At 70.9% G+C, this 53414-nt stretch carries 65 protein-coding genes, 2 tRNA genes and 1 pseudogene (1 of these 68 running past the window's edge); 42 read left to right on the top strand and 26 right to left on the bottom strand.

The annotated features are described in order from the left end of the window. The 5 genes in view from ACFWGZ_RS05250 to ACFWGZ_RS05230 are tightly spaced (each overlapping or abutting the next) and all read right to left on the bottom strand, a layout consistent with a single transcriptional unit that may run on beyond the window. Positions 1 to 516, bottom strand: partial view of a sulfate adenylyltransferase subunit 1 gene (locus ACFWGZ_RS05250; RefSeq protein ID WP_382450196.1) — the beginning only. It extends 828 nt beyond the left edge of the window; the window shows 516 of its 1344 coding nt (coding positions 1-516); it begins with the start codon at positions 514 to 516; its stop codon lies off the left edge, out of view. Beyond that, on the bottom strand, positions 517 to 1431 hold the full coding sequence (gene cysD / locus ACFWGZ_RS05245; protein ID WP_382450195.1) for a sulfate adenylyltransferase subunit CysD: 915 nt from the start codon (positions 1429 to 1431) through the stop codon (positions 517 to 519). It abuts the gene before it with no gap. After that, positions 1428 to 2123, bottom strand: a complete 696-nt coding sequence (locus ACFWGZ_RS05240) for a phosphoadenylyl-sulfate reductase (protein WP_382450194.1) — start codon at positions 2121 to 2123, stop codon at positions 1428 to 1430. The genes cysD and ACFWGZ_RS05240 overlap by 4 nt, the downstream gene beginning before the upstream one ends. Then, positions 2120 to 2278, bottom strand: coding sequence for a hypothetical protein (locus ACFWGZ_RS05235; protein ID WP_030472080.1), 159 nt, complete (start codon positions 2276 to 2278; stop codon positions 2120 to 2122). Before ACFWGZ_RS05235 ends, ACFWGZ_RS05240 begins: the two co-directional genes overlap by 4 nt. Continuing rightward, positions 2275 to 3954, bottom strand: a complete 1680-nt coding sequence (locus ACFWGZ_RS05230) for a nitrite/sulfite reductase (RefSeq protein ID WP_382450193.1) — start codon at positions 3952 to 3954, stop codon at positions 2275 to 2277. Before ACFWGZ_RS05230 ends, ACFWGZ_RS05235 begins: the two co-directional genes overlap by 4 nt. Positions 3955 to 4323: 369 nt before the next feature. On the opposite strand from ACFWGZ_RS05230, the gene hemW reads away from it, so the two are divergent. Further along, the gene (hemW, locus tag ACFWGZ_RS05225) at positions 4324 to 5532 is read left to right on the top strand and encodes a radical SAM family heme chaperone HemW (protein WP_382450192.1); all 1209 of its coding nucleotides are present in this window, start codon (positions 4324 to 4326) and stop codon (positions 5530 to 5532) included. Positions 5533 to 5547: 15 nt separating this feature from the next. Here hemW and ACFWGZ_RS05220 read toward each other — a convergent pair whose 3' ends face one another. Then, a complete protein-coding gene (locus ACFWGZ_RS05220; RefSeq protein ID WP_382450191.1) occupies positions 5548 to 5775 on the bottom strand; it encodes a hypothetical protein in 228 nt (75 codons plus the stop codon). A 127-nt stretch (positions 5776 to 5902) separates the two neighbouring features. Between ACFWGZ_RS05220 and hrcA the strand changes: the two genes are divergently transcribed. From hrcA to ACFWGZ_RS05190, 6 genes are all read left to right on the top strand, one after another. After that, complete coding sequence (gene hrcA / locus ACFWGZ_RS05215) at positions 5903 to 6925, top strand: heat-inducible transcriptional repressor HrcA (protein WP_382450190.1); 1023 nt, start codon at positions 5903 to 5905, stop codon at positions 6923 to 6925. Between the two features lie 57 nt (positions 6926 to 6982). Then, positions 6983 to 8131, top strand: coding sequence for a molecular chaperone DnaJ (dnaJ, locus tag ACFWGZ_RS05210; RefSeq protein ID WP_382450217.1), 1149 nt, complete (start codon positions 6983 to 6985; stop codon positions 8129 to 8131). Further along, positions 8128 to 8859 (top strand): 16S rRNA (uracil(1498)-N(3))-methyltransferase, encoded by a 732-nt coding sequence (locus tag ACFWGZ_RS05205; protein WP_382450189.1) that lies wholly within the window; start codon positions 8128 to 8130, stop codon positions 8857 to 8859. Before dnaJ ends, ACFWGZ_RS05205 begins: the two co-directional genes overlap by 4 nt. Positions 8860 to 9133: 274 nt before the next feature. Further along, entirely contained in the window at positions 9134 to 9790 is a 657-nt protein-coding gene (locus ACFWGZ_RS05200) for an alpha/beta hydrolase family protein (RefSeq protein ID WP_382450188.1), read from the top strand. 10 nt (positions 9791 to 9800) lie between these two features. Further along, the gene (locus ACFWGZ_RS05195; RefSeq protein WP_382450187.1) at positions 9801 to 10391 is read left to right on the top strand and encodes a TetR/AcrR family transcriptional regulator; all 591 of its coding nucleotides are present in this window, start codon (positions 9801 to 9803) and stop codon (positions 10389 to 10391) included. Positions 10392 to 10401: 10 nt separating this feature from the next. Next, positions 10402 to 10719 (top strand): histidine triad nucleotide-binding protein, encoded by a 318-nt coding sequence (locus ACFWGZ_RS05190; protein ID WP_382450186.1) that lies wholly within the window; start codon positions 10402 to 10404, stop codon positions 10717 to 10719. On the opposite strand, the gene ACFWGZ_RS05185 is transcribed toward ACFWGZ_RS05190, so the two are convergent. Both ACFWGZ_RS05185 and ACFWGZ_RS05180 read right to left on the bottom strand, forming a co-directional pair. Further along, on the bottom strand, positions 10716 to 11486 hold the full coding sequence (locus ACFWGZ_RS05185) for a GNAT family N-acetyltransferase (protein ID WP_382450185.1): 771 nt from the start codon (positions 11484 to 11486) through the stop codon (positions 10716 to 10718). The genes ACFWGZ_RS05190 and ACFWGZ_RS05185 overlap by 4 nt on opposite strands. 12 nt (positions 11487 to 11498) lie before the next feature. Next, entirely contained in the window at positions 11499 to 12248 is a 750-nt protein-coding gene (locus ACFWGZ_RS05180) for a GNAT family N-acetyltransferase (protein WP_382450184.1), read from the bottom strand. A 145-nt stretch (positions 12249 to 12393) separates the two neighbouring features. On the opposite strand from ACFWGZ_RS05180, the gene ACFWGZ_RS05175 reads away from it, so the two are divergent. From ACFWGZ_RS05175 to ACFWGZ_RS05125, 11 genes are read left to right on the top strand one after another with little or no spacing between them, the layout of a single operon-like run. Beyond that, the gene (locus tag ACFWGZ_RS05175) at positions 12394 to 13443 is read left to right on the top strand and encodes a PhoH family protein (RefSeq protein WP_382450183.1); all 1050 of its coding nucleotides are present in this window, start codon (positions 12394 to 12396) and stop codon (positions 13441 to 13443) included. Between the two features lie 5 nt (positions 13444 to 13448). Beyond that, a complete protein-coding gene (ybeY, locus tag ACFWGZ_RS05170; RefSeq protein ID WP_382450182.1) occupies positions 13449 to 14009 on the top strand; it encodes an rRNA maturation RNase YbeY in 561 nt (186 codons plus the stop codon). Between the two features lie 6 nt (positions 14010 to 14015). Beyond that, positions 14016 to 15305, top strand: coding sequence for a hemolysin family protein (locus ACFWGZ_RS05165; protein ID WP_382450181.1), 1290 nt, complete (start codon positions 14016 to 14018; stop codon positions 15303 to 15305). After that, entirely contained in the window at positions 15298 to 15630 is a 333-nt protein-coding gene (locus ACFWGZ_RS05160; protein ID WP_382450180.1) for a cytidine deaminase, read from the top strand. The genes ACFWGZ_RS05165 and ACFWGZ_RS05160 overlap by 8 nt, the downstream gene beginning before the upstream one ends. A 43-nt stretch (positions 15631 to 15673) precedes the next feature. Continuing rightward, positions 15674 to 16570 (top strand): GTPase Era, encoded by an 897-nt coding sequence (gene era, locus ACFWGZ_RS05155; protein ID WP_382450179.1) that lies wholly within the window; start codon positions 15674 to 15676, stop codon positions 16568 to 16570. A 15-nt stretch (positions 16571 to 16585) separates the two neighbouring features. After that, positions 16586 to 17338, top strand: a complete 753-nt coding sequence (gene recO / locus ACFWGZ_RS05150; RefSeq protein WP_382450178.1) for a DNA repair protein RecO — start codon at positions 16586 to 16588, stop codon at positions 17336 to 17338. A gap of 46 nt (positions 17339 to 17384) precedes the next feature. Then, on the top strand, positions 17385 to 18212 hold the full coding sequence (locus tag ACFWGZ_RS05145) for an isoprenyl transferase (protein WP_382450177.1): 828 nt from the start codon (positions 17385 to 17387) through the stop codon (positions 18210 to 18212). Continuing rightward, entirely contained in the window at positions 18209 to 18610 is a 402-nt protein-coding gene (locus ACFWGZ_RS05140; RefSeq protein ID WP_089922327.1) for a YbjN domain-containing protein, read from the top strand. Before ACFWGZ_RS05145 ends, ACFWGZ_RS05140 begins: the two co-directional genes overlap by 4 nt. Before the next feature lie 13 nt (positions 18611 to 18623). Continuing rightward, positions 18624 to 19061: a hypothetical protein gene (locus ACFWGZ_RS05135; RefSeq protein ID WP_382450176.1), complete on the top strand. Its 438-nt coding sequence runs from the start codon at positions 18624 to 18626 to the stop codon at positions 19059 to 19061. After that, positions 19058 to 20068, top strand: a complete 1011-nt coding sequence (locus tag ACFWGZ_RS05130; protein ID WP_382450175.1) for a permease — start codon at positions 19058 to 19060, stop codon at positions 20066 to 20068. The genes ACFWGZ_RS05135 and ACFWGZ_RS05130 overlap by 4 nt, the downstream gene beginning before the upstream one ends. Continuing rightward, the gene (locus ACFWGZ_RS05125; RefSeq protein WP_382450174.1) at positions 20065 to 20766 is read left to right on the top strand and encodes a TIGR03943 family putative permease subunit; all 702 of its coding nucleotides are present in this window, start codon (positions 20065 to 20067) and stop codon (positions 20764 to 20766) included. The genes ACFWGZ_RS05130 and ACFWGZ_RS05125 overlap by 4 nt, the downstream gene beginning before the upstream one ends. A 15-nt stretch (positions 20767 to 20781) precedes the next feature. Here ACFWGZ_RS05125 and ACFWGZ_RS05120 read toward each other — a convergent pair whose 3' ends face one another. From ACFWGZ_RS05120 to ACFWGZ_RS05110, 3 genes are read right to left on the bottom strand one after another with little or no spacing between them, the layout of a single operon-like run. Continuing rightward, positions 20782 to 21180, bottom strand: coding sequence for a Fur family transcriptional regulator (locus ACFWGZ_RS05120; protein ID WP_191304953.1), 399 nt, complete (start codon positions 21178 to 21180; stop codon positions 20782 to 20784). Beyond that, complete coding sequence (locus ACFWGZ_RS05115; RefSeq protein ID WP_382417798.1) at positions 21177 to 21527, bottom strand: ArsR/SmtB family transcription factor; 351 nt, start codon at positions 21525 to 21527, stop codon at positions 21177 to 21179. The genes ACFWGZ_RS05120 and ACFWGZ_RS05115 overlap by 4 nt, the downstream gene beginning before the upstream one ends. A gap of 11 nt (positions 21528 to 21538) precedes the next feature. Beyond that, positions 21539 to 21817, bottom strand: coding sequence for a hypothetical protein (locus tag ACFWGZ_RS05110; protein ID WP_382450173.1), 279 nt, complete (start codon positions 21815 to 21817; stop codon positions 21539 to 21541). Between the two features lie 17 nt (positions 21818 to 21834). On the opposite strand from ACFWGZ_RS05110, the gene ACFWGZ_RS05105 reads away from it, so the two are divergent. Then, positions 21835 to 22215: an antibiotic biosynthesis monooxygenase family protein gene (locus tag ACFWGZ_RS05105; protein WP_382450172.1), complete on the top strand. Its 381-nt coding sequence runs from the start codon at positions 21835 to 21837 to the stop codon at positions 22213 to 22215. Here the strand turns inward: ACFWGZ_RS05105 and ACFWGZ_RS05100 are convergent. Then, the gene (locus ACFWGZ_RS05100) at positions 22196 to 22873 is read right to left on the bottom strand and encodes a tetratricopeptide repeat protein (protein ID WP_382450171.1); all 678 of its coding nucleotides are present in this window, start codon (positions 22871 to 22873) and stop codon (positions 22196 to 22198) included. The genes ACFWGZ_RS05105 and ACFWGZ_RS05100 overlap by 20 nt on opposite strands. Before the next feature lie 93 nt (positions 22874 to 22966). Between ACFWGZ_RS05100 and ACFWGZ_RS05095 the strand changes: the two genes are divergently transcribed. Further along, a complete protein-coding gene (locus tag ACFWGZ_RS05095) occupies positions 22967 to 24352 on the top strand; it encodes a glycine--tRNA ligase (RefSeq protein WP_382450216.1) in 1386 nt (461 codons plus the stop codon). A gap of 25 nt (positions 24353 to 24377) precedes the next feature. Here the strand turns inward: ACFWGZ_RS05095 and ACFWGZ_RS05090 are convergent, their stop codons facing one another. Continuing rightward, the gene (locus ACFWGZ_RS05090) at positions 24378 to 25232 is read right to left on the bottom strand and encodes a serine hydrolase (RefSeq protein ID WP_382450170.1); all 855 of its coding nucleotides are present in this window, start codon (positions 25230 to 25232) and stop codon (positions 24378 to 24380) included. A 16-nt stretch (positions 25233 to 25248) separates the two neighbouring features. Then, positions 25249 to 25980 (bottom strand): Type 1 glutamine amidotransferase-like domain-containing protein, encoded by a 732-nt coding sequence (locus ACFWGZ_RS05085; RefSeq protein WP_382450169.1) that lies wholly within the window; start codon positions 25978 to 25980, stop codon positions 25249 to 25251. A gap of 60 nt (positions 25981 to 26040) precedes the next feature. Here ACFWGZ_RS05085 and ACFWGZ_RS05080 point away from each other — a divergent pair, with 60 nt between their 5' ends. The 4 genes from ACFWGZ_RS05080 to ACFWGZ_RS05065 all read left to right on the top strand — a co-directional run bounded on the left by ACFWGZ_RS05080 (position 26041) and on the right by ACFWGZ_RS05065 (position 29623). Then, positions 26041 to 26706, top strand: a complete 666-nt coding sequence (locus tag ACFWGZ_RS05080) for a YdcF family protein (protein ID WP_382450168.1) — start codon at positions 26041 to 26043, stop codon at positions 26704 to 26706. Further along, entirely contained in the window at positions 26706 to 27944 is a 1239-nt protein-coding gene (locus ACFWGZ_RS05075) for a deoxyguanosinetriphosphate triphosphohydrolase (RefSeq protein ID WP_382450167.1), read from the top strand. The genes ACFWGZ_RS05080 and ACFWGZ_RS05075 overlap by 1 nt, the downstream gene beginning before the upstream one ends. A gap of 70 nt (positions 27945 to 28014) precedes the next feature. Beyond that, positions 28015 to 29022 (top strand): serpin family protein, encoded by a 1008-nt coding sequence (locus tag ACFWGZ_RS05070; RefSeq protein WP_382450166.1) that lies wholly within the window; start codon positions 28015 to 28017, stop codon positions 29020 to 29022. Positions 29023 to 29101: 79 nt separating this feature from the next. After that, positions 29102 to 29623 carry a Scr1 family TA system antitoxin-like transcriptional regulator gene (locus ACFWGZ_RS05065; protein WP_382450165.1) on the top strand — a complete coding sequence of 174 codons (522 nt, stop codon included), beginning with the start codon at positions 29102 to 29104 and terminating at the stop codon, positions 29621 to 29623. Here the strand turns inward: ACFWGZ_RS05065 and ACFWGZ_RS05060 are convergent. Beyond that, entirely contained in the window at positions 29620 to 29799 is a 180-nt protein-coding gene (locus tag ACFWGZ_RS05060; RefSeq protein WP_382450164.1) for a hypothetical protein, read from the bottom strand. The two genes, ACFWGZ_RS05065 and ACFWGZ_RS05060, sit on opposite strands and share 4 nt — an antisense overlap. An 82-nt stretch (positions 29800 to 29881) precedes the next feature. Between ACFWGZ_RS05060 and ACFWGZ_RS05055 the strand changes: the two genes are divergently transcribed. Continuing rightward, positions 29882 to 30439, top strand: a complete 558-nt coding sequence (locus ACFWGZ_RS05055) for a carboxymuconolactone decarboxylase family protein (protein WP_382450163.1) — start codon at positions 29882 to 29884, stop codon at positions 30437 to 30439. Positions 30440 to 30443: 4 nt separating this feature from the next. Beyond that, positions 30444 to 31256, top strand: coding sequence for a class I SAM-dependent methyltransferase (locus ACFWGZ_RS05050; RefSeq protein ID WP_382450162.1), 813 nt, complete (start codon positions 30444 to 30446; stop codon positions 31254 to 31256). Here ACFWGZ_RS05050 and ACFWGZ_RS05045 read toward each other — a convergent pair whose 3' ends face one another. Further along, positions 31257 to 32117, bottom strand: coding sequence for a sigma-70 family RNA polymerase sigma factor (locus tag ACFWGZ_RS05045; protein WP_382450161.1), 861 nt, complete (start codon positions 32115 to 32117; stop codon positions 31257 to 31259). A gap of 35 nt (positions 32118 to 32152) precedes the next feature. On the opposite strand from ACFWGZ_RS05045, the gene dnaG reads away from it, so the two are divergent. Genes dnaG through ACFWGZ_RS05030 form a run of 3 tightly spaced genes read left to right on the top strand, consistent with a single transcriptional unit; the run spans position 32153 to position 35295 of the window. Further along, positions 32153 to 34039 (top strand): DNA primase, encoded by a 1887-nt coding sequence (dnaG, locus tag ACFWGZ_RS05040; protein ID WP_382450160.1) that lies wholly within the window; start codon positions 32153 to 32155, stop codon positions 34037 to 34039. After that, positions 34039 to 34530, top strand: a complete 492-nt coding sequence (locus tag ACFWGZ_RS05035; RefSeq protein WP_382450159.1) for a hypothetical protein — start codon at positions 34039 to 34041, stop codon at positions 34528 to 34530. Before dnaG ends, ACFWGZ_RS05035 begins: the two co-directional genes overlap by 1 nt. A gap of 24 nt (positions 34531 to 34554) precedes the next feature. After that, positions 34555 to 35295, top strand: coding sequence for a trans-aconitate 2-methyltransferase (locus tag ACFWGZ_RS05030; RefSeq protein ID WP_382450158.1), 741 nt, complete (start codon positions 34555 to 34557; stop codon positions 35293 to 35295). 6 nt (positions 35296 to 35301) lie between these two features. Here ACFWGZ_RS05030 and ACFWGZ_RS05025 read toward each other — a convergent pair whose 3' ends face one another. After that, a complete protein-coding gene (locus ACFWGZ_RS05025; protein WP_382450157.1) occupies positions 35302 to 35571 on the bottom strand; it encodes a YtxH domain-containing protein in 270 nt (89 codons plus the stop codon). Between the two features lie 139 nt (positions 35572 to 35710). Here ACFWGZ_RS05025 and ACFWGZ_RS05020 point away from each other — a divergent pair. Beyond that, positions 35711 to 35783 (top strand) — tRNA-Asn (locus tag ACFWGZ_RS05020). A gap of 70 nt (positions 35784 to 35853) precedes the next feature. Next, positions 35854 to 36711, top strand: a complete 858-nt coding sequence (locus tag ACFWGZ_RS05015) for an oxygenase MpaB family protein (protein ID WP_382450156.1) — start codon at positions 35854 to 35856, stop codon at positions 36709 to 36711. On the opposite strand, the gene ACFWGZ_RS05010 is transcribed toward ACFWGZ_RS05015, so the two are convergent. After that, the gene (locus ACFWGZ_RS05010; RefSeq protein ID WP_382450155.1) at positions 36666 to 37127 is read right to left on the bottom strand and encodes a GNAT family N-acetyltransferase; all 462 of its coding nucleotides are present in this window, start codon (positions 37125 to 37127) and stop codon (positions 36666 to 36668) included. The genes ACFWGZ_RS05015 and ACFWGZ_RS05010 overlap by 46 nt on opposite strands. A gap of 108 nt (positions 37128 to 37235) precedes the next feature. Here ACFWGZ_RS05010 and ACFWGZ_RS05005 point away from each other — a divergent pair. Continuing rightward, positions 37236 to 37313: transfer RNA gene (locus tag ACFWGZ_RS05005), tRNA-Ile, on the top strand. An 82-nt stretch (positions 37314 to 37395) separates the two neighbouring features. On the opposite strand, the gene ACFWGZ_RS05000 is transcribed toward ACFWGZ_RS05005, so the two are convergent. After that, positions 37396 to 37950, bottom strand: a complete 555-nt coding sequence (locus ACFWGZ_RS05000) for a TetR/AcrR family transcriptional regulator (RefSeq protein ID WP_382450154.1) — start codon at positions 37948 to 37950, stop codon at positions 37396 to 37398. Positions 37951 to 38060: 110 nt separating this feature from the next. Here ACFWGZ_RS05000 and ACFWGZ_RS04995 point away from each other — a divergent pair, with 110 nt between their 5' ends. Further along, the gene (locus ACFWGZ_RS04995) at positions 38061 to 38765 is read left to right on the top strand and encodes an SDR family NAD(P)-dependent oxidoreductase (RefSeq protein ID WP_382450153.1); all 705 of its coding nucleotides are present in this window, start codon (positions 38061 to 38063) and stop codon (positions 38763 to 38765) included. Here ACFWGZ_RS04995 and ACFWGZ_RS04990 read toward each other — a convergent pair. Then, entirely contained in the window at positions 38762 to 39652 is an 891-nt protein-coding gene (locus tag ACFWGZ_RS04990) for a LysR family transcriptional regulator (RefSeq protein ID WP_382450152.1), read from the bottom strand. The genes ACFWGZ_RS04995 and ACFWGZ_RS04990 overlap by 4 nt on opposite strands. Before the next feature lie 90 nt (positions 39653 to 39742). On the opposite strand from ACFWGZ_RS04990, the gene ACFWGZ_RS04985 reads away from it, so the two are divergent. Genes ACFWGZ_RS04985 through ACFWGZ_RS04975 form a run of 3 tightly spaced genes read left to right on the top strand, consistent with a single transcriptional unit; the run spans position 39743 to position 42607 of the window. Next, complete coding sequence (locus ACFWGZ_RS04985) at positions 39743 to 41086, top strand: MFS transporter (protein WP_382450151.1); 1344 nt, start codon at positions 39743 to 39745, stop codon at positions 41084 to 41086. Between the two features lie 5 nt (positions 41087 to 41091). Then, entirely contained in the window at positions 41092 to 41961 is an 870-nt protein-coding gene (locus tag ACFWGZ_RS04980) for an exodeoxyribonuclease III (RefSeq protein ID WP_382450215.1), read from the top strand. A gap of 16 nt (positions 41962 to 41977) precedes the next feature. Next, complete coding sequence (locus ACFWGZ_RS04975) at positions 41978 to 42607, top strand: hypothetical protein (protein WP_382450150.1); 630 nt, start codon at positions 41978 to 41980, stop codon at positions 42605 to 42607. Here ACFWGZ_RS04975 and ACFWGZ_RS04970 read toward each other — a convergent pair. The 5 genes from ACFWGZ_RS04970 to ACFWGZ_RS04950 all read right to left on the bottom strand — a co-directional run bounded on the left by ACFWGZ_RS04970 (position 42560) and on the right by ACFWGZ_RS04950 (position 46006). Then, entirely contained in the window at positions 42560 to 43900 is a 1341-nt protein-coding gene (locus tag ACFWGZ_RS04970) for a histidine kinase dimerization/phospho-acceptor domain-containing protein (RefSeq protein ID WP_382450149.1), read from the bottom strand. The two genes, ACFWGZ_RS04975 and ACFWGZ_RS04970, sit on opposite strands and share 48 nt — an antisense overlap. After that, entirely contained in the window at positions 43897 to 44565 is a 669-nt protein-coding gene (locus tag ACFWGZ_RS04965) for a response regulator transcription factor (protein ID WP_382450148.1), read from the bottom strand. Before ACFWGZ_RS04965 ends, ACFWGZ_RS04970 begins: the two co-directional genes overlap by 4 nt. A gap of 4 nt (positions 44566 to 44569) precedes the next feature. After that, positions 44570 to 44701 (bottom strand): hypothetical protein, encoded by a 132-nt coding sequence (locus tag ACFWGZ_RS04960; protein ID WP_382450147.1) that lies wholly within the window; start codon positions 44699 to 44701, stop codon positions 44570 to 44572. After that, positions 44698 to 45060 carry a hypothetical protein gene (locus tag ACFWGZ_RS04955; protein WP_382450146.1) on the bottom strand — a complete coding sequence of 121 codons (363 nt, stop codon included), beginning with the start codon at positions 45058 to 45060 and terminating at the stop codon, positions 44698 to 44700. The genes ACFWGZ_RS04960 and ACFWGZ_RS04955 overlap by 4 nt, the downstream gene beginning before the upstream one ends. 73 nt (positions 45061 to 45133) lie before the next feature. Next, a complete protein-coding gene (locus ACFWGZ_RS04950; protein ID WP_382450145.1) occupies positions 45134 to 46006 on the bottom strand; it encodes a hypothetical protein in 873 nt (290 codons plus the stop codon). A 156-nt stretch (positions 46007 to 46162) separates the two neighbouring features. Here ACFWGZ_RS04950 and ACFWGZ_RS04945 point away from each other — a divergent pair, with 156 nt between their 5' ends. Continuing rightward, positions 46163 to 46558, top strand: a complete 396-nt coding sequence (locus tag ACFWGZ_RS04945) for a hypothetical protein (protein ID WP_382450144.1) — start codon at positions 46163 to 46165, stop codon at positions 46556 to 46558. On the opposite strand, the gene ACFWGZ_RS04940 is transcribed toward ACFWGZ_RS04945, so the two are convergent. Beyond that, complete coding sequence (locus ACFWGZ_RS04940; protein ID WP_382450143.1) at positions 46542 to 47318, bottom strand: hypothetical protein; 777 nt, start codon at positions 47316 to 47318, stop codon at positions 46542 to 46544. The genes ACFWGZ_RS04945 and ACFWGZ_RS04940 overlap by 17 nt on opposite strands. Before the next feature lie 181 nt (positions 47319 to 47499). On the opposite strand from ACFWGZ_RS04940, the gene ACFWGZ_RS04935 reads away from it, so the two are divergent. The 5 genes and pseudogenes from ACFWGZ_RS04935 to ACFWGZ_RS04915 form a co-directional block, all read left to right on the top strand. Beyond that, positions 47500 to 49734, top strand: coding sequence for an ATP-binding protein (locus tag ACFWGZ_RS04935; RefSeq protein ID WP_382450142.1), 2235 nt, complete (start codon positions 47500 to 47502; stop codon positions 49732 to 49734). A gap of 521 nt (positions 49735 to 50255) precedes the next feature. Then, complete coding sequence (locus ACFWGZ_RS04930) at positions 50256 to 50804, top strand: TetR/AcrR family transcriptional regulator (RefSeq protein ID WP_382450141.1); 549 nt, start codon at positions 50256 to 50258, stop codon at positions 50802 to 50804. Positions 50805 to 50898: 94 nt separating this feature from the next. Beyond that, complete coding sequence (locus tag ACFWGZ_RS04925; protein WP_382450140.1) at positions 50899 to 52092, top strand: cytochrome P450; 1194 nt, start codon at positions 50899 to 50901, stop codon at positions 52090 to 52092. Further along, positions 52089 to 52292 carry a ferredoxin gene (locus tag ACFWGZ_RS04920; RefSeq protein ID WP_382450139.1) on the top strand — a complete coding sequence of 68 codons (204 nt, stop codon included), beginning with the start codon at positions 52089 to 52091 and terminating at the stop codon, positions 52290 to 52292. Before ACFWGZ_RS04925 ends, ACFWGZ_RS04920 begins: the two co-directional genes overlap by 4 nt. A gap of 213 nt (positions 52293 to 52505) precedes the next feature. Next, a pseudogene (locus tag ACFWGZ_RS04915) lies at positions 52506 to 53414 on the top strand (transcriptional regulator); the annotation flags it as partial.

Genomic DNA, 53414 nt, shown 5'->3' with positions numbered 1-53414 from the left:
GGTGTAGCCCAGGGCCGTGGCGTGCGCGGTGAACTCCTTGGCGATGCGGGAGAACGTCACCTCGTCGTAGCCCACGAGGTCGATCTTGTTGACCGCCAGCACCAGCCGTGGCACGCCCAGCAGCGCCAGCACCGCCGCGTGGCGCCGCGTCTGCTCGATGACGCCCTTGCGCGCGTCGACCAGCAGGACCGCGAGCTGCGCGGTGGACGCGCCCGTGACGGTGTTGCGGGTGTACTGCACGTGGCCGGGGGTGTCCGCGAGCACGAACGACCGCTTCGGCGTCGCGAAGTACCGGTAGGCGACGTCGATCGTGATGCCCTGCTCGCGTTCCGACCGCAGGCCGTCGACCAGCAGCGACAGGTCCGGCGTCGAGAGACCCCGGTCGGCGCTCGCGCGGTGCACGGCGTCGAGCGTGTCCGCGAGCACGGACTTGGTGTCGTAGAGCAGCCTGCCGACCAGCGTGGACTTGCCGTCGTCCACGCTGCCCGCGGTGGCCAGCCTCAACAGGTCGCTCATCTAGAAGTACCCCTCCCGCTTGCGGTCTTCCATGGCGGCCTCGGACAGCCGGTCGTCGGCCCGCGTGGCGCCGCGCTCGGTCAGGCGGGACGCGGCGACCTCGGCGATCACCGCGTGGATGTCGGCGGCGTCGGACTCGACGGCGCCCGTGCAGGAGCCGTCGCCGACCGTGCGGTAGCGAACCGTCTTGCGCTGCAGCACTTCGCCCTCGCGCGCCGTGCCCCACGGGCCCTCGGCGAGCCACATGCCGTCGCGCAGGAACACCTCGCGCTGGTGCGAGTAGTAGATGTCCGGCAGCTCGATGCCCTCGCGCTCGATGTAGTTCCACACGTCGAGCTCGGTCCAGTTGGACAGCGGGAACACGCGGACGTGCTCACCGGCGCGGTGCCGGCCGTTGTAGAGGTTCCACAGCTCCGGGCGCTGGCGCTTCGGGTCCCACTGGCCGAACGCCGTGCGCAGGCTGAAGATCCGCTCCTTGGCGCGGGCGCGTTCCTCGTCGCGGCGGCCACCGCCGAAGACCGCGTCGAACCTGTGCTGGGTGATGGAGTCCAGCAGCGGCACGGTCTGCAACGGGTTGCGCGTGCCGTCCGGGCGCTCCTCCAGACGGCCGTCGTCGATCCAGTCCTGGACCTTCGCGACCTCCAGCCGAAGGCCGTGCTGCGCGACGACGCGGTCGCGGAACTCGATGACCTCGTCGAAGTTGTGCCCGGTGTCGACGTGCAGCAGCGGGAACGGCACGGGCGCCGGGTAGAACGCCTTGATCGCGAGGTGCAGCAGCAGGGTGGAGTCCTTGCCGCCGGAGAAGAGGATCACCGGCCGGTCGAACTCGCCCGCGACCTCGCGGAAGATGTGAATGGCCTCGGATTCGAGGCGCCCCAGCGTGTCGAGCGCGTCCGTGGTTGATGTGACCGTCATCCGTGCAACCCGCATTCCGTCTTCGACTGCCCGGCCCAGCGGCCGCTGCGCGCGTCCTGGCCCGGCAGTGGCTTGGAGGTGCACGGCAGGCAGCCGATCGAGGGATACCCCTCCTGCACCAACAGGTTCTCGAGGATGCCCTTCTCGTGGATGTAGGCGTTGAACTCGTCGTCCGACCACGGCGCGATCGGGTTGATCTTGACCAGCCCGTTGCGGTCGTCCCACTGCACGATCGGCGTGTTCGCGCGGGTGGGCGCGTCCACGCGGCGCACGCCGGTGACCCACGCGTCGTACTTCGCGAGCTCGCGGCGCAGCGGCACGACCTTGCGCAGGTTGCAGCACGTGGCCGGGTCCGACTGGTACAGCAGGCCGAACTCGCGTTCCTGGTCCTGCACCGACTGCTCGGCGGCGGCGTTGACGATCCGCACGTCCGGGTAGACGACCGTGACGGCGTCGCGCACGCCGATGGTCTCCGGGAAGTGGTAGCCGGTCTCCAGGAACAGCACGTCGAAGTCCGGCTTCACCTTGGCGGCGAGGTCGATCAGCACGGCGTCCTGCATGTTGGAGGCGACGATGTAGCTGTCGCCGAACGTCCGCGCCACCCACTCCAGCGCCTCTTCGGGGCTCGCGTCCCGCAGCTCCAGTTCCGCGGCTTCGGCGACGATCTTGAGGTCTTCCTTGAGATCGCTCACTTCTTCACCTCCTGCGGCAGGTTGAGCCCGACGAACGAGACCTTGAAGACGCGGCGGCACCCGGTGCACAGCCACGCGTAGCTGGGCTCCTCCTGCGGGCGGAGGTCCTCGTCCCCGCAGTAGGGGCAGTAGAACGGCGTCGCGCGTTCGCTCATCGCAGCGAGGCCTCCTCGGCGCGGCCGACCCACTGGGCGAACCGCTCGTCGGTCTCGCGCTGCGCCACGAAGTTCCGCACGACCCGCTCGACGTACTCGGGCAGCTCGGCCGCGGTCACCTTGTGGCCGCGCAGCTTGCGGCCGAACCCGGCGTCGAGGCCGAGGCCGCCGCCGAGGTGCACCTGGAAGCCCTCGACCTGGTTGCCCGCGTCGTCGGTGACGATCTGGCCCTTCAGGCCGATGTCCGCGGTCTGGATGCGGGCGCAGGAGTTGGGGCAGCCGTTGATGTGCACGGTGATCGGCGCCGTGACGCCGTCGACGACGTCCTTGAGGTTCGCCTCGAGCTGCGTGACGAGGTCGAGGGCGCGGGCCTTGGTCTCGACGATCGCGAGCTTGCAGAACTCGATGCCGGTGCACGCCATGATGCCGCGCCGCCACGGCGACGGGTCGACCTGCAGGCCCAGCTTCGCGAGGTCGCTCTTGAGCGCCGGGACCTCGGACTCGGCGACGTCGAGCACGATGATCTTCTGCTGCGGGGTGAACCGGACGCGCGCGCTGCCCGCCCGTTCGGCGACCTTCGCGACCTCGACCAGGATCGAGCCGGACACGCGGCCCGCGACCGGCGCGGCGCCGACGTAGAACAGGCCGTCCTTCTGCCGGTGCACGCCGATGTGGTCGAGCTGCTGGTCGAGGACCTCCGGCGCCGGTCCGTCGATCATCTTGCGCCCGAGGTACTCGTCCTCCACGACCTGCCGGAACTTCTCCGGGCCCCAGTCGGCGACGAGGAACTTGATGCGCGCGCGGTGGCGCAGGCGGCGGTAGCCGTAGTCGCGGAAGACGGAGATGACCGCCTCCCACACGTCCGGCACCTCCTCCAGCGGCACCCAGGCGCCCAGTCGCTTGCCCAGCATGGGGTTCGTGGACAGACCGCCGCCGACCCACAGGTCGAAACCGGGCCCGTGCTCGGGGTGGACGACGCCGACGAACGCGATGTCGTGGATCTCGTGCGCGACGTCCTGCAGGCCGGAGATGGCGGTCTTGAACTTGCGCGGCAGGTTGGAGAAGCGCGGGTCGCCGATGTAGCGCTCGAGGATCGTGTCGATCGCCGGCTGCCCGTTGACGACCTCGTCCTCGGAGATGCCCGCGACCGGCGAGCCGAGGATGACGCGCGGGCTGTCGCCGCACGCCTCCATCGTCGTGAGGCCGACGTCCTCGAGCTTCTGCCAGATCGTGGGGACGTCCTCGATCCGGATCCAGTGGTACTGGACGTTCTGCCGGTCGGTGATGTCCGCGGTGTCGCGCGCATAGGTCTGCGAGATCTCGCCGAGCACCTTGAGCTGCTGCGTCGTCAGCGCGCCACCGTCGCTGCGCACGCGCATCATGAAGTACTCGTCGTCGAGCTCCTCCGGCTCCAGCGTGGCCGTGCGGCCGCCGTCGATGCCGGGCTTGCGCTGCGTGTAGAGGCCGTACCAGCGGAACCGGCCGCGGAGGTCGGCCGGGTCGATGGAGTCGAAACCGCCGTGGGCGTAGATGTTCTCGATGCGGGTGCGGACGTTGAGCGGGTTGTCGTCCTTCTTGCTCCGCTCGTTGGGGTTCAGCGGCTCTCGGTACCCGAGCGCCCACTGCCCCTCGCCGCGACGCTGCTTGGCGCGCGGTGACGTCTGCGGCGGGACCATCGCCATCCTCCGGGTTTTCGAGGCGCTTCGTGCGCGAGCGAGCCCGGAGGTGCTTGTGGTGGGGGCGTCGTCAGCGCACCAAGCGCCGACGGGAACAAATCAGCGCTGGGTCAGGCCGAACGACGGCACATCGCGCTGGAGACACGACGGAAGTCGACGTGGCGGCGGGCCACGAGGCGGACTCCAGTCGAATGCATGTCCTCAGTGTGCATGCCGTCCAGAGCGTGGTCCACCGCCAACCGAATGCTGGGATTCGCCTGCGGGAGTTGACATTCCGAGCTGGTTTCACTCCGTGATGAATCTGTCACCGACAGATGCTTCGCCTGGTCGGACACCGCCATTCGGGCCCCGTGGTGGACACTGGGAGTCATGCCCTCCGCTCTGCCCGAAGGCGAGCCCGCGCCCGCCGACGGAACGCTGCCCGCGTCCGCTCTCGCCGGTGTCGGCTCCCGCCCGTTCGGTGTCTACGTGCACGTGCCGTTCTGCGCGACCCGGTGCGGCTACTGCGACTTCAACACCTACACCCCCGGCGAGCTCGGCTCGTCGGCGTCGCCCGAGTCGTGGCTGGAGGGGCTGCGCCGCGAACTCGACCTGGCGGCGTCGGTGCTGGGCGACGCCCCCGCCGCCGAGACCGTGTTCGTGGGCGGCGGCACCCCCTCCCTGCTCGGTGCCCCGGGGCTGCGCGACGTGCTCGACGCGGTGCGGGGGTCGTTCGGCCTCGCGCCCGGCGCCGAGGTGACGACCGAGTCGAACCCGGAGTCGACGTCGCCGGCGTTCTTCGAGGGCATCCTGGACGCCGGCTACACGCGCGTGTCGCTGGGAATGCAGTCCGCCGCCCGGCACGTGCTGGCCGTGCTGGACCGCAAGCACACCCCCGGCCGCCCGGTCGATGCCGCGCGCGAGGCCCGTGCGGCCGGGTTCGCTCACGTGAACCTCGACCTGATCTACGGCACGCCGGGGGAGCAGTCCTCGGACTTGGCCGCCTCGCTCGACGCCGTGCTGGCGGCGGGCGTCGACCACGTCTCCGCCTACGCGCTGATCGTGGAGGACGGCACCGGTCTGGCCCGCCGCATCCGCCGCGGCGACCTGCCGATGCCGGACGACGACGTGCTCGCTTCGTCCTACGAGATGGTCGACTCCGTCCTCTCGGGCGCCGGGTTCTCCTGGTACGAGGTGTCGAACTGGGCCACGTCCGTGCAGGCGCAGTGCCGGCACAACGTCCTGTACTGGAAGGGCGCCGACTGGTGGGGCTTCGGACCCGGCGCGCACAGCCACGTCGGCGGCGTGCGGTTCTGGAACGTGAAGCACCCCGCCCGCTACTCGTCGCTGCTCGCCTCCGGCGCGTCACCGGCCGCCGGTCGTGAGGTGCTGTCGGCCGAGGACCAGCGGGTCGAACGCGTGCTGCTGGAGCTCCGGCTCGCCGAGGGCCTGCCGCTGGACGTGCTGGACGACGCCGGCAGGGACGAGGCCGAGCAGGCGATCGCCGACGGATTGCTGGAGCCGTCGGACGACCGGTGCGTGCTCACCGACCGCGGCCGGCTGCTCGCCGACGCCGTGGTGCGGCGCCTGCTGCCCTGATCGGCGGGCCCCGACTCAGCGGGCGCGCAGGTCGTGCTGGCTGTGCACCTCGGTCAGCACGTCGCCGCCCTTGCGGTACGTCACCTCGCCCCACCACAACCCGTCGTCCCGGCGGGTGTTCTCCCACGTCACGGTGCCCGGCCACCACTCGTCGTCGCTGTGCACCAGGCAGGCCCTGCCCGGTGCCGGGGGTAAGTCGCCGTCCCTGACCACCGACAGGTGCCTGCGCCTGTCCTCCGTCATGGTTTGGACCCTAGCGACCGCCACCGACAAAAACCGGAGCCTCGGCGGAGCACGACTCCAGAGCCCCCACCGGGCACGAAACCGCCTGGGTAAACTCGGGAGCACGGGACACGGAGGTGACACAGCGATGAACGCCGATGAACGTCGGTTCGAGGTGCTGCGCGCCATCGTCGCCGACTACGTGTCCAACCAGGAGCCCGTCGGGTCGAAGGCGCTGGTCGAGAGGCACAACTTGGGGGTGTCGAGCGCGACCGTGCGCAACGACATGGCCGCCCTGGAGGACGAGGGCTACATCGCCCAGCCGCACACCAGCGCCGGCCGCGTGCCGACGGACAAGGGGTACCGCCTCTTCGTCGACAAGCTGAGCGAGGTCAAGCCGCTGTCGGTCGCGGAGAAGCGGGCCATCCGCAGCTTCCTCGACGGGGCGCTCGACCTCGACGACGTGATGCGCCGCAGCGTGCGGCTGCTCGCCCAGCTCACCCGGCAGGTCGCGGTGATCCAGGTGCCGACGCTGTCGCGCGCGGCCGTGCGGCACCTCGAGGTGCTGCCGATCACCCCGTCGCGGCTCATGCTGGTGCTGATCACCGACACCGGGCGCGTCGACCAGCGGATCGTCGAGCTCGGCGACGTGATCAGCGAGGAGCACACGGCCCAGCTGCGCGGCGTGCTCAACCAGGCGATGGCGGGTCAGCGGCTCGCGGACGCGTCCGCGAAGGTCGCCGAGCTGCCGGACGAGGTTCCGTCGAACCTCCGCGAGCCGATGCTGCGGGTCGCTACAGTGCTGATCGAGACGTTGGTGGAGCACCCGGAGGAACGGCTGGTGCTCGGCGGCACGGCCAACCTCACCCGCAGCATCACGGACTTCCCCGGATCGCTGCGGCAGGTGCTGGAAGCGCTCGAAGAGCAGGTCGTCGTGCTCAAGCTCCTCGCGGCCTCCCGCGACCCCGGTCGCGTGCTGGTGCGCATCGGCGAGGAGAACGAGGCCGCCGAGATGCGCAGCACCTCCGTCGTGTCCATCGGCTACGGCAGCCGGGACAACCCGCTCGGAGGACTCGGCGTCGTCGGACCGACGCGCATGGACTACCCCGGAACAATGGCGGCCGTTCGCGCGGTTGCCAACTACGTCGGTGAGATCCTGACCGGTCGCTGAATCGACGTACCGACCAACACGTACGCGCAGAAGTTGATGAACATGGAAGCGAACAAGGTGGCCAGGGATTACTACGGCATCCTCGGTGTTTCGCAGAACGCGACACAGGATGAGATCAAGCGCGCCTATCGCAAGCTCGCCAGGCAGCTGCACCCGGACGTCAATCCCAACGAGGAGGCCCGCTTCAAGGAGGTGACGGCCGCCTACGAGGTGTTGTCGAACCCCGAGAAGCGCCGCGTCGTCGACCTGGGTGGCGACCCGCTCGACTCGGGCGGTGGCGGACGCGCGGGCGGCGACCCGTTCGCGGGCTTCGGCCTGGGCGACATCATGGACGCCTTCTTCGGCGCCACGACCGGCGGTGGCCGCGGGCCGCGCAGCCGAGTGCAGCCGGGCTCGGACGCGCTGATCCGGCTCGACATGACGCTCGAGGAGTGCGCCGCGGGCGCGAGCCGAGAGCTGACCGTCGACACGGCGATCCTCTGCGACCGCTGCCACGGTGCCGGCACCCAGAACAACTCCAAGCCCGTCCAGTGCGACACCTGCCACGGCCGCGGCGAGGTCCAGTCCGTGCAGCGCTCGTTCCTGGGCCAGGTCGTGACGTCGCGCCCGTGCCCGGTCTGCCGCGGCTTCGGCGAGGTCATCCCCGACCCGTGCCAGCAGTGCGCGGGCGACGGCCGCACCCGGTCGCGCCGCACGATCTCCGTCAACATCCCCGCCGGCGTCGCCGAGGGCATGCGCGTGCGCCTCGCGGGCCAGGGCGAGGTCGGCCCCGGCGGCGGCCCGGCCGGCGACCTCTACGTCGAGGTCGAGGAACACCCGCACGAGATCTTCGAACGCGACGGCTCCGACCTGCACTGCGTGGTGCAGATCCCGATGACGACCGCAGCGCTCGGCGCCACGCTGCCGCTGAAGACGCTGGACGGCGAGGAAGAACTGCAGATCGACCCCGGCACGCAGCCCAACACTCAGCTCGTGCTGACGGGCCGCGGCATGCCGAAGCTGCGCTCCACCGGCCGCGTCGACGGCCGCGGCGACCTGCACGTGCACCTCGAGGTCGTCGTGCCGACCAAGCTCGACGCCGCCCAGTCGTCGCTGCTGCGCGACCTCGCCGAGATGCGCGGCGAGAGCGAGCCCTCCTTGTCCCACAACGGCAAGGGCGGCGGCGGACTGTTCTCCCGCCTGCGCGCCTCCCGCGGCAACCGGTGACCCTGCCCGTCTTCCTCGTCCCGGCGCTCCCGCCGGGCGAGGAGTTCGTGCTGGACGGCCCCGAAGGCCGCCACGCCGCCACGGTCCGCCGCCTGCGCGCGGGCGAGGAGCTCGTGCTGTCGGACGGATCCGGCGTGCTGGTGCGGTGTTCCGTGACCGCGGTCGAGCGCGACGCGTTGTCGCTGCACGTGGTCGAGCGGTGGGAAGAACCCCAGCCGGCACCGCGCGTGGTGCTCGCCCAGGCGCTCGTGAAGGGCGACCGCGGCGAGCTCGCGGTCGAACTCGCCACCGAGGCGGGCGTCGACGGCGTCGTCCCGTGGCGCGCCGCCCGGTGCGTGGCGAAGTGGGAGGACGGCCCGCGCGGCGCGAAAGCGCTGGGGCGCTGGCGGTCCACGGTGCGCGAGGCGGCGAAGCAGGCCCGGCGTTCGCGCGTGCCGTTCGTCGACGAACCGGTCTCGACGAAGCAGCTCGCCCAGCGCGTGTCGTCCTCCGCGCTGACGCTCGTGCTGCACGAGAGCGCCACCGACCGGCTGGCCGACGTCGCCCTGCCCGCCGAAGGGGACGTCCTGCTCGTCGTGGGTCCCGAAGGCGGGATCACGCCGGACGAGCTCGACGCCTTGCGTTCTTCGGGTGCGCGAGTAGTCCGATTGGGCCCAACCGTTCTGCGTGCATCTACCGCCGCAGCCGTTGCTCTTGGTGCCATAGGGGTGCGAACGGACCGGTGGTGAGCCCGGTCACTTCGAAGATGAACATCGGATGGATTGGCTTGACGCAAGTTGTAGCGAATCGCAGGCCGATGGGGTTACCCTAGTTGCAGAGGGGCTCAATTGGTCTAGCCGTAAACGGAGTAGACGTTTAGGCCCTTCTGACCACAAGGACTCGCCGGACACCTCCCCCCTCGGTCCGGCGTCGGCGCCTCGCGGCGAAGCGACCCCCAGGCTTCGGACCGCGAGGCGCCCCTTTGTTTCCGAGCCCGTCTGCCATTTCACGTAGTTTCTGCGTGTGCAGCGAATTGCTTACGGTGACCACGCCAGTCAGTTCGGGGAGCTTTCTGTTCCCGCCGGCGACACGCTCGGTGCCGTTGTCGTCATTCACGGTGGTTTTTGGCACCAGCGGTACGGGCTCGAACTCGGCCGGCCGTTGGCCGAGGTGCTGGTTGCCGATGGATTCGCCGTGTGGAACATCGAGTACCGGCGCGTGAGCGGCGGTGGTGGGTGGCCGCAGACCGGGGAGGACGTGCTGGCCGCCATCGACGCCGTCGACCTCGGGCCCGTCGTGACGCTCGGGCACAGCGCCGGCGGCCACCTCGCTGTGTGGGCGGCCAAGCACAGTCCGCGAGTGGTCGGAGCTGTCGCTCAGGCGGCGGTGCTCGACTTCACGCGGCACATCACGGACCGGGCGCTCGAGCTGTGCGCCGAGGAGCAGTTCGCGGAGGCGTCGCCACGGGCGCTCGTGCCGATCGGGAAGCCCGTCGTGTGCGTGCACGGGGATCGCGACGAGGACGTCCCGGTGGAGCAGAGCGTCGAGTTCTGCGCCGTGGAGCCCCAGGCCGAGCTCCAGGTCGTGGCGGGGGCCGGGCACATGGACGTGATCACGCCGGGCACCGAGGCGTGGGAGCGGTGCCGCGCGGCTGCCGGGCGGCTTGCGCGCGGGTGCTAGAAATGGTCGGGTGCCGAAGGTTGTCGACCACGAGGAACGCCGCCGCGAACTTGCCGAGGCCGTGTGGCGCATCGTGCAGCGCGACGGGATCGACCACGCGTCCGTGCGTGCCGTCGCGGCCGAGTCCGGCTGGTCGAGCGGGTCGTTGCGCCACTACTTCCCCACGCAGGACGCGTTGCTCGGGTTCGCGATGGAGCTCGCGTACCGGCGGTTCCTCGCGCGGCTGGAGAAGATCGACACCTCGGCCGGCAACCGGGCCCTGCTGAGGGCCTTCGCGCACGAGATGCTGGCGCTGGACGAGGACCGGCGCGTCGAGGCCGCGGTGCTGTTGTCGTTCCTGCCGCGGGCGATGGTCGAGCCCTCGTTGCACGAGCTGGAGCGCTACGGCACGCGCGAGCTCTACAACGGGGTCGCGCGCGTCCTCCGTGCCGCAAGGGAAGCAGGAGAGCTGCGCGAAGGCGTCGACCCGGCGAAGGCGGCGCGGCGGCTCATCGTGCTGATCGACGGCCTCAACATCCACCACGGGCTCGGGCCGGACGACGTGACCGCCGACGAGATGGTCGAGGCCGTCGACGAGCAGCTGGCCGTGTTCTTCGCCTAACGTCGGGGTCATGTCCTGTTTGTTCTGCCGGATCGTCGCCGGTGAGGTTCCCGCGACGGTCGTGCACGAGACCAAGACGACGCTCGCGTTCCGCGACATCCAGCCCAAGGCGCCCGTGCACGTGCTGCTCATCCCGCGCGAGCACGTGCCGAACGCCGTCGACCTCGACGGTGACCGGCTCGGCGACCTCTTCGCCGCCGCGAAGGAGGTCGCCGAGTCCGAAGGCGTGGCGGACAGCGGCTACCGGCTGCTGTTCAACACCGGGCCCGACAGCGGGCAGGAGGTCTTCCACGCCCACCTGCACCTGCTCGGCGGCCAGAAGCTCTAGCCGAGAGCCTGCAACAGCGGCGCGTGGTAGCGGGCGCGGTCACCGGGCAGCCTGTCGGCGTTGCGAACCATCCACGTCGGCGCGCCCCACGACTCCAAGCCGTGCTTGCGCACGAACGCGACCACCTCGGGGTCGTGCACGTCCACGCGCACGCTCTCGACGCCGGCCGCACAGTCGGCGATGAGCGCGCACGCGTCGGCGGGGGAGTCCGCGATGATCGTCTGCTGGCCGGGAACGGGCCAGGTGCCCGCGACGCCGTGCTCGGACACCCTCACCGAACCCATGGCGAGCAACGACTCCCACAGGAACGGCCGCGTCAGGCCGGTGACCTCGACGTCGAGCTCGACGAGGTCGTCGAGGTCGGCGGCCGTCGCGATATGCGATATATCAGCCGGCCTGCCCGTGAATGTGCCGACGTGGATGTCGGTGAAGCCCACGGCGTGGAAGCCGAGCTGTTCGTAGAGAGGGCGGCCCATCGACGTCGCGAACAACGTCGACACACCCGTATCCAATACATGGGACACCAGCCGGCGGCCGATGCCCTGACGCGCGACGCGGTCGGCGACCAGCACCATGCTGATCGACGCCAGCTCCGGGTAGTGCGTCACGATCGTCGTACCGACGAGGCCGTCGGAGTCGAACAGACCCCAGCCCTCGCCGTGCTCCAGCAGGAACTCCCACTTCTTCTCCTCGCGCTGCCACGACCGGCTCTCGGCCAGGTCGGAGCAGGCCGGCAGGTCGGCCGGTCCCAGTCGGCGCAGTTCCACGGTTTCCCCAGCTCATCCCAGTGCGTGCGACGCGGGCGCGAAGTAGCGCGAACGGTCGCCCGGCACGTCGTCGGCACCGCGCACCATCAGCGTGCAGCCGCCGGCGCGCTTCTCGAATCCCCGGTCCAGCAGGTAGGCGCCCACCTCGGCGCTGCCGGTGTCCACGCGGACCCGGCCGGCGCCGGCCGTGACGTCCGCGACCAGGTCGCACGCACCCGCCGCCGAGGGCGCGATGAGCGGACCGACCGTGAACCCCTCGGGGTTGGGGCGGGTGGCGATCACGCCGGAGTTGTTCGTCCGCACGGTGTACGGCGTGGCCGGGTCGAGCAGACGGCGCCACAGTGCCAGCCGCGTGTAGCCGCTCACCTCGCGGTCCAGGTCGGACAGCCACTCCGCGTCCGCTGGGGTGGCCGGTCGCGACACGCCGGCGGCCTCACCGGGGAACACGCCGTGGTAGTCGGTCGTGGCCCCGACGGGGTGAAAGCCCAGCCTGGCGTACAGGGGCTCGCCCATGGCGGTCGCGTACAGAGTGGACGGACTGATATCCAATATATTGGACATCAGCTGCGTGCCGATGCCCCGCCGACCCGCCCAGGACGCGACCAGCACCCCGCTGATCGCCTGCATCTCCGGATACGGCGTCGTCAGCGCCGTGCCCAGCAGGCCGGACGAGTCGAAGGCACCCCACCCCGGTCCCAGCTCGAGCATCAGCTCCCACTGCGCGGGCGTCCACGTCCAACCCCGGTCCGTGATGAGCTTCATGCACTCGGGTACGTCCTCGACACCAAGCCTGCGGATCTCCACAACCGGTGAGCACACACGGTGAGCAATCCGGTAGCCACTCATTTTCGGCCGGACTAGCATCGACGGCACCAGATCCGAGCGACAGGAAGCAGGCCGGGGCCACGTGGCCGAAGAAACACAGCAGAGCGGCAAGGAAGGTCAGTCCCGGTTCGCCGTGCCCGATGGTGCGGTGCTCAGCCTGCTGGGGTCGCGCGACGAGAACCTCCGGCTCGTCGAGGAGCTGCTCGACGCCGACGTGCACGTGCGCGGGAACGAGATCACCCTGTCGGGCGAGCCCGCCGACGTGGCCTTCGCCGAACGCGTCTTCACCGAGCTCGTCACGCTCGCGAGCCGCGGCCAGTCGATCGACCAGCACGCCGTCCGCCGCGTCGTGACGATGCTGAGCGCGAACGAGGTGGAGTCGCCCGCCGAGGTGCTGAGCCTCGACATCGTGAGCCGCCGCGGCCGCACGATCCGGCCGAAGACGCTGAACCAGAAGCACTACGTCGACGCGATCGACAAGAACACCGTCGTGTTCGGCATCGGCCCCGCCGGCACCGGCAAGACCTACCTCGCCATGGCCAAGGCCGTGCAGGCGCTGCACGCCAAGCAGGTCAACCGGATCATCCTGACCCGCCCGGCCGTCGAGGCGGGCGAACGGCTCGGCTTCCTGCCGGGCACGCTGAACGACAAGATCGACCCGTACCTGCGCCCGCTGTACGACGCGCTGCACGACATGATGGACCCGGACGCGATCCCGCGTCTCATGCAGGCGGGCACGATCGAGGTCGCGCCCCTCGCGTACATGCGTGGCCGTACGTTGAATGACGCGTTCATCATCCTCGACGAGGCGCAGAACACGACGCCCGAGCAGATGAAGATGTTCCTCACGCGCCTGGGCTTCGGCTCCAAGGTCGTCGTGACCGGCGACATCACCCAGGTCGACCTGCCCGGCGGGCAGCGCAGCGGGCTGCGGGTCGTCAAGGACATCCTCGAAGGCGTCGAGGACGTGCACTTCTCGGTGCTGACCAGCCAGGACGTGGTGCGCCACCGCCTGGTCGGCGAGATCGTCGACGCGTACGAGAAGTGGCAGGTCCAGCAGGACGTCCTGGACCAGAACGGCGCTCATCACGGACCCGGTGCACGCCGGGGGAACCAGCGCCGGGGACGATAGGCGCCGTGAGCATCGAGATCGCCAACGAGTCGGGCGTCGGAGTCGACGAGGGTTCCATCGTCTCCGCCGCCCGCTTCGCGCTGGACCGCATGGGCGTGAGCCCGCTGGCCGAGCTGTCCGTCCTGCTCGTCGAGCTGGACGTGATGGCGGACCTGCACGAGCGCTGGATGGACCTGCCCGGTCCCACGGACGTCATGGCCTTCCCCATGGACGAGCTGGACTCCGCGCGCCGGCCCGACGCGGCCGGGCTCGGGCCCGCGCTGCTCGGGGACATCGTGCTGTGCCCCGCGTTCGCCAAGGACCAGGCCAAGAAGGCCGGGCACGGCCTGCTGGACGAGCTGCACCTGCTGACCGTCCACGGGGTGCTGCACCTGCTCGGCTACGACCACGCGGAGCCCGCCGAGGAACGCGAGATGTTCACGCTGCAGAACCGCATCCTGTCGGACTTCCGCAACGCGCGCGACGAGGCCGAGCGGGCCGCGCACCAGCGCAGTGCGGACGACAAGGTGCTCGGTGCCGTCGGCCTGGACGAGCAGCGGCCCCTGCAGCACCCCGAAGAAGACTGACGCGGGATGAGCGCGAACCCTGCCAGTGTGATCGTGCTGGCCGTACTGCTCGTGCTTGCCGGCGGCGTCTTCGCGTGTGTGGACGCCGCGCTTGGCACCGTCTCTCGCGCACGGGTGGAGGCACTGCAACGGCAAGGACGGTGGGGCACCGGGCAACTGCTGCAGGTGCTCAACGACCGGCCTCGGCACGTCAACCTGTTGCTGCTGCTGCGGCTGGCCTGTGAGATGTCGGCGGCCGTGCTGGTCACGACGGTGTTCCTGGACTACGTGGAACAGGACTGGGTCGCCGTCCTGTACTCGTGCCTGAGCATGCTCGTCGTGTCGTACGTGCTCGTCGGGGTCGGACCGCGCACCATCGGCCGTCAGCACCCGTACGCCGTGAGCCTCTTCGCCGCGGGCACGGTCCGGCAGCTCGGTCGCGTGCTCGGGCCGCTGTCCAAGCTGCTGATCCTGGTCGGCAACGCGATCACGCCCGGCAAGGGCTTCCGCGAGGGCCCGTTCAGCTCCGAGGTCGAGCTGCGCGAGCTCGTCGACATGGCGCAGGAACGCGGCGTCGTGGACGAGGGCGAGCGCGAGATGATCCACTCGGTGTTCGAGCTGGGTGACACGATCGCCCGCGAGATCATGGTGCCGCGCACCGAGATCGTGTGGATCGAGCAGGCCAAGTCGCTGCGGCAGGCGCTCGCGCTGTCGTTGCGCACCGGCTACACCCGCGTGCCGGTGATCGGCGAGAGCGTCGACGACGTGCTCGGCGTGGTGAACCTCAAGGATCTGATGCGGGCCACGCTCGCCGAGGGCGAGGACCCGCAGACCGTCTCGGACCTGATGCGGCCGACGAGCTTCATCCCCGACTCGAAGCCGATCGCGGACCTGCTGCGCGAGATGCAGCTGTCCCGCAAGCACATGGCGATCGTCGTCGACGAGTACGGCGGTACCGCCGGCCTGCTCACGATCGAGGACATCCTCGAGGAGATCGTCGGCGAGATCACCGACGAGTCCGACACCGACGACCGCCCGCCGGTCGAGCACCTCGACGACGGCGCGGTGCGGGTCAGCGCCCGGCTGCCGGTGGACGACCTGGACGCGTTGTTCGGCACCGACCTCGACGACCACGAGGTGGAGACCGTCGGCGGCCTGCTCGCGCAACGGCTCGGGCGCGTCCCGCTGCCCGGCACGGAGGCCGAGATCGCGGGCCTGCGCATGCGCGCGGAGGGCGGCAAGGACGAACGGGGCCGCATTCGCGTCACGACCGTGCTCGTGCGTCCCGTGCAGAAGGAGACCGAAGAAGATGAGTGAGCTGGACCCCGAGGACGCGAAGCTCGTCACGCTGGCGAGGTCCGTCCGTGCGCGCAACGGCGCCGCGGAGGGCGCGGCGGTGCGTGATCTCGACGGCCGCACGTACAACGCGTCGACCGTCGCGCTGCCGTCGCTGAAGCTCACCGCCCTGCAGGCCGCGGTCGCCGCGGCGGTGTCGGGTGGTGCCGAAGGGCTGGAGGCCGCGGTCGTCGTGACCGGGGAGTCGCGGGTGGACGCGGAGTCGCTGGCGGCCGTGCGCGACCTGACGCCGTCCGGTCCGGTGTACCTCGCGGACACCTCCGGCGAGCTGCGCAAGCAGGTCTGAGGGCCACCGCACGGCCGTAACCGGCTAGAGGGACAATGGACTGATGGATGGTTACCGCTCCGGGTTCGCGTGCTTCGTCGGCCGCCCGAACGCAGGGAAGTCGACGCTGACGAACGCGCTGGTGGGCACGAAGGTCGCCATCACGTCCAGCAAGCCGCAGACCACCCGCCACACGATCCGCGGCATCGTGCACCGCGAGGACGGCCAGCTCGTGCTGGTCGACACGCCGGGTCTGCACCGGCCGCGCACGCTGCTCGGCCAGCGCCTCAACGACCTGGTGCGCGAGACGTGGTCGGAGGTCGACGTGGTCGGCTTCTGCGTGCCCGCGGACCAGAAGGTCGGTCCCGGCGACAAGTTCATCGCCGCGGAGCTCGAGAAGGTCGCCAAGCGCACGCCGGTGATCGGCATCGTCACCAAGACCGACCTGGTCTCGCAGCAGCAGGTGATGGAGCAGCTGCTCGCGTTGCAGAAGGTCATGGAGTTCGCGGAGATCATCCCGGTGTCCGCGGTCGACGGCTTCCAGGTCGACCGGCTGAGCGACCTGCTGCTGCAGAAGCTGCCGGAGGGCCCGCAGCTGTTCCCGGACGGCGACCTGACCGACGAGCCGGAGCAGACGCTGGTCGCGGAGCTGATTCGCGAGGCCGCGCTGGAAGGCGTGCGCGACGAGCTGCCGCACTCCATCGCCGTGGTGGTGGAGGAGATGATGCCGCGCGAGGGTCGTGACGACCTGACGGACATCCACGCGTTCGTGTTCGTGGAGCGGCCGTCGCAGAAGGCGATCATCCTGGGGCACCGGGGTGAGCGGCTCAAGCAGGTCGGCATGACCGCGCGCAAGCAGATCGAGGGGCTGCTCGGCACCCGCGTGTACCTGGACCTGCACATCAAGGTCGCCAAGGACTGGCAGCGCGACCCGAAGCAGCTGCGCCGCCTGGGGTTCTAGATGGCGGGGCTGTAGATGGCGAACCTGTACCGCGACACCGGCATCGTGCTCCGCGTGCAGAAGCTCGGTGAAGCGGACCGGATCATCACCTTCCTGACCCAGCGCCACGGCAAGCTCCGCGCCGTGGCCAAGGGCGTGCGCAAGACGTCGTCGAAGTTCGGTGCCCGGCTGGAACCGTTCTGCCACGTCGACGTGCAGTTCCACCCCGGCCGGACGCTCGACATCATCACGCAGGTGCAGACGCTCGACGCGTTCGGCGTGGGCATCGTGAACGACTACCAGCGCTACACGGCGGCGTGCGCGATCGTCGAGACCGCCGACCGCCTCACGGCCGAAGAGGGCGAACCGGCCGTGCGGCTCTACCTGCTCGTCGCGGGTGCGCTCAGGGCGTTGTCGGCGGGCGAACGCGACCCGTCGCTGCTGCTGGACGCCTATCTGATGCGTGCGATGGCGTTCGCCGGGTGGGCGCCCGCGGTCAACGAGTGCGCGAAGTGCGGCGACCCCGGCCCGCACCGGGCGTTCAGCGTCCAGGCCGGTGGCTCGTGCTGCCCGAACTGCCGTCCGCCGGGGTCGGCGTCGCCGTCGCAGGACACGCTCGCGTTGCTGTCGGCGTTGCTGCACGGACAGTGGCACGTGGTCGACGAGATCCCGCACCTGGCCCGCCGGGACGCGAGTGGCCTGGTCGCGGCGCACCTGCAGTGGCACCTCGAACGGCAGCTGCGGTCGTTGCCGTTGGTCGAGCGGAAGGCGCAGCCGGCGGACGGCTAGTCTGGCGCCTACCGACAACGGTTTTCGCGAGAGGAAGCCTGGTTCCATGCTGCGTCGTCGCCGCTCCGAGCGGGAGAAGCGCGTCCCGCGCCCACCGGAGCCGCATCCCTCCGGTGCGACGCCCCCGGACATCCCCGCCGACCTGGTGCCGAAGCACATCGCGATCGTGATGGACGGCAACGGCCGCTGGGCCAACCAGCGCGGGCTGTCGCGGGTCGAGGGTCACAAGCGCGGTGAGCAGGTCGTCCTCGACGTCGCCAGGGGCTCGATCGAGCTCGGCGTGAAGTGGCTCTCGCTCTACGCCTTCTCCACCGAGAACTGGAAGCGCAGCCCCGAGGAGGTGCGCTTCCTGATGAACTTCAACCGCGACGTGATCGCCCGCCGCACCGACGAGCTCGACGAGATGGGCGTGCGCATCCACTGGGCCGGCCGCTCGCCGCGCCTGTGGGGCAGCGTCATCAAGCAGCTGCAGGACGCCGAGGTCCGCACGGCCGAGAACGACGTGCTCAACCTCGTCATGTGCGTCAACTACGGCGGCCGCGCGGAGATCGGCGACGCCGCCCGCGAGATCGCCCGGCTGGTCGCGTCCGGGAAGGTCAACCCGGACAAGGTCGACGAGCGGATGCTCGCGAAGTACATGTACAAGCCCGAGATGCCGGACGTGGACCTGTTCATCAGGCCGTCGGGCGAGCAGCGCATCTCGAACTTCCTGCTGTGGCAGTCCGCGTACGCCGAGATGGTGTTCCAGGACATCCTGTGGCCCGACTTCGACCGCCGCGACCTGTGGCGCGCCTGCGAGAAGTTCGCGGGCCGCGACCGGCGCTTCGGCGGTGCCGTCGACAAGCCTTCCGACGAAGAAGAGGTCGTGTCGTGAACGCGAGCGGTGAGGCCCTGGAGGCCGCGCGCAAGGCGCTGGAGCTGTTCCACGACGTGTCCGTGGACGACGACGGCGCGCTGAGCTTCCGCCACGGCGACGTGCCGTGCGCGGTGCAGGGCATGGAGCTGGCCGAGGGGCTGACCGTGCTCTCGCTGACCGTCGTGGTCGCGTGGGACCTGCCCGGCGATGCGGCCGTGTGGGTCGCCGAACGCGCTGGTCAGGGTCTGTTCGGGACGCTCGGCGTCATCGCGAGCGAGCGCGGCGGCACGGACGTGATGCTGCGGTACGCGTTCCCGGCCGACGGCCTCAAGCCCGAGCCGCTGAGCACGCTGCTGATGCTGGTCGTGTCGACCGCGTCGCAGGTGCGCGGCGAGCTCCTCTCCCGGTTTTCTTGAGAAAGGACCCTCCATGGGTGGCGTGATCATTTACGAGCCGGAAGAGGACTCGGACGTCAACGAGTTCCCGTGGACCGTCACGTTCGAACCGTCGGGCGGCGACGACTGGGACTCGTTCATCTGCGGCCCCTACGAGCGCGACCACGCCGTCGCACTGGCCGAGGCCGTGGCGCTGGACGACGCCGAGGGAGGCGTGCTGGCCATCGTGAAGCCGATGCTGCCCGCGCTGTCGGCCGAGGACGTGAGCGCCACGATCGAGGAGCTCCGCGAGGCCGCCCTCGAGGAGGAGGCCGACGCCGACGAGACGGTCAACGGCACGCCCGTCGACTTCGACGACGACGAGGAGCTCGTGGAGGAGGAGGCCGAGTTCGCCGAGCCGCCCTCGCCCGAGGAGATCCGCGAGGGCATGGCGCGGCAGTACCGCAGGCTGCTGGACCTGGACGCGGAATGACGATCACCGGCGAGATCCGATCGTCGAAGCGGCGCTCCGGCCCGCCTCGGCTGAAGATCACGTCGTTGGAGGTGCTGTGCGGGATCCTCGTTCTCGCACTGCTCTTCCAGTCCCGGCTCGTCGACCTGCTGGACGTGCCGAAGCTGCGCACGGCGTCGACGGTGTTCGTGGCGATCTGCGTGCAGGCCATGCCGTTCCTGGTGCTGGGCGTGCTGATCTCCGGTGCCATCGCGGCGTTCGTGCCGGCCTCCGCGCTGCGCAAGCTGCTGCCGTCGAAGACCGCGCTGGCCGTGCCGGTGGCCGGTGTCGCGGGTGTGGCACTGCCGGGGTGCGAGTGCGCCTCGGTGCCCGTCGCGCGCCGGTTGATGCAGCAGGGCGTGGCACCGGCGGTCGCCCTGACGTTCCTGCTGGCCGCTCCCGCGGTGAACCCGATCGTGCTGGTCTCGACGGCGGTGGCGTTCAACGACGCCCCGATGATGGTCGTCGCGCGGTTCGCGGGGTCGCTGCTGACCGCGATGGTCATGGGCTGGCTGTGGGTGCGCTTCGGCAAGATGGAGTGGATCGCCGAACGCGCGCTGGCGCGCATGGGTGACCACACCGGCCGCAACAAGTGGGCGGTGTTCGCCGAGAGCGCGCGCCACGACCTCGTCGACGCCGGCGGGTTCCTGGTGCTGGGCGGGCTGTTCGCGGCGGCGTTCAAGACGTTCGTGCCGGTCGCGTGGATGCAGACGCTCGGCGGTCAGATCGTGCTCGGCGTGATCGTGATGGCGCTGCTGGCCGTGATCCTGGCGCTGTGCTCGGAGGCCGACGCGTTCGTCGCGGTCGCGTTCTCCGCGCTGCCGCTGCTGCCGCGCCTGGTGTTCCTCGTCGTCGGCCCGGCCGTCGACGTGAAGCTGATCGCGCTGCAGGCCGGTGCGTTCGGCAAGTCCTTCGCCTTCCGCTTCGCCCCCGCGACGTTCGTGGTGGCGATCCTCTGCGCGGTCGTGTCTGGAGTGGTGCTGCTGTGAGGCGGGAAACCCAGAACATCCTGCTGGTCCTGCTCGGCGGGGCGCTGCTGAAGATCAGCTTCTCGGGCCTGTACCTGCGGTACGTGCAGAAGAGCCTGCTGCCGCTGCTGATCGCCGCCGGCGTGGTGATGATCGGGCTGGCGCTCTTCGCGATCGTCACCGACATCCGGCGCGGCAAGGCGGCGGCCGAGGACCACGGTCACGCGCACTCGTCGCGCTCGACCTGGCTGATGCTGCTGCCGGTGATGGCGGTGTTCCTGATCTCGCCGCCCGCGCTGGGCGGCGACGTGGTCAACTCCGCCGCCGACACCAACCAGACGCAGCGGTCCCGCAACCTGCTCGGCGACCTGCCGTCCGGCGACGTGATCCCGCTGTCGATGACGGAGTTCGTCACGCGCACGGCCTGGGACGAGTCGGGCACGCTGGACGGCCGGCGGGTGAAGCTCACCGGGTTCCTGCTGCGCGCCGAGGGCGACTCGTTCGTCGCGCGGCTCGCGATCTCGTGCTGCGCCGCGGACGCCCGGCCGCTGAAGGTGCGGATGACCGGGGACGTGCCGGCGCTGCCCGACGAGCAGTGGGTCGAGGTGACCGGGCAGGTCGTGCCGAAGTCGGCGAACGAGAAGAACTCGTGGGTGCCGAGCTTCACCGTGGAGTCGTTCACCGCGGTCGCCGAGCCGGTGGAGCCCTACGAGTCGTAGAGCTCCTCCAGCGGGCTACTTCAGGCCCTTGGCCGTGCACTCCGCGCACGTGCCGAAGATCTCGACGGTGTGGCTGACCTGGGAGAAGCCGTTCTCGGCGGCGACCCGGTCAGCCCACTTCTCGACGGCGGGACCCTCCACCTCGACCGTGCGGCCGCAGTGGCGGCACACCAGGTGATGGTGGTGGTGGGCCGAGCAGCGGCGGTAGATCGCCTCGCCCGAGTCGGTGCGCAGCACGTCGACCTGGCCCGCGTCCGCGAGGGACTGCAGGGTGCGGTACACCGTGGTCAGGCCGATGCCCTCGCCGCGGCGGCGCAGCTCCTCGTGCAGCTCCTGAGCGCTGCGGAAGTCGTCGAGCTGGTCGAGCAGGTTCGACACCGCGGTGCGCTGCTTGGTGGACCTCAGTCCGGTCACAACTTCTCCTCGACGTGCGTCACAGCGTCCACCACGATGTGCGCCAGGTGTTCGTCCACCAGCCGGTACACGACCTCCCGGCCGTGCCTCTCCCCGTGCACCACGCCCGCCGACTTCAGCACGCGCAGGTGCTGGCTGATCAGCGGCTGGGCCACGCCCAGCGCCTCGACCAGCTCGTGCACGCAGCGGTCGTGCTCCCGCAGCTGCAGCACGATGGCGATGCGGACCGGTGCGGCCAGAGCGCGCAGCAGGTCACCTGCCTCGGTGAGCGTGTGGGCGGCGTGTCTCGGCGCTGGTGCGGGCGCCGCGCGTTCGGGGGAGTGCTCGCCGTGCAACTGAGCTGTCATGGCGGCGCACCTCACCTGGTAGGGATTTTCACAACCAATTCTACGGTGATGAGCACCAGTACCAGCAGGACCACCACGCGCAATGTGCGATGAGCTGGGGAAAGCACCTTCCAGGTGGCCGCCAGCAGCACCGCGGCGCCGGCGATGAGCACGCCGAGCAGCACCGCGCCGACCGCGCCGCCGACCCAGACGCCCGTGATGAACAGACCCAGCACGAGCACGAACGCCACGGCCGGTCGGACGCGCGCGAGCGGTCCGTCGCCGGGCAGCAGGGGGCGCTTGTCGGTCACCGTGCCATCCTTGCACCGTGCTGCTGGTGTGCCGCTTCCGCGTATCCGATCCCGAGTCGTTCACCACGCGCGTCGAGGAGGCGCTGAAGCTGCTGACGGCGCAGCCCGGCTGCCTGCGCGGCACGCTCGCCCGGTCGACCGACGCCGACGACCGGTGGGTGCTGACGGTCGAGTTCGAGTCGGTGGTCGCCTACCGGCGCGCGATGTCGCCGTTCCCCGTGCGCGAGCACGTCGTCCCGCTGCTGTCCGAGGCGCTGACCGACGAGCCCGCCCTGTACGAACCGGCCCTGACCAGCGTCGGCGGTCAGGTCGAGGAGCACACGAGCCTGCTGGCCGAGGACGCGTTCACCGTCCGGCTGGGCGAGGCCTCCGGGCCCGCTACCCCGCGGCGGCGATAGCCCGCATCTCCGCGACCCACTCCTCGTGGGAGTCGTGGGGGAGCAGTTCCAGCGCCCGGCGCGCGGCCTCGGCGGCCTCGAAGGGCCTGCCCAGCGCGTGCAGCGTCTTGGCCTTGCCGCTCTCCGCGTACGCCTCCGGCGTCTTCTCGAACGCCTCCAGCGCCTCGTCGTAGCGGCCGTTCTCGTAGTAGAACCAGCCGAGGTTGTTGTGCAGCGGGCCGAGCCAGCGCACCAGCTCGGGGTGCGCGACGACGATCTCGAGGCCCTGCTTCGTCCACTTCTCCGGGTCGTCGACCAGCGAGGCCATGTGCGCGGCGTCGACGGCGAGCGACAGGTCGCCGCGGGTCTTGGCCAGGACGAACGCCGCCACGAACAGCGGCTGCGCGGCCTCGGCGTCGCCGCCGGAGCGGTGCAGCCGGCCCCGTTCGAGCAGCGCCCTGACCCGGCCGGTCGAGTCGGGGGCGACGAGGACCTCCGCCTGGTCGAGGAGGGCGTGCCCCGCGGCGAAGTCCTCCCGCAGGCCCGCGACGCGGGCGAGCTGGGTCAGCACCTCCGCGCGCTCGTCGTCGGTGCCCACGTCGCCGAACAGCGCGCGGAACCTCGCCTCGGTGCCGTCGAGGTCCGCGAAGTCCCACAGCTCTCTCAGCCGGTCTTCCATTCGTGCAGGGTAGGCCGCCGGTCGCCCGTTCGGGGCGCAACGTGACGGGCTAGGCTTGGGCCCCCGAATCTGATTCCCCCGATGGAGTTCCCGTTGGCCGCCGATCGTATTGAGACCGTTGTCAGCCTCTGCAAGCGCAGGGGGTTCGTCTACCCGTGCGGGGAGATCTACGGCGGTACCCGCTCGGCGTGGGACTACGGGCCTCTCGGCGTGGAGCTCAAGGACAACATCAAGCGCCAGTGGTGGAACTTCATGGTCCGCGGCCGTGAGGACGTCGTGGGCTTGGACTCGTCGGTCATCCTGCCGCGCGACGTGTGGGTCGCCTCCGGTCACGTCGAGGCGTTCGTCGACCCGCTGGTCGAGTGCGAGTCGTGCCACAAGCGGTTCCGCGCGGACACCCTGTCGGAGGAGTACGCCGAGCGCGCCGGCAAGGAGGTCGCCGAGGGCGACGTCTCCGACGTGCCGTGCCCCAACTGCGGCGTGCGCGGCTCCTACACCGAGCCGAAGATGTTCAACGGCCTGCTCAAGACGCACCTCGGTCCGGTCGAGACCGAGGAGGGCCTGCACTACCTGCGCCCCGAGACCGCGCAGGGCATCTTCACGAACTTCCTGAACGTGCAGACCACCTCGCGCAAGAAGCCGCCGTTCGGCATCGGCCAGATCGGCAAGTCGTTCCGCAACGAGATCACGCCGGGCAACTTCATCTTCCGCACCCGCGAGTTCGAGCAGATGGAGATGGAGTTCTTCGTCGAGCCCGGCACGGACGAGGAATGGCACCAGTACTGGATCGACGAGCGCACCCGCTGGTACACCGACCTCGGCGTGTCGAAGGAGAACCTGCGGCACTACGAGCACCCGAAGGAGAAGCTGTCGCACTACTCGAAGCGGACCGTCGACATCGAGTACCGCTTCAAGTTCGGCGGCCAGGAGTGGGGTGAGCTCGAGGGCATCGCGAACCGCACCGACTTCGACCTCACGACGCACTCGAACCACTCGGGCGTGGACCTGTCGTACTTCGACCAGGCCACGAACTCGCGCTACAAGCCGTTCGTCATCGAGCCGGCAGCCGGTGTCGGCCGCCCGATGATGGCGTTCCTGCTCGAGGCCTTCACCGAGGACGAGGCCCCGAACGCCAAGGGCGGCGTCGACAAGCGCGTCGTGCTGAAGCTCGACCGGCGTCTCGCGCCCGTCAAGGTCGCCGTGCTGCCGCTGTCGCGCAACGCCGACCTCTCGCCGAAGGCCCGCGACCTCGCGACCGCGCTGCGCCGCAACTGGAACGTCGACTTCGACGACGCGGGCGCCATCGGCCGCCGCTACCGCCGCCAGGACGAGATCGGCACGCCGTTCTGCGTGACGGTCGACTTCGACACGCTCACCGACCTCGCCGTGACGGTGCGGGAGCGCGACACGATGTCGCAGGAGCGCGTGGCGATGGACCAGCTCGAGTCGTACCTGGCCGCGCGTCTGGTCGGCTGCTAGCGCCACCCGCTCGTCGTGCTGCGGCTCAGCCCTGGACGGTGAGCCTGCCGAGGAGGGCCCGCGTGACGGTGTCGATCGACTCGCGGGCCGTGGTCCAGTTCCCCGTCGGGTTCGTCGTGAGGACGGCGACGGCGTAGCGGTTGTCGAGGACGCCCGCGCTGTGCAGGTAGACCTCGTTCGGCAGGTAGTACATCCAGCCCTGCTTGGCGTACGCGCCGGTGACACCGAGGAGCCCGAAGGCCTGGTCGAAGCCGTCGGCGGCGGTGGCCGGGGCGGCGGACAGGGCGGCGACGACCGCGTCGCGCACCGATGAGCCCAAGACGTAGTGGTAGAGCCGCACCATGTCGTCGGCGGTGATGACGACCTCGCCCCACTGCGACGGGTCGTCCGGGGCGTGCGTGCCGGTGAGGCCCGCCTCGGTGGTCACCCGGCCGATGGCGTCCATGCCGTCGAACCTCGTCCACAGCACGTCCATCGCGTTGTCGTCGCTGGCGCTCAGCGCGCGGTGGATCAGGTCCTGGTCGTCGGCGGACAACTGCTGCTGCTGCAAGGCGTCGACGGCGAGGATCAGCTTCGACAGCGACGCCGAGTAGAACGGCTTGTCGCCCTGGGTCGACACCACCTGGCCGGTCTCCAGGTCCAAGACGGCGACGCCGACGTCGGACGCGCCGCCCGTCGCAGCGATATCCGATATGTCAGCTGCTGATATATCGGATATCGCCGAGCTCGGCTCGGAGGTGGTATCCGATATATCGGGTTCGCTGACGAGGTCCGGGCCGCGCGAGACGTCGGCGGACGGCTTCGCGTGCGCGAGGCACGGCGACGCGTCCGGGATCGCGAACACGGCCGCCACGAGGAAGAGGATCAGAGCCCAGCGCACACCTCCAAGGTCCGTCTCACAAGGCCCTGGTGTCGAGCGCTTCCTCCTGTGCGGTTTCTGAAGAATCGTCCCTGACCACCACGTATGCGCCCGAGCCGGGACGTTCCGTCACCGCCTCGACGAGCTCGGTGCCGCGGTAGAGCAGGCCGACGCCGTCGTCGGTGCAGTAGGTCTTCGGCAGCACGCCGGACGCGACGGCCTCGTGGACCTTCGGGCGGCGCTGCTCCTCGGAGTCGTAGTGCACGCCGTTGCCGTGGGGCAGCAGGCCGAGGCCGTTCGTGACGACGCGCAGGTCCGGGCCGAACGAGTCGGTGGTGCCGCCGGTGTGCCAGCAGATCGACCCCGCCGACACGCCGCTGAGCACCACGCCCGCCTCCCACGCCGTGCGGAACACCGGGCCGAGGCCGTGGACCTCCCACACGGCGAGCAGGTTCGCGACCGACCCGCCGCCCACCCACACCACGTCGTGCGCCAGGACGTAGCTCTCCAGGTCGTTCGTCGGCGGCATCGTGAAGAGGTTGAGGAACGAGACGTCGACGCCGGCGATCGCGCCCGCCTCGGCCACGTTCGCGTTCATCGCCCGCTGGTCGCCACCCGCCGTGCCGACGTGCAGGAACCGCGGCGCGCGCCCCTGCACCCCGGACAGCTCCAGCGCGAAGTGGATCAGCTTGTTGAACTCCAGTGCGCTGCGGCGGCCGGGGCGCCAGCCCCCGGAGGTGGCGAGGACGGTGGGCTGTTCAGCGGGCATGACGTTGATCCTCGCAGGGGCGTCAACGCGAGACCGGCCCGGTCTGGAACCATGCTGGGTGTGCGGACCACGCCCCTCAAGCCCTTCGCCAGGATTCGCCGGATCGTGCTGCGCCTCGTGTTCGGGGCGTTGGTCATCGGCGTGCTCGTGGTGGGCGGCACGGCGTTCCGCGTCTGGCAGGTCGCGCGCGTCGACGACTGGACCAAGGCCGACGTGGCGATCGTGCTCGGCGCCGCGCAGTACAACGGCGTCCCGTCCGACGTGCTCGAGGCCCGCCTGGAGCACGCGCTGGGCCTCTACCAGGAGGGCGTCGTCGGCCACATCGCGACGACCGGCGGCCGCCAGCCCGGCGACAACTTCACCGAGGGCCAGGTCGGCAAGCTCTGGCTGGTCGAGCACGGGGTGCCGGAGGACCGGGTGCTGCAGGTCGGCGAGGGCGCGGACACGCTCGGGTCGCTGCGCGCCGTCGCGTCCGTGGCCAAGGAGCGCGACCTGAAGACCGCCGTGATCGTCAGCGACCCCTGGCACTCGCTGCGCGCCAGGACGATGGCCGAGGACGCGGGTCTGCGCGCCTGGACCTCGCCCACCCGCGTCGGCCCGAACGTGCAGACGCGCGAGACGCAGTGGTTCTACATCAAGCGCGAGACCGGAGCCCTGCTCTACTACCGCCTGATGAAGGCGCACGCCGGCGTGTTCGAGGAGCTCAACCTCCCTAAAATCGGGTGATGGGATACACCGGCCACGACGCGGAGCGCCTGCTCACCGAGGACCCGAAGACCGCGGTGCTGCCGGGTGCCCGCACCGACACGCGCACGCCGTTCTCCCGCGACCGCGCCCGCGTGCTGCACTCCGCGGCGTTGCGCAGGCTGGCGGGCAAGACCCAGGTCGTCGGTCCCGGTGAGGGCTCCGAGGTCACCGGTGTGCCGCGCACCCGCCTGACGCACTCGCTCGAGGTCGCCCAGATCGGCCGCGGCATCGGGGAGGAGCTGGGCTGCGACCCGGACATCGTCGACACGGCCGGTCTCGCGCACGACATCGGCCATCCGCCGTTCGGGCACAACGGCGAGAGGGCGCTCAACGAGCTCGCGGGCCCGTGCGGCGGTTTCGAGGGCAATGCGCAGACGTTCCGCATCCTCGCCCGCCTGGAACCCAAGTCCGCGCACGGCCTGAACCTCACGCGCGCGGTGCTCGACGCGTCCACGAAGTACCCGTGGAGGCGCACGCCGGGCATGGTGAAGTTCGGCGTGTACGAGGACGACGCCGAGGTGTTCGAGTGGATGCGCGAGGGCGCTCCGGATCGTGCGCGATGCATCGAGGCGCAGGTGATGGACTGGTCCGACGACGTGGCGTACTCGGTGCACGACGTCGAGGACGGCGTGCTGGCCCACCGCATCAGCCTCGGCGCGCTGGCCCGTCCCGACGAACGCGCCGCCATCGCCTCGCTGGCCGCCAAGACGTTCTCCGACGAGTCCGTGGCGGACCTCGAGGCCACCGCCGGCCAACTGCTCGCGCTGCCCGTCATCGCGTACTGGACGGAGCACGAGTACGACGGGTCGCTCGGCGCGCAGGTGGCGTTGAAGAACCTCACCAGCGAACTGGTCGGCCGCTTCGCCTCCGCCGCCGTCACCGCGACCAGGGCCGTGCACGGCGACGGGCCGCTGACGCGCTACTCCGCGGCGCTGGAGGTGCCGCGCCAGGTCGCCGCGGAGGTGGCGCTGCTCAAGGCGATGGCCGTCCGGTACGTGATGAGCGACCCCGCCCGCCTCGCGATGCAGGCGGCGCAGCGGGAACTGGTCGCCGAGCTCGTCGCCCGCCTGCTGGAGCGGCCGACGCTGCTCGACCCGGCGTTCCGCCCGGTGTTCGCCGCCGCTTCCTCGCCCGCCGCACGACTGCGCGTCGTGGTCGACCAGGTCGCCCTGCTCACGGACGCGCAGGCCGTGGCCTGGCACCGCGCATCGGCGTAGCTTCGAGGCCGTGGCGGACGATCGCCGATCGTGACGTCACCGCCAGGCCCGCGCCAGCAGAGGAGACCCTGTGACCGATCAGGCCGACTTCGCCCTGGACCTGCACCGCGTCGCCGTCCCTGATCCGTCCGCCAACGCCTGCTGGTCGCCGTACTCGGTGGCCAGTGCGCTCGCGCTGGCCCGCGAGGCCGCCCGCGGCCGGACCCGCACCGAGCTCGACGGGCTGCTGGGCGGCTTCGACGCCTCCGCCGCGCTCGACGTGCCGGAACTGGCCGTCGCGAACACGCTGTGGGCCGACGACGAGCTGACCCTGGACCCGGGCTTCTCGCTGACGTCCTCGGTGCGGCGCACGGCCTTCTCCGACCCGTCGACCGTTCGCAAGCTGGTCAACACCGACGTCGCCGAGACCACCCGCGGTCTCGTCCCGGAACTGCTGACGGACCCGCCGCCCGCCGACGCCGCCGCGATCATCGTCAACGCCCTCTACCTCAAGGTGGGCTGGCTCACCCCGTTCGCCGCGGGGGAGACCGCCGCGAAGCCGTTCCACGCGCCCGGCGGCGTCGTGGACGTGCCGACCATGAAGGTCACCGAGAAGTTCCGCTACGCCCACCGCGGCGGCTGGCAGACGATCGTGCTGCCGGCGGACTCGGGGGTCGAGGCCGTGGTCCTGCTGCCGGACGAGTCGCTGGAGCAGCCCCTGGACCCGGCGGTGTTCGACGCCGAGACGTTCACCCGGCTCGAGCTCTCGCTGCCCGAAGTGGACGTGCGGGCGAAGTTCGCCCTCAAGAACACGTTGCGGCAGCTCGGGGTGGAGCACATGTTCACCCGCGACGCCGACTTCTCCGGCCTCTCGCCGGACGAGCGGATGCACGTCGACGAGGTGGTCCACGAGGCCGTGCTGCGGCTGGACGAGCAGGGCCTCGAAGGCGCCGCCGCCACCGCGGTCACGTTCCGGACCGTGTCGTTCGAGATCCCGGTGGACCCGGTCGTCGTGGACGTCGACCGGCCGTTCCTGCTCGCCGTCCGCCACGCCGCCTCGAAGGCGGTCTACTTCCTCGCCCAGATCGCCCGTCCGTAACCGTTCGGGAAGGGCATTCGCCCTGTAGGGCGAGCGTTTCGCGCGGCGAGATCATGATCATCCCTTTACCGTTCCGGGCATGACCCAGCACGGTGCCGGCGAGCAGATCGTCGTGCTCGCCGCGGCGGGCGCCACGAGGATCACCTGCTTCAGCGGCGTCACCATTCCCGTTCTCCTGCGGACCGAGTGCTACGCGAAGGCGCTGGCCGGGGCGCTGGGCCTCGCCCCGGCGCCCGAGCTGAAGCGCGACGGCGTGCTGCCGCAGTGCGTGTTCTTCATCCACGAGTACGCGCTCAACACCGTCGTCGGGAACAACCGGCTGATGGAGGACCAGGTCCTGCACCTGCTGTTCCACGCGCCGTCGATCCGGATCGTGCCGGTCAGCGCGGGCGGGGCGGCGGCGGTCGGGCTCGACTACGCGCTGATCCAGTACGAGCACGAGCCACCGCTCGTCTACCTGGCGAACTGGACGCTCGCCAGCGACACCGAAACCGTCGAACGGGCCGTGACGATCTTCCAGCGCATGCACGCCGTCGCGCTCGACAACGAACGGTCGCGCGACCTGCTGATGGAGTACGTCGAGGTCTACGACCGCCGCTAGCTCGGGGTGTTGCGCCGCAAAAAGAGGCGCATGCCGTCCTCGCCGGGCAGCGCGCACAGCAGCAGTTTGACGTTCTGGTGCCGCACCGGAACCGCGCACGAATCGCCCGCCAGCAGCGTTCCCGCCAGCAGGCCGGCCGACTCGTGGTCGATGTCCAGCACGAAGTCGTTGCTCATGCAGGGACCCTATGAGTTGACCGCGTCAGGCCCCAGTCACCCAAAGGTGTCACATTTCGCGGGGCCGTCCCGTCCAGTGGTCATGACGAGGATCAAGGGAGTTCCCCACGGGGACGCCGGCCTGCTCACCAGGGCCGTCTACCGGTTCGCCCGGCGGGAGTTCGGCGCGGTGCCCGAGCCGGTCACGGTGATGGCGCACCACCCGAGGCTGCTGCTGGCGAGCGGCCGGCACGAGCTGGCGGTCAAGAAGGCGGTGCACGGCCCGTTGGCCGAGCTCTGCGTCTACCGGACCGCGGTGAAGCTCGGCTGCTCGTGGTGCGTCGACTTCGGCGCGATGCTGATGAAGCACGGCGGGCTCGACATCGCGCGGCTCCGGCACATCGACTCGTACGCGACGTCCGAGCTGTTCACCGACCTCGAACGCAAGGCGCTCGCGTACGCCGACGCCATGACGGACACGCCCGTCACCGTCACCGACGAGCAGGTCGCCGAACTGGAGGAGCTGCTGGGGCGCCGGGAACTGGTCGCGCTGACCTACGAGATCGCGCTGGAGAACCAGCGGGCGCGGTTCAACAGCGCCTTCGGGATCGCGGACCAGGGGTTCACCAGTGGTGACGCCTGCCGCGTCCCGACACACTAGGCGGGTGGAGAAGATCACCCTGACGGGTGCCCAGGAGACCATGCTCGCCACGCTGTACGGCCGGGCGGTCGACAGCGGGCGGCCGGCGTCGGTGCTGCACGACGACGAGGCCAGACGCGCGGTCGACCGCATCGACTACGACTTCGCCAAGACCGGGATGAACCTGACCTCGGCCGTCGGCGTCGCCATCCGCGCACGGGTGCTCGACGACTGGACGCGCGAGTTCCTCCGGCGCACGCCGTCGTGCACCGTGCTGCACCTCGCCTGCGGCCTGGACACCCGCGCGCACCGGGTCGAACGGCCGGGCACCGTGCGGTGGGTGGACGTGGACATGCCGGACGTGGTCGCGTTGCGGCACAAGCTCTTGCCCGAGGTCCACGGCGACTACCGGCTCGTGGCGTCGTCGGTGACCGAGGACGCGTGGCTCGGCGAGGTCCCGGCTGACCGGCCGGTGGTGGCCGTGTTCGAAGGCCTGTCGATGTACCTCACACAGGCCGAGGGGCACGCGTTGATCGGGAGGATCACCGAGCGGTTCTCCAGCGGTGAGCTGCTGTTCGACGTCTACGGGTCGTGGGGCATCAAGCTGCAGAAGTTCGTCCCGGCCGTGCGCAACGCCGGGGCGGTCCTGCACTGGGGCGTCGACGACCCGCGCGAGGTCGAGGCCCTGCACCCCGGACTGACCACAGTGGACGCCTGGCGCAGCGTGGACCTGCCGCACCTGGAGGCGCTGCCCGGGACCGGGCGCGTCCAGATGAAGGTCATCAGCGCGATCCCGAAGCTCCGCGACGTCGGGAAGCTCCTGCGCCTGCGGTGGTGATCAGAACTCGACGTGGCCGAGCTTGTCCGGGTTCGCCACGTCGTAGATGGCGGCGACCTTGCCGTCGTGCACGGTGAAGGTGGTGACGCGCGGCGCCACCTCGCCCTGCGCGGCCATGACCAGGCCGAGGTCGCCGTTGACGAGCACCGGCCGGGTCCGCGGGTAGCCGTACTTGCGCAGCAGGCCGAGGAAGAAGCGGGCCACCCTGTCCGCGCCGGAGACCGTGTTGACCGCGGTGCGCGCCTTGCCACCGCCGTCGCCGACCATCACCGCGTCCGGGTGCAGCAGGCCGAGCACGGCGTCCAGGTCGCCGCTCGCCATCGCCGTGAGGAACTTCTCCAGCACCTCGCGCTGCTCGTCGAGCGCGGCGCGCGGCGGTGGCGCGGACCCCGTCACGCTCTTGCGGGCCCGGGACGCGTGCTGGCGGGCCGCCGCCTCCGAGACGCCGAGCACCTCCGCGATCTCGCCGAACGGCACCGCGAACGCGTCGTGCAGCACGAACGCCACCCGCTGGTCGGGCGTGAGCTTGTCGAGCAGCACCAGCGCCGCCATCCGCACGCCGTCGGAGCGCACGACCGCCGCCAGCGGGTCGTCGTCCTCCGGGGTCGTGACCCACGGCTCCGGCAGCCACGAACCCACGTACGTCTCGCGGCGCACCGCCGCCGAGCGCAGCCGGTCGAGGCAGATGCGGCTGACCACGGTCGTGAGCCAGCCCCGCGCGTCCACGACGCCCTCGGCCCTCGCGAATCGCGGCCAGGCCTCCTGCACGGCGTCCTCCGCGTCGGCGACGCTGCCGGTCAGCCGGTAGGCGACACCGATCAGGTGCGTGCGGTGGAGTCCGAAGACGTCGGCCGTGGTCACGGTTGGCAGTTTGCCAAAGGATTAGACTCGGACGCGTGGCAGGACGCATCAGGGAGAGCGACATCGCATTGGTGCGTGAGCGCAGCCGCATCGACGAGGTCGTGGGGGACCAGGTCTCGCTCAAGAGGGCCGGTGGCGGCGCGTTGAAGGGGTTGTGCCCCTTCCACGACGAGAAGACGCCCTCGTTCAACGTGCGCCCGTCGCACGGCACGTTCCACTGCTTCGGCTGCGGCGAGGGCGGCGACGTGATCGCCTTCGTGATGAAGGTCGAGCACCTCTCGTTCGTGGAGGCGGTCGAGCGGCTCGCGGACCGCGCGGGCATCCAGCTCGTCTACGAGGGCGGCGGCGCCACGATCCAGCGCGACCGCGGCACGCGCAGCAGGCTCATCGAGGCGCACAAGGCCGCCGCCGAGTACTACGCGGAGCAGCTCGCCTCGCCGGAGGCGCAGCAGGCGCGCGAGTTCCTGGCCGAGCGCGGGTTCGACGAGGCCGCCGCGCGCCAGTTCGGCTGCGGGTTCGCGCCCGGCGGCTGGGACAAGCTCACGAAGCACCTGCTCGGACGCGGGTTCGAGCTCCAGGAGCTGATCAAGTCGCAGCTCACGAAGGAGGGCAGGCAGGGGCCGATCGACCGGTTCCACCGGCGGCTGCTGTGGCCCATCAAGGAGATCAGCGGCGACGTCGTCGGGTTCGGCGCGCGCCGGATCTTCGACGACGACCCGATCCAGGCCAAGTACCTGAACACCAGCGAGTCGGTGATCTACAAGAAGTCGCAGGTGCTGTTCGGCCTCGACCAGGCCAAGCGGGAGATCGCCAAGCGCAAGCAGGCCGTCATCGTCGAGGGCTACACCGACGTGATGGCCATGCACCTGGCCGGCGTGCCGACGGCGGTCGCGTCCTGCGGCACGGCGTTCGGCACCGACCACATGAACGTGCTGCGCAGGCTGCTGATCGACGACGACGTGAACGGCGAGGTCATCTTCACCTTCGACGGCGACGAGGCGGGCCAGAAGGCCGCGCTCAAGGCGTTCGAGGGGGAGCAGCAGTTCTCCGCCCAGACCTACATCGCGGTGGCGCCGGACGGCATGGACCCGTGCGAGCTGCGGCAGGCCAAGGGCGACGTGGCGGTGCGCGACCTGGTGGCGCGGCGCACGCCGTTGATCGAGTTCGCGATCAAGGCGCAGCTCAGGGCCTACGACCTCGACTCGGTCGACGGCCGCGTCGAGGCGCTGAAGAAGATGGTCCCGTTCGTCGCGCAGATCAAGGACCGCGCCAAGCGCGACGGTTACGCGACCCGGCTGGCCTGGTGGGTGGGCTGGGACGACGAGGCGATGGTCGTGCGCCGGGTGCGCCAGACCGCCGGGGGCAAGGCGCCCGTCGCCGCTCCGCGGGCCGACCCGAACCAGATGGCGCTCGGCGTCGAGGTCGACGGCCCGCAGCGGCCGAACCCGCGCGACCCGCGGCTCGTGCCCGAGCGCGAGGTGCTCAAGGTCGCGCTGCGGCTGCCGGAGTACGCCGGGCCCCTGTACGACTCGCTGCCCGACGAGGCGTTCACCGATCCCGCGTACGTGGCGCTGCACCGCGCGATCCGCGCCGCCGGAGGTGCCGCCTCCGGGCTCGCGGGCACGACGTACCTGGACGCGATCTCGCAGGAGTGCTCGCACGCGTCGGTGAAGTCGGTGCTGACCGAGCTCGCCGTGGAACCGCTGGCCGTCAAGCAGAACGACGAGTTCCGCTACGTGTCGATGGTGATCGCGCGGCTGCAGGAGGTGCAGGTCGGCAAGCAGGTCGAGGACGTGAAGTCGCGGCTGCGCCGGCTCTCGCCGATCAAGGACGCCGACGAGTACCGGGCCCTGTGGGGCGACCTGGTGGCGCTGGAGGAGTACCGCAAGGCGCTCCTGCAGCAGAGCGCGGGAGTGCTGTAGTGGGACTGTTGCGACGGCTGTTCGGCGACGGGTCACCGGACGGGTTCACCGGCACGCTCGAGAAGGACGAGACGGTGATCGCCCACACGGCCGTGCAGGGCGGGCACCTCGTCGTGACCTCGCTCGGGCTGTGGGTGCCGGGTCCGCGCTGCATCGGCTGGCACCTCGTCAGCAAGGTGAAGTGGGAGGGCGCGCTGCGGGTCGTGGAAGCCGTGGAGGCGTCCGCCGAAGGCCCCGTCGTGCTGCTGGAAGACCTTCCGGCGCAACGGTTCGCGGTCGACGACCCGCGGCGCGTGCTGCGGGCGATCAGCCAGCGCGTGGAGGGCTCGATCCGCCACCGCGAACGCGTCGAGTCGCCCGGTGTGTGGATCCTGCAGCGCAAGATCCCCGGCCAGGACGGCGTCGTGTGGCAGGCGCGCGGGGACGCGGGCGTGGACCTGGAGTCGGTGCGCGAGGCCGTGGCCCCGTTCGCCGCGAGGCTTGCGGGCTAGCAGTACGCGTGTACTGTTAGCCGCATGTGGGATCCGGCGCAGTACCTGGCCTTCGCCGATCACCGGGCGCGGCCGTTCTACGAACTCGTGGCGCGCATCAGGGCCGAGGAGCCCCGGCGCGTGGTCGACGTGGGCTGCGGCCCCGGCAACCTGACGACGTCGCTGGCCGCCCGCTGGCCCGGGGCCGTGGTGGAGGCGTTCGACTCGTCGCCGGAGATGGTGGAGGCCGCCCGGGCCGCCGGCGTCGACGCGCGGGTGGACGACGTGACGACGTGGAAGCCGTTGCCGGACACCGACGTCCTGGTGTCCAACGCGGTCCTGCAGTGGGTGCCGGAACATCCCTCGATCGTGTCGTCCTGGACGACGGCGCTGCCGGCGGGGGCGTGGCTCGCGTTCCAGGTGCCCGGCAACTTCGCGGACCCGTCGCACCGCCTAATCCGCGAGGTCGGCGGAGAGGCGTTGGCGCACGTCTTCCGCGCCGACAAGCCCGTGCTGGCACCCGTGGAGTACGCGGACCTGCTGGGTGGCTGCTCCACAGTGGACGTCTGGGAGACGACGTACGTGCAGCGGCTCTCCGGACCGGACCCGGTGCTCGAATGGGTGAGCGGCACGGCGTTGCGGCCCGTGCGCGCGGCACTGTCCTCGCCGGACTGGGAGGCCTACGTGGCGGAACTCGCGCCGCGGCTGCGCGAGGCCTATCCCCGGCGAGCCGACGGCACGACTTGGTTCCCGTTCAGACGGATCTTCGCGGTGGCGCAGGTGTGAAGCCGGTCACGTCAGACGCGTGACGGGCAGGCCGTTGGACTGCTCCTTGTTCTTCCACGGAGCCTTCTCGGAGGCCTTCTCGGCAGCGTCCGCCGCCAGGTCTTTCGCCTGGTGAGCGGCCTCGAACGCCTTGTCCTTGGCCTGGCTCGCCGTCTTGCGCACCGTGGGGTTCGACGTGAAGCGGTGCCAGAGGCGCACGATCTGGTCGTAGCGCTCGCGCCCGGCCTTGGCGCCGAGCACGTAGCCGATCGCCGCACCGACCATGATGCCCTTCATGCGGGTCTCCTCTCATCGTGCCTGGTCAGGCCCTATTTTCTCGCAAAGTGGGGGTGCTTGCAGAACCCGTTTCGAGACTCATGTAGAGTTACCCACTGTCAGGAGGAACCAAGCCTGACAGGAACGAACAACAGAACATTCCCCCATAGCTCAATTGGCAGAGCATGCGACTGTTAATCGCAGGGTTACTGGTTCGAGTCCAGTTGGGGGAGCTTACGCCGAGACCCTGGTCCATCGACCGGGGTCTTTCGCTTTGTGCGGGCGTGCGCCAGCGTGGGGAGCATGGCCCGCTTCGCGAACCTCCGCCGGATCTCGTCGCTCGACCCCGTCGCCGACCACCAGGAGATCGTGCGGATCTCCGCGGGCCTCGAGTTCCCGTGGGATTACCAGAAGTCGTTGGAGATGGCGCTGTTCCGCACGTACTGCGTCCCGACGATCTCGGGCCTGCTGGAGCGCACCGGCGAGTTCGAACGGCGGCCGCAGAAGCGCTACGACGACACGGCCGTGCTCATGGCCGAGCTGGTCGAGCACGGCTACGACTCCCCGCGCGGCCGTGAGGCGTTACGGGTCGTCAACCGCCAGCACGGCAGGTACGACATCTCGAACGACGACATGCTCTACGTGCTGTCGACGTTCGTCTTCGACCCGATCGAGTGGTTGTCGCGCTACGGCTGGCGGCCGCTGACGCAGCACGAGCGACTGGCGTCGTTCCACTTCTACCGCGCGGTCGGCACCCGCATGGGGATCCGCGAGATTCCCGCGTCGTACGACGAGTTCCTCGCGTTCAAGACGGCGTACGAGCAGGAGCACTTCGTGTTCGCGCCGTCCAACCACCGCATCGGCCGGTACACGCTCGACCTGTTCTGCTCGTGGTACCCGTCGGTGCTCGAGCCGGCCGTCTCCCGAGCCGTGATCGGCATGCTCGACCCGCTGATGGTGCGCGCGTTCGGCTTCGCCGCACCGCCGGCGTGGGTGAGCACGGCAGGACGGCTGGCGTTGCGCGCACGGGCGCGCGTGGTCCGCTGGCTGCCCGCGCGCCGGACGTTGAAACTGACCCGCACCCGCAACCGCACGTACCCCGGCTACCCGGACGGCTACCGCCCGTCGGACCTGGGCGCGAGCTCCAGCACCGCGCGCTGACCGTTGAGCACGAACCCCGTGGCCCGGAGGAACTCCCGGCCGGGCGCGAAGTCGTCGAGCCGCACGTGCACCCGCGTGACGCCGGGGAACCGCGCGGCGAGCGCCCTGACCATCTCCGTGCCGATGCCCCACCGCCGCAGGTCCTTCGGCACCAGGAAGAACCCGACACCGGCCTCGCCCGGCGCCGGGTGGTCGAGCACGAGGTCCACGAACCCGATCATGCCCTCGGCCTGCGCGACCAGCAGCCGCTTCTGCTCGAACGCCGCCCCCTCCGGCAGCGCGTAGAAGAGGCTCTGCACGTCACCGGGCCCGGACGGGTGGCCGGTGGTGGCCTGGAACCAGTCGTCGCAGTCGGCGAACAGCCGCAGCACCTCGGGCTCGTCCGCCGGGGTGAAGTCGCGGAGGGTCAGACGCACGGGTGCAAGCCTATGTGTCGCTCGCCACGGGGGCGCGCAAGACCCGTTCGGCGTGATCGGTATCCTCCACCCACGCAGCGTGAGCCAGGGGAAGGGCGCCGCTGCGAGGGGGCAGTAGCTCAACCGGTCAGAGCAGCAGACTCATAATCTGTCAGGTTGTCGGTTCGAATCCGACCTGCCCCACCAGTCTCGGGGTGCGGTGTGTCCGCGGAGAGCGCGGACCGCGTCGCCTGCCGGGTCTTCCGGGGGACGACACCGGCCCGCGGGCTCAGCCGCGCAGGCCGTCGACGTAGATCGACAGAAAGCGCCGCCACTCGTCCGGCGTGTCCCTGATGACCTGGGCCATCGCCCTGGTGAGGGTGGCCATGTCCTTGATCGAGTAGTCCGCGCGCAGCGCGCCAGCCTCGGCGGCCCGTTCGATCAGGAGCTCGGCGTGGCTGGTGCCGCGGTGGCAGGCCGAGACGACCTCCGGTGCGTTCGGCAGGTCGCGGGCCAGTACGTCGTTCAGGCCGCGGTCCTGCGCCTGCAGGGCGTAGAGGTCGTGCAGGTAGCCGGCGAAGCCGCGCCACGGGTCCGGGTCGGCCAGGGCCTTCTCGCCGATCACGTCCAGGGCTGCCAGGCGGCCGGGGAAGATCTCCGCCACCAGGGCCTCGCGGGTCGGGAAGTGCTTGTACAGCGTGCCGATGCTGACTTCCGCCTTGCGGGCGATGTGTTCCATCGGCACGTCCAGGCCGCGGTCCGCGAACAGGTCGGTGGCCGCTGCCAGGAGCTTCTCCCTGTTGCGTGCCGCGTCCGCACGCAACGGCCTCGACGCGGTGACCATGCGGTGGATCCTACGCGGCGGTTAAGTCGAGGGTGCCCTCATCTTTTGTGGTAGCGTCGGCGGAGTAAGTCGAGGGTTGCCTCGAATTAGCGGTCTGAATGGGGGAAGCCATGTCTCGCAACGCTGTTGTGCTCGGGGTCGGGCCCGGGCTCGGCATGTCCGTCGCGCACCGGTTCGGGCGCGAGGGCTACGACGTCGTGCTGGTCTCGCGGCGTGCTGATCGGCACGACGAGTACGTCGCCTCGCTGGCGGAGGAGGGGGTGAAGGCGCGGGCGTTCGCCGTGGACGTGCGCGACACCGCTGCTTTGTTGTCCACTTTGGACTCCGTTGGGCCCGTCGACGTCCTGTACTACGGGCCGGGCGCGACGGACCTGGCCGAGATGCCCGGCGAGATCACCACGACCACGTCCGCCGAGGCGCGTGCCGCCATGGACTGGCTCTACCCGGCGGTCGACGTCGTCGGGAAGGTGCTGCCGGACGTGGTCGAGCGCGGGGGCGGCCTGCTGTTCGCGGGCGGGCTGAGCTCGGTGCGGCCGATGCCGGTGCTGGGGGCGCTCGCGTTGTCGTCCGCCGCGATCCGCAACTACGCGCTGACCCTCCACGCGGCGCTGGCCGGGAAGGGCGTGTACGCGGGGACGCTCACGATCGGGGGTGTGGTCGAACGCGGTGACGTGCACCGGATGGTCGCGAGCAGGCCCGAGCAGTTCGGGAACCTGGCCGGGCACACGCTCGACCCGGACGCGATCGCCGAGACGGCGTGGCGGATGTTCGTGGAGCGGGACCGGGCCGAGGAGGTCTTCTCCGTGCTCGGTTAGACGAACACCTCGCGAGCCATCGCGAGCAGCGCGGCGACGCTCGGCTTCTTCTCCTGGCGCCGCAACCACGTCATGGTCACCGCAGTCAGCGAATCGGTGCCCTGCAACGGAATCGCCGCCACATCACCGCGTGCCGCGTGGTCGCGGGCGGCGATCTCGGGCACCAGCCCGCAGCCCGCACCGGTCGTGACGCACCGGCACAGCGCCGCGAGGCTCGCCAGTTCCGCTTCGACGAACGGGCCGGGCGCGCCGGCGGCGGGCAGCAGCCGGTCCAGCATCTCGCGGAAGCCGCAGCCCTTCGGGGTGGCGAGGAAACCGACTTCGTCGAGGTCTTTCGCGCTGATCCCGCCGAGTGTCGCGAGCGGGTGGCCCGGTGGCGTGATGACCACCAGGCGGTCGGTCGTCAGGGTCTCGCTCGCCAGTGCGGGGTCGTCCGGTGCGGCGCCGAAGGTGAAGCACACGTCCATCTCGTTGCGTCGCACGGCGTCGTACAGCTCGCCCCTGCCGCCCTCGCCGAGCGAGATCCGCACCCGCGGCCAGAGTGCGCGGTAACGGGCGAAGAGCTCGGGGATGCGGTGGGAGCACAGCGTTTCCAGCGCGCCGATGGTCAGCGGGCCGCCGGGTTCGGCGTGGTCGTCCTCGACCGCGGCCCTCGCCTCCTCCACGAGCGCGAGCACCTGGTCCGCGTACCCGACCAGCCGTTCGCCCGCCGGTGTCAGGCTGAGCCGGCGGCGGTCGCGGTCGAAGAGCCGGGTGCCGAGCGACGCCTCGAGCGCCTGGACCTGTTCGGTGACGCTGGACTGCGCGTAGTGCAGTTCGGCGGCGGCTCTGGTCAGGTTGAGCGTTCTCGCGACCGCGCGGAACGTGCGCAGGTGCCTGAGCTCCACGAAGATCCCCCGGATGCATCGGTCGTGCCGATGGTCCTCATCGTAATCGCCCGTTTCCGTCCGGCACCGGACACCGGTGATCGTGGAGGCATGGCAATCATCTCGGCGTCCACGCCCGTGCACCGGCGGGGACTGCTGCTGTTCGGGCTGTCGCTCGGCTACTTCCTGGTCCTGCTCGACACCACGGTCGTCACGGTGGCGCTGCCGGCGATCGGGGCGGGCCTGGGCGGTGGACTCGCATCGCTGCAATGGGTGTCCAACGCCTACACCCTCACTTTCGCGGCTCTGCTGCTGACCGCCGGGGCGTGGTCGGACCGCTACGGCGCCCGCAGGGTGTTCCTGATCGGGCTGTGGTGCTTCGCCGTGCTGTCCGCGGCGTCCGCGTTCGCCGGTTCGACCGGCGTGCTCGTCGGTCTGCGGGCCCTGCTCGGCATCGCGGGCGCGTTGCTCGTGCCGACGTCGCTGGCGTTGATCGCCGGCAGCTGCAGCGCGCCGGCGGAACGGGCGCGGGCGATGGGGGTGTGGGCGGCGTTGAGCGGTGCCGGTCTCGTGGCCGGGCCCGTGGTCGGCGGGCTGCTCACCGACGCGTTCGGCTGGCAGGCGATCTTCCTGGTGAACGTGCCTTTCGCGCTGGCCGCCGTCATGATCGCCGTCCGCCTGGCGCCGGAGACCGCCCGCGCGACCGGCCGGGGCACCGACGTCACCGGGCAGGTCTCGGCGGTGGTCGCGCTGGCGGGACTGACGTACGGGCTCGTCCAGGCCGGACCGCTCGGCTGGGCGGCACCGGAGGTCCTCGTGGCGCTCGCGGTGTCCGTGACTGGCGCCGTGGTCTTCGTGCGTGCCCAACGACGTGAGGCTGCGATGCTGCCCTTGTCGCTCTTCCGGTCGAGGACGTTCTCGCTGGGGCTGGTCGCGGGCGTGGTCGTCAACTTCGGGCTGTCCGGCGTGCTCTTCGTGCTCTCCCTGCGTTTCCAGGCCACCTGGCACCTCTCCCCGGCGGCCGCCGGCCTCGCGTTCCTGCCGTTGACGATCCCGACGGCGGTCAACCCGATCTTCACGGGACGGCTGGTGGCGAGGGTCGGACCGCGGGCCCCGGCCGTCGCGGGCATGGCGGCGATGGCGGCCGGCACGGCGGTCCAGGCGTGGGCCGGTGACCAGGTCGTCGTCGCGCTGGCGGGACTCGCGCTGCTCGGGGCCGGGGTGTCGTTCGCGGTCCCGGCGCTGGTGACCGCGGTGGTCGGGGCGGTGCCGCCGGCGCAGGCGGGGGTCGGCTCCGGCGCGGTGAACTCCGCACGCCAGACGGGTGCCGTGCTGGGCGTCGCGGTGCTGGGCACGGTGGCGGGCAGCCCGTCCGGCACGGGCGCGGCACTGGTCGTCGCCGCGGCGGTGCTGCTGGCCGGGGCGGCTGTTCCATGCGGGCTCGAGCCGCGATGACTACCGTGGAACGGGTGCGAGTGGCGACCTGGAACGTGAACTCCGTCAAGCAACGCGTGCCCCGCCTGCTGCCGTGGCTCGACCAGCGGAAGCCGGACGTCGTGTGCCTGCAGGAGACCAAGCTGGCCGATGAGGCTTTCACCGCGCTGCTCGGCGACGCGCTGGCTGAACGCGGCTACGAGGTCGCGTTGTTCGGGGAGACGCAGTGGAACGGCGTGGCGCTGCTGTCCCGCGTGGGCTTGGACGACGTCGAGGTCGGCATCGCGGGAGCGCCGGGCTTCCCGCACGTGGAGGCCCGTGCCGTGGCGGCGACGTGTGGTGGTGTGCGCGTGCATTCGCTGTACGTGCCCAACGGGCGTGAGCCCGAGTCGGACCACTACAAGTACAAGCTGGAGTGGCTGGCCGCACTGCGCGACGTGCTGGACGCCGGTCCCGCGGACGCGCTGGTGTGCGGTGACATCAACATCGCACCCGCCGACGCCGATGTCTTCGACCCCGAGTCGTTCATCGGGTCGACGCACGTCACCGAACCCGAACGGGCCGCACTGCAGGCCATCGAGGCGTTGGGGTTCCACGACGTCGTGCGCGACCGTTGGCCCAACGAACGGATCTTCAGCTACTGGGACTACCGGGCCGGGATGTTCCACCGCGACCTGGGGATGCGGATCGACCTCGTGCTCGCGTCGAGTTCGGTGGCGCCTCGGGTGGAGGCGGCGTGGATCGACCGGCACGCGCGCAAGGGAACCGGGCCCAGCGACCACGCTCCCGTGATCGTGGACCTGGACGAGGCGCCGGACGGGGACATCGGGCCCGTGGTGCCGCCGCCGTCGTCGCCGGGCGCGAAGAAGAAGGTCAAGCTGCCGCAGGCGAAGTGATCGCTAGGTTGGTGCGATGGACCCCGGTGTTCCCGACGTCGCCTTCGACCGCTGGTGGCACGCGATGCGCGACGTCGCGGCGACACGGGAGGCCTCTCTCGCGTGGCGGCAGCACCGGTACAAGTTCGCGCACCGGCTCGGCCGTGCGCTGACGGCCGAGCCGCCGCTGACCGGGCCCGCCGTCTACGGCGTCTGGCTGCAGTGGGGGCTGTTGTACGTGGGGCAGACGCTGGAGGCCGAACGCCGGCTGCGCGACCTCGCCATTGGCGAGAGCCACCACCTCGCGAACACCTACCCTCCCGAGATCTGGCACCACGTCGTGGTGGTGTCGTGGTCGCGCCTTCCCGAGGCGGCCGGCGCGGTCGAGGCGTCGGGGTCCAAGGCCGTGGGCGAGGGGCTCGAACACCGGTTGCAGGAAGCGCTGGAGCCGCTGGCCAACGCGTCGCGGCGCACGTGGGACGGCCGGTGGCGCGCGGTGGACTGGAAGTCGAGCCGGTCGCTGGGTGCCCGCACGGGCAGGCAGATCGACGACCTGTTCGCCGCGGTCCTGGACGTCTGGAACGAGGCGGCGAGCGCCAGGAACGGCGAGCCGGTGCCGTCAGCCAGCCGGGTCGTCTTCCCGTCGCAGCTGCTGGGTGAGGCCTGACGCCGGCCGCAGCGCCACGGTGAACGCCGCCCCGCCCTCCCGCGCCGGACCGGCGGTGATCGTGCCGCCCATCCGCGTCACGAGCCCGTGCACCAGCGCGAGGCCCACGCCCGTGCCCACCGGCCGGGAGTCCTGGTAGCGCGCGTGCAGCACCCCTCGGTCGAACGCCACCGGGTAGTCCTCGGCGGCGAGGCCTGGGCCTCCGTCGCGCACCTCCAGCACGGACGACAGCGCCAGCACGACCGGGCGGCCTGCCGGGGTCACGCGCAGGGCGTTCTCCAGCAGGCCGTCGATCACCTGGCGCAGGCGGCGGGGGTCGGCGTGGACCACCGGCGAGGCCGAGACCTCCAGCGCGAACTGCACCCCGCGGGCGTGGCTGCGGGCGTGCCACACCTCGGCGGCCGAGCGGACCACCGGTTCCAGGGCCACCGGTGCCATGTCCAGGCCGAAGTCGTCGGCGCCCAGGCGGGCCAGGTCCAGCAGGTCGGTGACCAGGCGGTCCAGGCGCCGGGCCTCATCCAGGATCACGGTGCCGACCGGCGCCACCTGCTCGCCGGTGACGACGCCGTCGGCCAGGGACTCGGCGAAGCCCGTCACCGCGGTCAGCGGGGTGCGGAGCTCGTGGGAGACGGAGAGCAGGAAGTCGCGCTGGCGGGACTCGCTGCGGTGCAGGGCGTCCGCCAGCACGTTCACCGAGGTGGCGACCTCGGCCAGTTCCACGGTGCCGACCACCGGGACGCGGAGGTCGCGGCGGCCCGCGCTCATCGAGTGCGCCACGGAGGCGACCCGGCGCAGCGGGCGGGCCAGGACGGTGCCGAGGGCCAGGCCCGCCAGGCAGGCAACCACCAGGCCGATGCCCAGCGCGAACAGGATGTTGCGGACCAGTTTGCGGTAGGCGCCGCTGGTCTCGGTCTCCTGCACCAGCGCGAAGCCGCCCGCTCCCGCTTGGCGGGCCTCCACGTTCAGGCGGCCGCTCACGCCGGACACCGGGGTTCCCGACGTCACGCGGCCGGCGCCCGCCTCGCGGGCCGCCCGGACGGCGGCGCGGTCCTCGCCCGAGAGCTCGCCGGACGCGGAGATCCGCACGATCGCGATGCCCTGGCCCTCCAGGACCTGCTCGACGCGGTCGTTGGAGATCTGGCCCGCCACCACGTCGGCCTGCGAGCGCAGGATGTCGCGGCTCACCTGCTGCGAGGCCGTGAGGACCTGCCGGGTCGACACGACGCCCGCGATCAGCACGGCGACGAACGCGACCCCCAGGCACACCAGCGCTATCCGGGTCGCGAGGTTCACGACGCGTCCGCCGAGTAGCCGACGCCGCGCACTGTCCTGATCGGACTCGAAGCACCGAACTTGGCGCGCAGCTGGGCGATGTGGACGTCAACGGTCCGTGTGCCGGCCATTGAGGAATAACCCCACACGGCCGAGAGGAGCTGCTCTCGAGAGAACACCTGGCGTGGGTACTTCATCAGGTGTGAGAGCAGCCCGAACTCCGTCGAGGTCAACGACACCTCCTGGGCACCGGCGAACGCACGCCGTTCACCGACGTCGAGCCGTGCGGAACCGACCTGCAGAACGTCCGGCACGACCGACGAACGCCGCAGGACCGTGCGGACCCGCAATGCCAACTCGCGTGGGCTGAACGGTTTGGTGATGTAGTCGTCGGCACCGAGCTCCAGGCCCAGCAGCCGGTCCACCTCGTCGTCGCGTGCCGTCACGAACAGCACCGGGGTCCAGTCGCCGGACGCGCGCAGCGCCCGGCAGACCTCGATGCCGTTCATGCCGGGCAGGCCGACGTCCAGGACCACCGCCACCGGCGAGAGCGAGCGGACCGCGGCCAGTGCCGCGTCCCCCGAGGACTCCAGGTGCACGCCGAATCCGTCGCGCCGCAGGTACAGCGCGACGAGCTCGGCGATCGCCGGTTCGTCCTCCACGACGAGCACCAGGCCACGTTCCACGCGTTCACCCCGGCTGGTTGATGTCCGACTCGATGCTGTTCAGCGTTGATTCCACATCATCGAGGTCCGACGGCGGCGCCTCGCCCCGGCACGCCGTCAGCGACACCAGCAGGACCAGGGCCGCGACCCACCTCACTTGGACCCGCAGTGCTCGGACTTGAACTTGCCCACGCGCTCCGCGGCCTTGCCCAGCTTCACGAGCTGGGCGTCCCGCAGCTTCAGCCGCGCGTCCAGCACGTCCGCACGCGCGGTGTTGCCGTCCTTGCGCGCGTCGGCCGCCTTCTGCTCGATCCACTTCTTCGAGCCCAGCGTCTCCGCGGTGCTGTTGATCCGGTCGGTCAGCGCCTTCACCTTCGCCTCGACCCGCGGCACGCGCTCGGAACAGATCTTCTGCACCTTCTCGGGGCTGATCGTGACCGGTTCCTGCGCCGACGCGGTCCCCGCGCCCAGCAACAGCATTCCCGCCACCAGCCCACCGATCCTCGCGATGTTCATGCCGGAAACGATGACCGGGCACCGTCAGGACCACGTCCGCCGGATGTTCGGGTTCTGCAAAGATCGTCCGGGGTCACCGCAGCGCGATGCCGCGGGAGGCGGCGGCCCGCACCAGGGGCCGCATCCGGTCCCACACGCGCTCGGACCGCAGCTCCTGCGCCGCGGCCACCGCCTGCTCGCCCACCGCCCGGCCCTCGTCGGCGTCACCGTCGAGGAAGTGGCACGTCGCCAGCGCGATCAGGCAGAACGTCCGGCTGCGGGCCATCGAGGGCTCGAAGGCCTCGATCGCCGAGCACAGCGCGGGAACGGCGGCGCGGGTGTCGCCGAGCTCGGTGTGGACGATGCCGGTCATCGCGACCAGGTCGGTCTCGTCGTGGAACCGCGCCCAGTCCGGCACGTGCGCCAGGTCCGCCGCCGCGAACGAGTCCGTCGCCTTGCCCAACGCGCGCAAGGCCTCGTCGGCACGGTCCTGGCGTGCGTACGCCCACGCCTCGTTCGCGAACATGATGCTCGCCGCCAACGGCGCGAAGGCGCCCCTTTGGAAGTACGCCAACGCATCACCCGGTGCGCCGTGGTGCAGGTGCACGCGTCCACGCCGGTACACGATGTTGGTCGTCAGGTCCTCGTCGTGCCGCGCGAAGTCCAGCGCGCGGTCGAAGTGGTGGTACGCCGCCCCGACCTGGCCGCTGTCGAACGACGTCCACCCGGCCAGGTTGTGCAGGTCGGCGACGGCGGACAGCAGCCGGGCGCGCACCACGTCGGACGCCTCGGCCGCGAGCAGCTGCTGCGCCCAGTAGATCCGCACGACCACGGCGTCCCGGCAGGCCCCTCCGCCGTGCTGGTAGTCGACCGAGCGCAGGGAACGCGTCTGCGACTCCAGCTGTTCCACATCGCTCATCCCGATGCGGGCGGAGTGCGGGGGAGGGAAGTACGCAGGATTCGCCATGTCGGTACACACCTCTGCGCGGTTGGAATCCGAGAGTAGGGGGCTCGCGCACGGCTGAGAAGAGGTGCTCCGCGACGTGGAATTCCGGCCGGAAAGCGGTTCAACGGGTAGTAATGCGGGTAGGCAGGCCCGGCGCGCAGGAGGACCGTTCTCCCCATGAGGCGACGCGCCCACCTGCGACTGGTGACCCCTTCCGAGACCACCGACCCGACCATGACGGCCGTCCTCGACGCCGAGGACCTGGCGGAGGAGGCCGGCCTCGATCCGCACGCCAGGGCCACGTGCCGCCTGCATCGCCGCTGGTTGCACGAGTGCGTGGCCTCGCCCGACCACGTCATCCCCGTCACCGGGCACCGCTGGTGCCGTCCGTGCGGCCGTCCTCTGGAGGTGGTCGTCGACGAGACGACGGCGCGCCTGTCCTGCCCGGCCTGCGGCACGAGCACGCCGGACACGGCGGCCAACCGCCAGGTCGTGCGAGCGTGCCGGACGAGTCTCGCGGCCGTGCGCGGCAGGGGAAAACGACGACCTGAAAGTGTTAACCCTGGTGGGTGAAGACCGCCGGTTCCGGGAGGCGCGGCGGCGGCCGCCGGCTGTCCTGCGGCACGTCGAACGACGCCCAGATGATGTGCCGCCCGCCGCCGGCCGGCGTCTCGCCCATGCTGAAGTCGCACACAGCGATGGACGCGACGTTGTGCCGCATGACGTGCCATTGCTTGAGGTCGAGCCGTGCGGTCGTGCGCACCGCGACGGACAGCTTGTCGTCACGCATGCGCAGCAGCAGCGCCAGGTGCGAATCTTCCTCGACGTGCGACACGAGCTCCACGGCCACCTGCGGCGCGACGTCGAGCATCGACTGGACGCCCCACCGCTCGCAGGCGCGTTCGGTGATCCGCTCGGCCACGTGCGGCAGGCAGCGGCACGTGGGCAGGGCCGTGTCCACCCGGTCCTCGTGCTCGAGCCGCACGACGGCGCCGATCGCGGCCGGGGTCGTCGCGTGCATCGGGATGTGCCGGGGCAACCCCCGCGACTCGAGCGTCGAGCGCAGCCGGTGGTCGCCCACGACCAGGCTCATCGAGATGCCCGGCCAGCGCGCCGCGGACAGCCACACGACGTCGAACACCACGAGCAGCGCGGGCGACTCCGCGACGAGGTCGTCGAGCTCCACGACCACCCCCACGAGCTCCTTGGTGGCGCAGTCGAGCAGCACGTCCTGCACGCACAGGTACGTCGTCCAGTCGAGCCGGCCGCGGAACCGGACGACGAGCACGCCGCTCTCCTCGCGGACCTCCACCCCGAGGCCGTCACCGGTCATGGGTCCCCCTCCCACAGGTGTTCCAAGCCTTCAAGGCTCGCTCGGTGACTGCATCGCCCCTAGGGGGTAACTACCCGTGTTTCGCCATTGGTACCTCCGGGGGACCGCGTTGCAGCGGAAGAACGGGCCGACCTAGGGTGCCGCTGTGGGCGGTTCGCTTTCCCCAGGTCGAAAAGGCAATTTGCCTGCCGACACAACTGCTTTCGTCGGCCGCAAGAACGACGTCGCCGAGGTGCGCAGGCTCCTGTCCGAGTCCCGGCTCGTCACCCTCACGGGTGTAGGCGGTGTCGGCAAGACGCGCCTCGCGCTGCGGGCGGCCGCCGAGCTGCACCGCGCGTTCCCCGACGGGGTGTGGTTCGTCGAACTGGGCGGCGTCACCGACCCGGACCTGGTCGTGCACACCGTCCTGGAGCAACTGGGCGTCCACGACGACACGGTCCGCCGCCACCGGACCGTCCTGGTGGAACACCTGCGCGACCGGCAGGTGCTGGTGGTGCTGGACAACTGCGAGCACGTCGTCGAGGCCACCGCCGAACTCGTGGACGTGCTGCTGCGCTCCGCCCGCGGCCTGCGCGTGCTCGTGACGAGCAGGGAACGCCTCGGGGTGGACGGCGAGCACCTGTGGCAGGTCGCGCCGCTGCCGCTCGACCCGGCCCTGGCGCTGTTCGCGGAACGGGCGGCGGCCGTCGAGCCGGGTTTCGCCCTCACCGGGGAGAACCACGACCGGGTGAGCAGGATCTGCGAGCTGCTGGGCGGAATTCCGCTCGCCATCGAACTGGCGGCGGTGCGGCTGCGCGTGCTGACGCTCGACCACCTGCTGTCCAGGTTGGACAACACGTTCCGGGTGCTGGCCGACGGCAAGCGGGGCGGCGACCCGCGCCACCAGACGCTGCAGGCCGCCGTCGACTGGAGCTTCCACCTCTGCACGCGCCCCGAGCAGGTCCTGTGGGCGCGCGCGTCGGTGTTCTCCGGCACGTTCGACCTGCAGGCGGCGGAACAGGCCTGCTCCGGCGACGGCATCGCGGCCGACGAGGTCGTGCAGTGGCTGAGCGGCCTGGTCGACAAGTCGGTCGTGGTGTCCGAGCAGCACCCGTCCGGCACGCGGTTCCGGCTGCTGGAGCCGTTGCGCCAGTACGGCCTGCAGAACCTGCGCGCCGCGGGCCGCGAAACGGTGATGCGCCAACGCCACCGCGACCACTACATCGAGTGGGCGCGGCGGTGGGAGGGGGAGTGGTTCGGCCCCGCGCAGCCGGAGATCTTCGCGCTCACCCGCCTGGAGCACCAGAACCTCCGCACGGCGCTGGACTTCTGCTTCGACCACGACGGCGACCACTGCGTGCTCCTCGCCGGGACGCTGTGGTTCTACTGGGCGGGCTGCGGCATGCTCGGCGAGGGCCGGCACTGGCTCGACCGCGCGCTGGCGTCCGCCCGGCCGGGCCCGTTGCGCGCGAAGGCGTTGTGGGTCAACGGGTACGTCGCGACGCTGCAGGGCGACATCGCCGCGTCCAGGCGGATGCTGGAGGAGTGCCGCGACTACGCCGCCGAAACGGGGGACGGTGTCGCGCTGGCCTACGCGACCCACCGCCTCGCGTGCACCTACCTCGTCGGCGACGACCTGGGCCTGGCCGACACCCTGTTCCAGGAGGCCATGACCCTCTACCGCCGGCAGGGCGTGGTCAACAGCCACACCATGCTCGCGGGCATCGAGCTCGCGATCTCCGCGATCTTCCAGCGCGACTTCGCCACCGCCGAACGGCTCTGCAGCGAGGCCAAGGCGATCGGGGCCGAGCACGGCGAGCTGTGGGCGCGGGCGTACGCGACCTACGTGCTGGCGTTGTGCGCGTGGGTCAACGGCGACCACCCGCGCGCCGAGCTGCTGGGCCGGGAGTGCCTGCGGATCAAGCGCACGTTCCACGACCTGCTCGGCATCGTGCTCGCGATCGAGGTGCTCGCCTGGATCGCCGCGTCCCAGGGCAACGCGGTGCGCGCGGCCACGTTGCTGGGCGCCACCAACGAGATCTGGCACACCGTCGGCTACCCGATGTTCGGCTCGCGCTACTTCGGCGCCCCGCACGGCGCGTGCGAGTCGCAGGCCATCTCCGCGCTGGGCGAGCAGGAGTTCCGCTCGGTGTTCCGCAAGGGCATGGACCTCGAGCTGGAGGACGCCATCGCGCTCGCGATCGGCGAGGAGCAGGCTGACCGGGCGCAGCCGGCCGCACCCGCGCCCACGCCGCTGACCCGGCGCGAGCAGCAGGTGGCGGACCTCATCGCCGGCGGCATGTCGAACAAGGAGATCGCGGCCCGGCTGGTGATCGCCCGCCGGACCGCGGAGGGGCACGTGGAACGGATCCTGCAGAAGCTCGGGTTCTCCTCGCGCGCACAGATCGCGACGTGGGTGACCGAACGCAGGACCTAGTCGACGCAGCCGTCGTTCGTCGTGTGGGGCTGTGGACCGTGGCACCGTCGCCACCGGTCGGGGCGGCCGTCGTGGTCGCGGGGGTGATCGGCCTGACCGTCGCGAGTGGACTGGTCGTGGTCGCACGGGTGGAGCTGCCCGAACGCACGCTCGCGCCGGCGTTCCGCGGCGGCCCGGATCCGAAGTGGACACCCCGGGTGCTGGACGTGCACAGGGAGTCGGGGGTCAGGCAACGTTCTGCGTCACCGGCACGCAGGTCGTCCGCACCCGGCGGTGCCGCGCCGGATCGCCGAGGAGGGTCACCGGATCGGCCGGGACGGGTTCCGCGCCGGGTACGCGCTGCGGCTGGTCGGCGAGTCGCCCAAGCGGCTGTGGGCGGACCCGCTGCAGCAGGCCGTCCGCCGCCGGCTGACGTGCGCGGTGGTGATCCGGTCGTTGGTCACGGCGGCGCACGGGTCGGCTCGCGGACGCCCCCGGCGGTACGGTGCACGTCACCTAATCCGCGCACGGAGGGATCACGGGTGGGTCGCACGCCCTTGGACGCGCCCGAGCGCCGGCAGGAGGTCTTCGCCGCTGTGCTCGCCCTGCTCGCGGAGGTCGGGTACGCCCGGTTCAACATGGACCTCGTCGCGGCCAGGGCGCGCGCGAGCAAGTCGAGCCTGTACCAGCGGTGGCCGTCCAAGGCGCGGCTGATCACGGACGCGCTGCGGGCGACCCCGCCGGTGCTGGCGCAGCCGGACGAGGGGTCGTTCGCCGAGGACGTCCGGCAGATCCTGCGGGCGTGGGGCGGGCCGGCGCCGTTCGACGCCGCCGGGGTCTTCCTCGGGCTGCTCGAGGGCGGCCGGCAGGACGCCGGCCTCGCGGGCCTGCGCGAGGAGCACGTCGACCGGGTGTGCGCCGCGCACCTGCAGGTCGCGGTCGACCGGGCGAAGGCGCGCGGCGAGCTGCCCGCGGAACTGAACTCGCGAGTCCTCATCACCGCGCTGATCTCCACGTTCGTGCTGATGTCGGAGCAACGCGGAGTGATCGACGACCTCGTCGACGGCCTGCTCCGTCCCCTGATCGGCTGACTTTCGGACCAAACGACTCGTCAGCGTGTAATCGTTGCGCTACGTTCGGTCATGAAGTCAAAAGAACAGTTCTGTTCTGTTGAGGGGGAATCCCGTGACCGAATCGGCTGTGTGCCCGGTCCCGCACGAACGCGACCACCCGTTGGAGCCGCCCGTCGGCTTCGCGGAGGCGCTCGGCGGAGGCCCGGTGAGGATGCTCTGGCCCAACGGGGTCGAGGCCTGGGTGGTGTCGAGCTACGCCGGGGTGCGGCAGGTGCTGTCCGACCCGCGGTTCAGCACCCGCAAGGGCGGTCAGCCGGAGATGCGCACCGACTCCGGCGAGGCCGTGCTCGACCCGGACCAGCCCGGCAACATCAACGGCGTCGACGGCGCCGCGCACCTGCGGCTGCGCCGTCCGCTCTCGCGCGGCTTCATGGTCAAGCGCATGAACGCGCTGCGGCCGCGCATCCAGCAGATCGTCGACGAGCACCTCGACGCGATGGAGGTTCGGGGGGCGCCCGCCGACCTGGTCGCGTCGTTGTGCCTGCCGTTGCCCTCGCTGGTGATCGCCGAGCTGCTCGGCGTGCCGCCGGAGCACCAGGAGCTGTTCCAGGCCACGGCCGGCGACCTGTTCGGCAAGAACGGCTCGAAGGACGAGTACCTCGCGCACGCCACGAAACTCGCGGACGTGCTCGCGCCGATCGTCGCGGAGAAGAAGGCCGCCGGCACGAACGACGACCTGATCGGCCTGATGGCCAACGACACCGACTTCACCATGGACGAGCTGATCTTCCTCTGCATCGGCCTGCTCGCGGCCGGGCACGAGACCACGTCCAACTTCCTCGGCCTCTTCACGCTGCACCTGTTCGAGCGGCCCGACCAGCTGGAGGTCCTGCGGCGCGACCCGGCTCGCGCGGACGTCGTGGTCGAGGAGCTGATGCGCTACACGGTCGGCCACCTCGGCGGCGCGGGTCTCACGCGCAGGGCCACCGAGGACGTCGAGGTCGACGGCGTGCTGATCCGGGCGGGCGACTGGGTGAGCGTGTCGCTCATGGCGAACCTCGACGAGGCGCTCTGCCCGCGGGCGGGGGAGCTCGACCTCGGCCGCGACGCGGTGTCGCACCTGGGTTTCGGGTTCGGCCCGCACCAGTGCCTCGGCGCCAACCTGGCCCGCGCGGAGCTGCAGATCGGGCTGCGCTCGCTGTTCGAGCGGTTCCCGGGCCTGCGCCCGGCGGTGCCCGTCCGGGAGATGCGCTACCGCGACGACATGATCACCTACGGCGCCGCCGAGATCCCGGTGGTGTGGTGACGGTGCCGGCGGTCCGGATAGACGGGACGAGGTGCATCGGGTCGGGCCAGTGCGTGCTCGCCGCACCGGAGGTGTTCGACCAGTCGGACGACGACGGCCTCGGCGTCGTGGTGGTCCCCGACCCACCGGCCGCCCTCCTGCCGGGCGTTCGTGACGCGGTGGACAGGTGCCCCGCCCAGGCGGTGACCCTGGAAGGGTGACCTGAGCGGCCGTTCCGGTGAGGGGTCATCACGGGAAATTGATTTCGGCGATACTTCGCTGACACCTCGATGGCCCTTCCCGGGCAGGCCGGACAATGGGATCGTGACGACGGCGGTGAATACCGGCGGTGCGTGACGGGTATCTCCACGGAGAGCGTCCTACGTGCGTCAGGAGGACCAGCTGTGATCAACGGCGAAGGATTTCCGGGTCGCGTGGACAAATCCGATGTGCGGCACGTCGAAACGGTGACGAGCGCACTTCGGGCACTGGACTACGAATACGGCGGAGGTGCCTGCCGGGACGCCTGCGTGGCGTTGCTCGACTGGGCGACCCCGCTGCTCGAGGCCGGCTCGACGGGCCGGGTGCTGCACCGGCTCCAGGTGGCCATCGCCGACCTGCACAACCTGGCCGGCTGGGCGTCGTTCGACCTGGGCCTGCTGGAGTCGGCGCACCGGCACTTCGGCCGGGCGATGGACCTCGCGCGGGCGTCGGGCAACACCGAGCTGCAGGCCAACATCCACTACCGGATGGGCCGCGTGCACCTGCACTACGAGCTCGCCGAGGACGCGCTGGTGTCGTTCCGGCGCGGCCTGCCCATCGCGCAGGCCAGCGGGTCCACGCTCGCGGTGTCGATCCTGCACGCCAACGAGGCGTGGGCGCTCGCGAAGACGGGCGCGGAACGGCAGGCGCTGCGCCAGTTCGCCAGGGCGCAGGACGAGTTCGAGCGCTCCGGCACCGAGGAGGCGCCGCCGTGGGCGCGCTTCTTCGACCTGGCCGACCTCGTGTCGATCGGCGGCATGGTCCACACCGAACTCGCGCGCACCTGCGACGTGAAGTACGCGCGTACCGCGATCCCCTTGCTCACCAGGGCGATCGCGTCCGGGGGAGCGGACGCGTCGCGCAGCCAGTCGTTCCGGCTCGCGGCGCTCGCGGTCAACCACCTGGTGCAGAACGAGCCCGAGCGCGCGTGCGAGGTGGGGGAACGGGCGATGGCGGTGTCCGGGCCCATCCGCTCGGCCCGCACCCGCGACCGCATGCGGCCGCTCAAGCAGGAGGCGGACCGCCTGCGCGGCAACTCCGCCGCCGACCAGCTGTCGGCGCGGCTCAGCGCGTTCATGAGC

It is taken from the genome of Lentzea sp. NPDC060358 (genome assembly GCF_042725365.1).
Taxonomy (GTDB): domain Bacteria; phylum Actinomycetota; class Actinomycetes; order Mycobacteriales; family Pseudonocardiaceae; genus Lentzea.
The sequence above is the reverse complement of the archived record's forward strand: the minus strand, read 5'-3'. Positions and strand labels throughout refer to the sequence as shown.

Bases quoted from the DNA above. Each gene is read 5' to 3' on its own strand.
- ACFWGZ_RS05220 (WP_382450191.1), bottom strand. From the start codon at position 5,775: ATGACGGAGGACAGGCGCAGGCACCTGTCGGTGGTCAGGGACGGCGAC.
- ACFWGZ_RS05000 (WP_382450154.1), bottom strand. From the start codon at position 37,950: ATGGTCACCGCGTCGAGGCCGTTGCGTGCGGACGCGGCACGCAACAGG.
- ACFWGZ_RS05115 (WP_382417798.1), bottom strand. From the start codon at position 21,527: ATGACAGCTCAGTTGCACGGCGAGCACTCCCCCGAACGCGCGGCGCCC.
- recO (WP_382450178.1), top strand. From the start codon at position 16,586: ATGGCGAACCTGTACCGCGACACCGGCATCGTGCTCCGCGTGCAGAAG.
- ACFWGZ_RS05100 (WP_382450171.1), bottom strand. From the start codon at position 22,873: ATGGAAGACCGGCTGAGAGAGCTGTGGGACTTCGCGGACCTCGACGGC.
- ACFWGZ_RS05230 (WP_382450193.1), bottom strand. From the start codon at position 3,954: ATGGTCCCGCCGCAGACGTCACCGCGCGCCAAGCAGCGTCGCGGCGAG.
- ACFWGZ_RS05160 (WP_382450180.1), top strand. From the start codon at position 15,298: ATGAGTGAGCTGGACCCCGAGGACGCGAAGCTCGTCACGCTGGCGAGG.
- ACFWGZ_RS05065 (WP_382450165.1), top strand. From the start codon at position 29,102: ATGACCCAGCACGGTGCCGGCGAGCAGATCGTCGTGCTCGCCGCGGCG.
- ACFWGZ_RS05025 (WP_382450157.1), bottom strand. From the start codon at position 35,571: ATGAAGGGCATCATGGTCGGTGCGGCGATCGGCTACGTGCTCGGCGCC.
- ACFWGZ_RS05015 (WP_382450156.1), top strand. From the start codon at position 35,854: ATGGCCCGCTTCGCGAACCTCCGCCGGATCTCGTCGCTCGACCCCGTC.
- ACFWGZ_RS05030 (WP_382450158.1), top strand. From the start codon at position 34,555: ATGTGGGATCCGGCGCAGTACCTGGCCTTCGCCGATCACCGGGCGCGG.
- ACFWGZ_RS04975 (WP_382450150.1), top strand. From the start codon at position 41,978: ATGGACCCCGGTGTTCCCGACGTCGCCTTCGACCGCTGGTGGCACGCG.
- hemW (WP_382450192.1), top strand. From the start codon at position 4,324: ATGCCCTCCGCTCTGCCCGAAGGCGAGCCCGCGCCCGCCGACGGAACG.
- ACFWGZ_RS05235 (WP_030472080.1), bottom strand. From the start codon at position 2,278: ATGAGCGAACGCGCGACGCCGTTCTACTGCCCCTACTGCGGGGACGAG.
- ACFWGZ_RS04950 (WP_382450145.1), bottom strand. From the start codon at position 46,006: ATGGCGAATCCTGCGTACTTCCCTCCCCCGCACTCCGCCCGCATCGGG.
- ACFWGZ_RS04955 (WP_382450146.1), bottom strand. From the start codon at position 45,060: ATGAACATCGCGAGGATCGGTGGGCTGGTGGCGGGAATGCTGTTGCTG.
- ACFWGZ_RS05130 (WP_382450175.1), top strand. From the start codon at position 19,058: ATGACGATCACCGGCGAGATCCGATCGTCGAAGCGGCGCTCCGGCCCG.
- ACFWGZ_RS05135 (WP_382450176.1), top strand. From the start codon at position 18,624: ATGGGTGGCGTGATCATTTACGAGCCGGAAGAGGACTCGGACGTCAAC.
- ACFWGZ_RS05055 (WP_382450163.1), top strand. From the start codon at position 29,882: ATGACGAGGATCAAGGGAGTTCCCCACGGGGACGCCGGCCTGCTCACC.
- ACFWGZ_RS05085 (WP_382450169.1), bottom strand. From the start codon at position 25,980: ATGCCCGCTGAACAGCCCACCGTCCTCGCCACCTCCGGGGGCTGGCGC.
- era (WP_382450179.1), top strand. From the start codon at position 15,674: ATGGATGGTTACCGCTCCGGGTTCGCGTGCTTCGTCGGCCGCCCGAAC.
- ACFWGZ_RS04995 (WP_382450153.1), top strand. From the start codon at position 38,061: ATGTCTCGCAACGCTGTTGTGCTCGGGGTCGGGCCCGGGCTCGGCATG.
- hrcA (WP_382450190.1), top strand. From the start codon at position 5,903: ATGAACGCCGATGAACGTCGGTTCGAGGTGCTGCGCGCCATCGTCGCC.
- ACFWGZ_RS05180 (WP_382450184.1), bottom strand. From the start codon at position 12,248: ATGAAGCTCATCACGGACCGGGGTTGGACGTGGACGCCCGCGCAGTGG.
- ACFWGZ_RS05145 (WP_382450177.1), top strand. From the start codon at position 17,385: ATGCTGCGTCGTCGCCGCTCCGAGCGGGAGAAGCGCGTCCCGCGCCCA.
- ACFWGZ_RS05075 (WP_382450167.1), top strand. From the start codon at position 26,706: ATGGGATACACCGGCCACGACGCGGAGCGCCTGCTCACCGAGGACCCG.
- ACFWGZ_RS05060 (WP_382450164.1), bottom strand. From the start codon at position 29,799: ATGAGCAACGACTTCGTGCTGGACATCGACCACGAGTCGGCCGGCCTG.
- ACFWGZ_RS04945 (WP_382450144.1), top strand. From the start codon at position 46,163: ATGAGGCGACGCGCCCACCTGCGACTGGTGACCCCTTCCGAGACCACC.
- ACFWGZ_RS05165 (WP_382450181.1), top strand. From the start codon at position 14,016: ATGAGCGCGAACCCTGCCAGTGTGATCGTGCTGGCCGTACTGCTCGTG.
- ACFWGZ_RS04985 (WP_382450151.1), top strand. From the start codon at position 39,743: ATGGCAATCATCTCGGCGTCCACGCCCGTGCACCGGCGGGGACTGCTG.
- ACFWGZ_RS05190 (WP_382450186.1), top strand. From the start codon at position 10,402: ATGTCCTGTTTGTTCTGCCGGATCGTCGCCGGTGAGGTTCCCGCGACG.
- ACFWGZ_RS04940 (WP_382450143.1), bottom strand. From the start codon at position 47,318: ATGACCGGTGACGGCCTCGGGGTGGAGGTCCGCGAGGAGAGCGGCGTG.
- cysD (WP_382450195.1), bottom strand. From the start codon at position 1,431: ATGACGGTCACATCAACCACGGACGCGCTCGACACGCTGGGGCGCCTC.